The organism is Bacteroidales bacterium (assembly GCA_029210725.1).
In the GTDB taxonomy this organism is placed as follows: Bacteria; Bacteroidota; Bacteroidia; order Bacteroidales.
On sequence record JARGFM010000029.1, the window covers coordinates 1 to 43,604 of the forward strand.

Genomic DNA, 43,604 nt, shown 5'->3' on the forward strand with positions numbered 1-43,604 from the left:
TAAAGGACTGCGCTTTAATTGGAGACAAAGGGTATGTTTCAGAACCCATTCAACAGGATCTGTTTACAACCAGGCAAATCAAATTGTTTACTCCCGTAAAGTCTGGTCAGCATGACAAAGAACGTCTTCCTTTTATATTTATGAAATCACGAAAACGCATTGAAACACTATTCTCCCAACTTTGTGATCAGCTGATGTTGAAGAGAAACTATGCCAAGTCAACAAAAGGCCTTTCAGTACGCATCCTCTGTATAATCACTGCTGTAACATTGTTACAGTATATCAATTATAAGAACGAGAAACCGTTGAACCACTTAAAATATGCGTTGGCTTCTTAATAGCACAACGGGTAGATACAATATTAATGTTACAGCTCCCTATCCGCCGGGAAAGGGTGTGCCATCAGAAGTAATAACGAATACCTGTACCTCCGCCATAATAGAAATCGGTAGCAGGTAGCAGACTCAATCCGGGAGTAAGCTCTGCAAAGATTTCCAGCGGGGCCGTTTCAAAATGATAGGCAAGCCCGAATGGGATCCGTGCACCCAGACCCGGGTTTGAAGAAAGATTTATAAAAGCGCCCAGACCAAAGTAGAAAGGCAGGCGGCCTTCGCTAACCTCAATCAGTTCAAAATTGTGGACCAGGAAGTCGGCATGCAAATGAAGAAAACCGCTACCGATAAATGACCAGGCCAGGGCAGCGTCAAAGGCTGTTTTATGACTCGTCCACACCTTGGCACTCAGTCCGGTTGGTTCTCCGAAAACCACACCAAGTCCAAATCCTTCATCCTGTGCAAAGAGCCCTGCTGCGAGAAGGGCAAGGATGGAAAATAGCAATAATTTTTTTTTCATATCAAGCTTGATCAGTTAGGTCCAGGGGGTAAAATTAGTACTAATCATCCTGAAATTTCTATTATAATAACGGAGAAACAATATAATTGTTATGTATGCGGCAGTGCTACCAGGTCCTGTCTTTCAGATAGTTTTCCAGATCCGCTTTTGACATGGGAAGCTCTTCCGGATTATTCTCGACCCATTTCAGGAAGGCGCTTTTAATCTCTTCACTCCACCGGCCGTCAATTTCTCCGGGTGTATAGATCCCCGTCTTCAGCATTTCATGTCCGAACAAATCCCGGAGCATGATGAATTCGGCTTGTTCGACCACCTCTCCCGCCAGATGGGCAGGTATAAAAAGGACCCCTGTTTTTTTCGCCAGAACCACGTCTCCGGGGAATACCGAGGCTCTCCCTATCCGGACGGGGACATTGATGCCCATGAGCATGCTTTCCATCAGATAGGAGGGATCAAAGCCCCTGACAAAGGCGTTGAATCCCCGGATTTCGGCCAGTCCTTCCAGGTCTCGCGATCCTCCGTCAAAAACCACCCCGTTGCCTGAATTGGAAAATATGGCATTTCCCAGGTTATCGCCGATCAGGGTGCCGTCCACCACCTTTCCGAATCCATCGGCTACATACACATCGCCTTGCTGAAGCACATCAATGGGCCAGGAATTCATGGCTCCCACCCGGCCTTGCTGATGACCTTTTTTTGTCAGGCGATCCATCACTTCAGGCCGCTCCGGCATATAGCGGGCTGTCAGCGCTCTTCCCACCAGGGCTTCATCTTCATGTAAAATCGTCCATCCGCTTTCAAACTGATTGTGGTATCCTTTGGAGCGGAGCACGCCCCAGGCCTCTTCAACAGAGACTTTTTTCATTCTCTCCAGAATCTCCGCAGGCACTTTGGGCCTGCCGTCATCGAAGCGCTCACCGCTCCATTCGCTGGTATAATAAATCAGTTCCTCTGCGGTATTGAAAAACTGGGCACCTGCATTGGTACTTAGTGCCAGGAGACAGGCTGCTGTAAGGATCAGGGTTGTTTTCATGGTTAAATAATTAAAAGGTTCTTGACTTACTTGGTTTGTTTGCTCCATGTGGTCTTTTTTCATAGCGGTCAGGACGGCCCGGCAACCGGTTCCCGCGTCTCCGATTTCCGTCGCCACCAGGTAGCCAGGGAACTGCCGGTAATGTTCATCATGGGCCCGAAAACTGCCGGAGCCAGGCCAATGGTGGCTACTCTTCCCATCTCCAGCGCGATTCCGGAGGCCAATCCCCCGTTCTGCATGCCCACTTCAAGGGCAATGGTCCGGCATGATTTTTCATCCATGCGGGCCAGTTTACATATCCAGTAACCCAGGAAGTAACCGGCAGAATTGTGCAGCAGGCAGGCCAGGATCAGCAAAAGTCCGATCTCCATCAGGCTGTCGCGTCCGGCAGCGGTGATGACTACGATAATGATCCCGATGCCTGCCATGGATAAAAAGGCCATGAGTTTATCGAGGGCAAGCCGGTTGCCCCGGGCAGCCTTTTTAAACAGTAGCGCGGCCACCACGGGTAGGATAAGAAACCAGAGAAGATCCTTTCCGAACTGGAGGAAAGCTGCCCCGGTTGCCAGGTCGGAAGTCAGGAAAAGGATCAGATTCTTTCCGGCAATGATCAGCAGATAAACTGCGCCCTGGATCATTCTGCTTTTTACCCGCTCTTTTCCGTAGGCTACGGCATTGAACATCAGTCCGCCCACGATGGGAAGTATGACAATATTGATAATACTAAGCATCATCCCCCAGAAATCGATGGGCACAAATTGTCCGGCTAGCAGTTTCATCAGAGAGGGTGTGATCAGTGGCGCCAGCATGGTGGCCACCGCCGTCAGGGTAACAGAGAGAGCAAGGTTGGCTTTGGCAATAAAGGACATCACATTGGAAGCCAGGCCGCTGGGAGAGGAGCCAACCAGGATGATCCCTGCGGCAACCTCGGGCGGGAAGCCGAAGGTAGTGGCAATGGTAAATCCGACGATGGGCATAATGGTGAACTGGCAGGCCAGGCCCAGCAGGACCCCCTTTGGCATCTTTACCACGCCGGCAAAATCCCGGAAGCTCATCTGAGATCCCATTCCAAACATAATGATCTGGAGCAGGGGCACAATGCTTGCTTTTAACTCGAACCGGCCCCATTTGATAAACAGTCCCGGGTAGAACATGGAGATGGAGACTGCCGCAAAGATCATGATGGTATAGGAGAAGCCTTTGGAAAGAGGAAAACCGCGAACGCCAAAGGCCAGCAGTATGAAAAAAGCGATTAAGAATGGCCTGCTGAGAACCCTGCCAGGCGAAAGGATGGTTGCCAGGAACAGCAACAGGAAGAGACCCGACAGGCCCAGTAAGAATTTGTAAATATTTCTTTTCTTCATAGTTTGACGGGGAAGATATAAAGTTATTTAATAATTTGTATGGCTAAACCAACAGAACCTACTATGGAATTGCATAAAAACCGCAGGTCGTTTCTGAAAAAGGCCGGATTAGGCGGATTGGGACTGGCTATGCTTAAACATGCCTCTGCCGGGGAGCAGATTGAATACCTTACTCAGGATGTCAGCCGGTATTCCGCACCCAGCGATCTGAAGATTACGGATATGCGAATTGCTCAGCTTGGCAATGTTCCCATCGTGAAAATTTATACGAACCAGGGCGTGCACGGACTGGGTGATGTGCGTGACGGAGCCGATAAACGATATGCCCTGATGCTGAAGAGCCGTATCCTGGGAGAGAACCCCTGCAACGTGGAGCGGATTTTCAAGATTATCAAACAGTTCGGGGATCATGGAAGACAGGGCGGTGGCGTTTCGGGTGTGGAAATGGCCCTCTGGGATCTCACAGGAAAGGTTTATCATGTCCCCCTTTACCAGTTACTTGGCGGGAAGTACCGCGACAGGGTCAGGATCTACGTGGATACACCGGCCGTAAATGATCCGGAGCAGTTTGCCATAAGGATGAGGGACCGCATCGATCAGGGCTTTACCATTTTGAAGATGGATATCGGTATTGGCCTGATCAGGGAGATTCCCGGGATACTTACCAATACGGAGCCCTGGGGGGATATGCGCGGTTGGGAACAGGAAAAGGGAAGCTACGGGCTGACCATGCATCCTTTCACCAGGGTTCAGATAACCGACAAAGGAATCGCCGAGATGGTGAAATACCTGGCAGCCATGCGGGAGCAGGTGGGCTGGGAAGTTCCCGTAGCCATTGATCACCTGGGACATATGGGGCTGAACAGCATGATCAGGCTCGGAAATGCATTTGAGCCTTACAATATCGCCTGGCTGGAGGACCTGATTCCCTGGCAGTATGTGGATCAGTGGAAAGAGATATCCCGGGCTATCCATGTCCCCACGCTCACCGGGGAAGATATCTATCTGAAGGAGGGCTTCCGGGAGCTGATTGAGAAGCGTGCCGTGGATATGGTGCATCCCGATCCGGTTTCTGCCGGAGGCTACCTGGAAACCAAACGAATTGGAGATTATGCGGAGGAGAAGGGGATCGCCATGGCCCTCCACCACGCCTCCTCCCCGGTCTCTTTTATGGGTTGCGTTCATACAGCAGCGGCCACGGAGAACTTTGTGGCCCTGGAACACCACTCGGTGGATAATCCCTGGTGGGAGAATCTGGTTACCGGTCTGGATAAACCACTGGTGAAAGAAGGTTATGTTTCGGTTCCTGAATCCCCCGGGGTGGGAGTCGAGCTAAATGAAGAGGTGGTAAAAGAACATCTCCGCAAAGGGGAAGAACTGTTTGCTCCCACAGAGGAGTGGGATGCCCGCCGCTCCTGGGACCGGCAATGGAGTTAACTGAGAAATTAAAGATATACCAATGAAGTATTTGATTGTATGGTGTTCGGCTTGCCTCCTGATGGGAAATGTCCATGATAGTTCCCTGAAAAACGAAGGCCTGACTCCCGGTTTTCTTAGCTGTGAATACCTGGAGAATCCATTTGTGGTGGATGTGGCACAACCCCGTCTGGCCTGGATCAATACGGCCCGGGAGGGAGAACGGGGACAGAAACAGACAGCCTGGCAGGTGCGTGTGGCCAGTTCCGTGAAGCTGCTGGAGGAACCCGATCTCTGGGATAGCAAAAAGCAATTGTCCATGCAGTCGGTCAGGGTTAAGTACCAGGGGAAAGAGCTGGAATCCGGGCAGGAGTGTTGGTGGCAGGTGAGGGTCTGGGACCGGAACGATGTTGTTTCTGACTGGAGCGATCCGGGTATGTGGCGCATGGGCTTGCTGAATCCTGACGACTGGAATGCTCAGTGGATCGGGGCCCCCTGGCAGGGTGAGGAGCCCATTGAACGCCCCGGGCAGCCAGACGGAGAGCCTGAAGATATGGGTCCCCCGGCCCCCATGCTCCGGAAAAACTTCGAGGTGGAGAAAAGGGTCGAAAGCGCCGTGGCGTATGTATGCGGACTGGGTTATTTCGAGTTTTTTCTCAATGGGAACAAGGTGGGGCATGATGTGCTGGTCCCTAACCAGACCAATTATGGCTACAGGCCGAAACTGCAGGATGCTCGGATTGCTTTACCGGATTCTTTCTCCGAATACAAAGTGATGTATCTGGCTTACGATGTGAAGGATTATTTGCGAAAGGGGAAGAATACCATTGGCAGCATCGTGGGAAACGGGTTTTACAACCCGGGGAAGTTCTGGACGGAAGGGTACGGCACCCCCAGGTTCCTTTGTCAGCTGCATATTACCTATACCGATGGTACGGAAAAACTGGTACTAAGTGACAGCAGCTGGACCGCTTCAAAGAGTCCCATCCTGTTGAATATGGTATACTATGGAGAAATCTATGATGCTCGGGAAGAACAGGCGGGATGGTGCACCCTACAGTTTGACGATTCGCACTGGGAGGCAGCGGCCGTGCGGCGGCCTCCGGAAGGAAGGCTGGTGGCTCATACGGCCCATCCCGACCAGGTCACGGAAAGGCTGGCCCCGGTCTCCGTGGAGAAGCTGGGTGAGGGGCACTATTTCGTGGATTTCGGAGTAGAGATTTCAGGATGGGTCAGGCTCATCGATGTGAAAGCTCCCATCGGGCATCAGGTGGAAATCATTCCGAAAGCCAACCTCTATTCGGGAAAAAACACCTATATCTTTGGTGAAGACGGGCTCAAAACCTATGCTCCTCGCTTTAACTGGTTTGTTTTCAGTGGGTTGGAAATAAAAAACTGGCCGGGAGAGTTAAAACCGGAACAGCTGGTCGCGGAAGCGGTAAATACTTACATTGAACCTTCGGCCACATTTGAAAGCTCCAACGGACTTTTTAATGAAATCAACCGGATCTGGCGAAGTAGCCAGCTTGATAATATGCACGGGGGAATCGCCAGCGATTGTCCCCACCGCGAACGATCCGGATATACGGGTGATGGTCAGATTGCCTGCAATACGGTGCTGCACAATTTTGACGCGAGGAATTTTTACCAGAAATGGATCACAGATATGCGGGATGCACAAATCCCGGAGAGTGGTTATGTCCCCAACGGAGCCCCCTGGCAGCCGGGATGCGGGGGAGGACCTGCCTGGGGTGCGGCTATTTGTGTGATGCCCTGGGAATACTACGTGCAATATGGTTCCCGGGATATGCTGGAAGATAATTATCAGGCCATGAAGGGCTACCTGAGGTATCTTCTTAGCTGGACAGGAGAGGATGGGATCATGCATTCCAGGCGCACAGGCAACGATGGCTCGATTATAAAGTGGTACAACCTGGGCGAATGGCTTCCCCCGGGCGAGCTTATTCCTGATGAAATGGTGCATACTTTTGTGCTCTGGTACTGTGCCCACCTCACTTCAAAGACTGCAGGGGTGCTGGGCATGCTGGATGAGGCTGAGCTGTATCAGCAACTCGCAGAACGGACCAGAGAAGCATTTCAAAAACGCTTTTATAAGGAAAACGAGGGATCCTATGGCGATGCCGGCGGAAATATTCTCGCTCTGAAAATGGAAGTTCCGGAGGAGCAGTATGCACAGGTGCTTGCTGCACTGAAGGCAGGGATCCTCAAGAACGGGGGTCACCTGGATACCGGAATCCTGGGCACCCGCTTTTTTTTCGAGGTGCTGGCCGGTCATGGACTGAATCAGCTTGCCTTTGAGGCCATGAACAAGCGAACGGAACCCTCCTACGGACACTGGATCGAGTTGGGCTCTACGACCACCCGGGAGAACTGGAATGAGGAAGGTTCTCACAATCATCCCATTTTTGGGGGCGGCCTGGTATGGTTTTACCGGAACCTGGCAGGCATGCAGGCCGATCCATCGGAACCGGGCTACCGGCATATTATCTTCAGACCACAACCCGTCAGGGAACTGGAATATGTGAGCTATAAAAACAACACCCCTTATGGCCGGGGAGGGATCACATGGAAAAATGAAGAAAATGCTTTTGTGATGGAGGTGGAAATTCCGGTGGGCTGCCGTGCTACGGTTCATGTGCCGGCTGATGTCTCTTCTGAGATCACAGAGGGAGGCTTAGCCACGGATCAGGCAGAGGGGATTACTTTCAGGGAGTGGAAGGAGGGCTATGCCCTGTTCGAAGCTGAAAGCGGATCATACAGTTTCCGTGTTGCCCATTGAAACATACATACCTCACATTTCGATGGAAATCATTACGGAGCACTTATAATTTTGAGCGATTACCTGGAATGACCTATCAGGGGGCTTAATCCAGTTCCCTGTGCCAGAGGGCGACCCTGACATTCTGACTTTCGCGCAGGTGTTCGGCCAGACGTTCGGCACAGTATACCGAGCGGTGCTGGCCTCCGGTACATCCGTAGCTGACCCGCAGGTGGATGAAGTCCCGGTCTTCGCATTTTTCAACAGACATATCGACCAGTGAAAAAGTAGCACTTAAAAATTCATTTACATCGCTTTGTTGCTCCAGGTATTCGATCACCGGCTTATCCTTGCCGTTGAATTCCCTGAGTTTCCAGATATGGTGCGGATTGGAGATTAACCGGCAGTCGAATACGTAACCTCCGCCATTCCCGTGTGGATCCTCGGGAATCCCGTGTTTGTAACTGAAGCTGTTGATGTTGACGGTCAGGGTGGATTTTCTGCCCCCTTTGTCTTTAAAGCGCTTCAGCTTCGGAGCTTTTAAGAGCTGTTCATATACCTGGAGCAGGGCGGGGATCTCCACGGGCAATTTCACATGGTGAAGGATCCACTTCAGGTCGTTCAGGGCATAGGGAATGCTTTTCAAAAAATGAGTCTTCTTTTCATAGAATCCTCTGAATCCATATGCACCCATGGCCTGCATGATCCTGATCAGGACATAGGCAAAGTAAGACTCCCTGAATTTCTCCGCATTTACCGAAGGATAGTTGGCCAGGCCGGCGATGTAGTGTTCCAGAAGCTCCTCACGGACCGCCGGAGGAATATCAGCTTTGGAGTCATAGAGCAGCGAGGCCACATCGTACTGCAGTGCTCCCTTCCTGCCTCCCTGGTAATCGATAAAATAGGGTTTATCGTGGTGATACATCACGTTGCTGGACTGAAAGTCACGGTAGAGGAAGTAATTGGTATCCTGTTCCAGGAGATAATTAATCAGTGTTCCATAGTCGTTCTCCAGCAACTGTTCATTAAAAGGGATCCCGGCCAGCTTGAGGAAATAGTATTTGAAATAACTGAGGTCCCACTGCATACTCTGCCTGTCGAAACTGGAACGCGGATAGCATACCGAAAAGTCCAGACCCTGTGCACCGGTAATCTGGAATTTTTGAAGTTCTGTTAATACCTCTTTATAAACAGCAAGCAGAGTATCAGGAAAATGACCATTGTCTCTGACCCTGAAGATGTAATCGAAAAGGGTGGTATTCCCCAGATCCTCCTGCAGGTAGGCGTGATTATCCAGATCAATCAGGTAGATCTCGGGAACGGCCAGCCCCAGTGAATGGAAGTGCCTGCTGAATGCAATAAATGCCTCATTCTCCTCCCGGTCCCTGTTGATGGCACCTATGGCGGAGCTTTTTGTTCCCCTGATCCGGTAATACTCCCGGGGGGAGCCTGAAGCAGGTAATTTGGTAATGGAAATAATGCCCTCTCCGCACCACGTGTAAAACAGCTTATTCAACCTCTCAAGTATGGTCTGGCTCATATCCGCATTTTCAGCATTTCGATCTGCAATTCAAAGATATTTAATTCTTGAATGCCGATTCCAGCAGCTTTTGAACAGGTCCGGTAATGGGCAGATGTGTGGCTCCGCAGGACCGGGAGGCCTGCTTACACAGAACAGCATATTCCTCTTTTGTTCCACTCAGAGACGCGGGATCGGTCAGGGCCGCAAGGGCCGCCCTGGCAAGTTGGGAAAGACGCACGGAATGGGGTTCCACCTCCAGCAGCCTTTCATTGTCTTCAAAGGCCGGAGCCAGTTGTTCATGGTTGTCCGACCAGGGTTCCAACATGAGTATTAAGCTGTCACGGGCTGCTTCCTCGCCCGATTCTATCCAGCGATCCACATACAGTCCGAAACGATAGGCCACATAACTTTCCGGCAGGGCCGCATCCACCATTCTGTTCAAAGGTGTTGTGGTGTAGAGCATGGGTTCATACAGTTCAATCCGGGCAAACATCTTGTCTTCCTGCAGAAGGCCGGTCAAGGTCAGTAATGGCTCCAGATATGGTTCTGAAACCATAGCGGCCAGAAGAATGTTCCGATAGCTAAGGTGTTTCATTCCAAGCTTCTCCAGGTAAGTATCCAGGACCATCAGGCGCCGGTACATATCTGCCGCATCCCCGGTCAGTACCGCAGGGCTCCACAGTTTCTCCCCAATGGCTGCCGCCCGTGGCCATATCCTTGATTCAATGCTTAGGCTATCTACCTGTTCGGTCCACATACATGCTTCTCCTCCGATCAGAAATTCTTCCTGAGCAGGAGTCAGAGCTTCAATCTTTTTAAATTCCGGCAAAGGGACTCCTGCAGTCATATCGCTTCCGCCGGAGCGCCGGCCCTGGAGTGCCAGGTTAAATACGGAGATTTTAGAGGAACCGACGATTGAATCGCCATGCAGGGAGATTTCAAATTCCATTTCTCCCATGGGTCCCTCCACCAGAAAGGAGAGATGGTTCCCTTCAGTGGTCACCTCCGTGAAGCCCAGGGGGCTATCCAAAATCTCCACGATTCCTCTCCGGGTTTCTCCTTCGCCAAATATATACAGGGCGCCATCCATAAGCATTTCGCCAATGCTCAGGGTGCAATCCCATCCTTTCCAGTTCAGGGAGTCGATTTTAATATCGACAGCCCCTTGAATTACGCGAGCGCATTCCCCGTAGCTCTGCTGCGGGGTAAGCGAGCACATTTAAAATAAACAATTAATCGATGATTCCTCGCAGCTTGCTGCGAGGAGAATCAATTACAGCTGGATCTACCTGGTAGTGAAAAGAAGCATTTTGTTTATGATCCAGATAATATCCTGCCGAAAGCACAGCTTTATTTCCCAAACGGGCGCTTTCCCATAGCGAATTCTGATCACGCCAGCTTTGAACGGAAATTTCTCCCCGGGGAAGGTCGGGATGCAGGATCTCATCCCATCCCATCATTTTTTTCCATGGGATGCCACGATCTTTTGCAGGCGGATATTGAAATGGGCCTGCAGGGCGTGGGGATCTTTCAGTTCATGCTCCCTCATATATTTCTGTATTTCCGGATTTTCGTTCCACTGGGTGGGAACCACCTCATCCCCGCCAATATGCAGGTACTCCTCCGGAAATAGGCCGGACATCTCGCCAAAGAACTGATCCAGAAACTCATATACCTCATCCCTGGTGGGATCCATGGCCGGTTGAATTCCCAGCATGGCCGAGTCGAGTTCATAGGGTCCGGGGCCACTGGCCAGTTCCGGATGACCCACAAACCAGGCAGCGGTGTGCCCGGGAACATCAAATTCCGGAACCACCCTGATGCCCCTGTCCGCTGCGAATTCAATGATCTCCCGGATATCATCCTGCGTGTAATAGTCCCCGTTGGAACCAAATTCATGCAGTTTCGGGAAGAGTTTTGATTCGACTCTGAATGCCTGGCTCTCGGTCAGATGCCAGTGGAAGACATTCATCTTTAAGGCAGCCATCGCCTCCAGGTTTCGGATTATCACCTCTCTCGGGATCCAGTGCCTGCAGGCATCAATCATCAGGCCCCGCCAGGGGTACCTGGGATGGTCTTCCAGGCGCATGACGGGAATCACCCATTGGCCCTCCTGCTTGACGGCCAGTTGAAGAAGTGATTCCAGGGCATATAAAATGCCGGTCTCTTCCGGAGCCTTCACCACAATCCTGTTTACTGTTACCTGGATGGAATAGGATTCGTCATCATCCAGGGATGGATAGGGTCTTTCATCTCCGCTGCATTGGATGATCAGGCTCTTGTTGCTGCCAGCTCCCAGGTCCATGCCGGTTGCCCCGGATAGTTTTTTATAGAACCTCTGTATGGCGCGCTCAAGCCTGGGGGTAGAAAGTGTTGAAAATTCATGTGTCCAGCCCGGATTCAGAATAAATTCTCCCTTTCCCAGTTTCATTTCTGCAGGAAGGGGCATCAAATGAATGGATGCACGGTCCTCCACGGAGACGGGAGGAGGGGCAGGTTTTAGAAATCCAAACCAGGCAGTGGCCGCGGCCAAAAGCAAAAAAAGAATTATCCAGGCAATAATTTTCAGTACTTTCTTCATCATATTCAGATAGTTGGGATTATTTCACAATGACCTGCCGGAGCGATAAATCATATTGCTGTCCTTCACTGAGAAGGTAGAATTCTCTGCTATCTGCAGGAAGCATGTAGATGGTGTCTCTTTCGGCCGACCAGCGGGTACCGTCGTAGATAGCTACATAGCTGTTTCCAAAAACAGTGAACTGGTCCCCCTCCACAATGATGCCTGTATCCTCATCCAGGCCGATTCCCAGCAATCCAGGATGCTTTTCCAGAATCTCAAACATATCAAACTGGCGGTTCCGGGCAAAGAGGTGCTGATCAATGGCCACATGAGTAATAAAACCCAGGCCTTCTTCATGATCGCCCGTCATGATGGTGTTCTTCCTGGTGTCTCCCCTGGCCAGGTAAGAACCCTGAATGGTGGCTCCGGCAGAGCTTCCTGCGATCACTCCGCCCCGCTCCAGAAGCTTAAAGAAGGCTCTGTGTGTTCTGGTATTCAGATATGAATCTGCATGCCGCCACTGCCGGCCCCCGCTGAACCAAACCCCTGCTGCATGATTGATGGCTTCCACAAAAGCCTTGCTGTTTGCTTCGTTCCGGTCTCTGGTATGCAGGACGCTTACCTCTGTAAATCCTTTCTCGATAAAGATGTTCCGAAAGTTCTCCAGGTCTTTTTCGCTCAGGCTGTCACTGGTAATGGCTGTCGGAATGACCACGACGGGAGCATCGGCTCCCCCGGCCAGCTCCATAAATTTCGTATAGAAAACATCCGAAGCGGCTCCGCCGATAATCAGGAGGGTTCCGTTGGATGGACCGTGACTCTCCGGGTGGCCGGACCTGACTCTTGAGGATGTTGGCTTATCTGACTGGGAATGGCTTTCCACACAAAACACCAGGGCAAGGAGCATGATCAGTGGGAATGAGAATCGCATGAACTTAAGTTTAGATATTTGGTTTTTTTTCAAACTGGAAGGTTTTTCCGTGACCGGAATAAATAGTCCGGGCTCCCTGGCCGGTTACTTTGCACCGGCTCCCCTTTAACAAATCCGGATCCTTTGCATAGATAGGCAATTTTGGACTGAAAACAAACGGTCCCCTGTTTTGGGCCAGGTGTCGTCAATCGGAAATCAGCAGCTGGATGATAAAGTCGTCCGGCTGATAATCGTTACCACTTCCCGACAGGGGAGCAGGTCCATCAGCGCATACCTCTGCCACATACCTGGAACAATGCCAGTTGCGGTTAAGATTTCACATCCGGTATCAGGGAGACCGGCCAACAGGCAAATGAAAAGAGTATTAATTGTTCTTTGTCTCCTCTCTTCATTCAGGAGGGTGAGTGTTGAGGAAAGCTTGCTTGTTAATGGACTATTAACTTCCGGGAGATCCTTTCCCCGCCTTCAAAGAAGACCTGAACCAGGTAAAGACCGGGAGTAAACGCGGATATATCTAATCCGGTGCTGAAAGCACTCATATCCTTTTTCAGCTCCACCGCTGCACCTGACATCGGAAGAATCTCGATTTTGCTGATGGCTCGGTTTGATTCAATGTAGACCAGTTCGTATGCCGGGTTTGGGAAGAGCCTCAGGTGTATCTCCTCCCGGCCCGGATTGGCAAGGGGTCCGCCGGCATCACCGGGCATGTTTGCATCCAGCCAGTTCAGGCGCCTTTCAATCCAATTCTTTAATTTTCCGATTTCGGAATAAAAAGTAGTGGGAATATACCCTACTTCGGGAGCGCCCACATTTTCACCCAGGATATCCCACCGGGTATAATGTCGCCTCTGGGCTTCGCTGAGGTAGTTTGTTACCGAATCAATATAGGAAAAGATATTTTCTGTGGATAACACCGATTCCCTGAGGGATTCATATCTGTGCCTGATATTGTTGGCAAAATGTTCATCCTGGAGGAGCCTGCTCATATATACCGGGGGTGTTGGCCAGACATCACAATCATTTACCTGATAGGCCCACCCTGACCCATCTGTATGGGTGAACATATAGCAATCCCAGATATCTTTCCAGGCCCAGTCGTAGTCCCACGGAGGACCAGAATGGATTCCCCCCCCCTTGCTCTCCTTGTCCTTGAACAGATAACGGCTCTTTTTATAGGCATCCACATTTCTGGATACCTCACTCAGAATAAAGTAATCCCTGAAAGAGTTGACATCTATATACGCTTCATACCCGGTTGCGGAATTCTTAAAGCCGGGCCCGTGAAGTACCTCTTCAAAGGAGTTCACAAAATTCCGGAGGTAGTGTTTCTGTTCTTCGGTAATTGCATCCGGTTTGGGGTAGTAGTAGACAAAATGCACCCTGCCCCCGGGTTTGTCAAAAGGCGGGTATGAGCTGAGCCATGAATCTTCTGAGGAGTAGTAATCGGTTTTGAAAATATATCCTCCGGTGACAGGGTCTCCGCTGTTTTCTGTTTCCAGGAGCCTGGCGATATCCACACGGTTCCTGTCCCTCTTGATCTTTTCCGTCAGTACATAGCCCCCTTCATAGCTGTTGTTAATAACGACTTCGCAATGGCGGGTGCGGGGTGCATAATGCCCCATGCTTCGGAACAGTTCTCCGGCCAGAGCATTCCGGAGGAAGGATTTGTCATTGTAGTTGGCCAGCAGGATCCAATCGTTTTCCTCGGGCAGGCCCAGTAAGGAAACATTCAGGTTTTCAGAGGCTTCATTTCGTGTTTCAAAACCGTAGGGTTTTTGAGGGAGCGTGGCAGAATAGGCTCCCCGGATTTCTATCCCCGCGTTTCCATCATAGACATTTCCTGAATCGGAAGCATAATTGAGCTGGCCCGGGCCATTATCAATGACCTTCAAATGAGCTTTTATCTTGGGTTCATCGGGGATTGGGAATCCGCCGTTTGTTTCCACAACAACAACCGGAATATCCATGCCCTCCTGGGCAAGACCGGCATTCAGCAGAATAAACACCAGAAGGATAAGAAAACCTGCTTTCATGGTAGGCTAATGTAGCCAATTTATATGTGAATAAAAGGGAGGGAGGGTCATGCGTTCTGCAGGCGGAGGATCGAGAACAAAAGCTGATAAAATCAGGACCTTACCTTATTTTGAGCCAGGAGTCCGCTGAGGAGCAGCAGCGTTGAGATCGCGAAAAGGGAAATCCCCACCCCAAAATGGTCGGCGGCCCATCCGAGAACCAGAGCAAGAATGGTGGTCAGAATGGTCCGTAAGAGCGACTGGGCTGAGATTACGGAGGTGAGAATCTCCCGGGGGACCTCATCCGCAATCGCCCCCGTTAAAAGTGGTTTCCGGATATTTTCCATTATATAGATCCCGGTGAAGAAGAGCAGGGAAAGGATCCAGAATTCCTTTTTAAAAGCCATGCCGCTTACAGCCCCTGCAAGAAACCCAGCCATCAGCGTCAGGAACGCCATGTTAAAACGGCTTCTTTGGGCAAGGAACCAGGAATATTTTGAGGCGGTTGAGGTGGCCAGGTAGATCAAGAAATAGAGGGCACCGATCAGGAGCCCGCTCTTTTGTTCCACATTCCGGTGTACCAGGATGGGAATCGTGACTGCCAGATTGAACATCACCAGTTGAATGTAATCCTTGACAGAACGAAGATAAGCCGTATGGGCCGCCGAGCTGTATATGATCTTCAGAACCTGCGGCTTTTTTAAGAGTTTCAACAGCATCCGGGTGGCATTCCCGAGGCGGTTGCTTCTTTGGGTAATGGTGGGTTCCAGGGAGCGGTTTAAGGCAGCGGGATAGCTCAGGATCAGGAGGAAATTCAACACATAAGGAGCTGCAGAGTAAAGGAAAACACTTTGATAGGAGCCTCCGGAAAGCACAATAATTCCGGCTATCAGAGCCGATATGGCGGAACCCTTCTGCGACCAGGAGCGGGTATGCCCGTAATAGTCGGCAGAATGCTTTTCCATATGAATTATTTTCAGATAGTCCATGATCATCCCCTTGTGAGTGCCGGAACGAAAGGCCTCAGCCAGGCCAAACAGTATGAAAGCAATCAGGAAGAACCAGAAATCCTGAAACAAATAAAACAGGACAAATGAACCGATGTACAGGATAAAAGATCCTGCCAGGGCCCTTTTACGGCCAAAGGTATCCGCAATGATCCCTGAAGGAATTTCAAACAGGTTGGTGATTACCTCCCGGACTGCATATAAGAGGCCAATCTGGGTAAAAGAAATTCCTTTCCCCACAAGAAACAGAATAAAGAAGGCATCAAAGAACCTCAGGTTCTTCAGGAATCCATACAGGCAGAACTTGATGTATTGCCTGTCCTTAATGAAGCGCTCCTTTTTGCTCATTCCTTAAAGGTAAGCTCAAAGCCCGGACCTGGTCCTGATTCAGCAGGCGCATCAGGGAATACAGAAAAGGCGGATTCCGGGAATTTCTAGTTGTTTCCCATTTTGGTTTCAATGACCACCACTCCGTTGGATCCACGGGTACCATAGATAGAGGCACTGGCATCCTTAAGAACATTGATGGACCTGATATCGCAGGGATGGATATAGCTGATGTTGGTGGTGACTCCACCATCCACCACATAAAGCGCTTCATTGGACATATTCACCGAGGTTCCGCCCCGGATATATACGGCACCTCCTGTGGCTGTTCGCTGTACCAAAACTCCCGGGAAACGCCCCACCAGCAGATCAAACACATTGGTATAATTGCAGAATTCGTTATTCTCCTGCTCCAGGTTGTTAACCGCGTAATTCAAATCCTGGGAATTGATATAGCCATACCCTGTTGCCAGCTCTCTGTTGGATTTGGTATCAATAAACACCAGGTTTACAAAAAGGGTATCGGTATCTGCTTCCACCTTGCGGATCACGGTTTTAAAGGCTTTTGTCTTGATGATCACTCTGTCTTCTTCCATGCTTACGATGGAAAACATGCCAAGACTGTCTGATTTCACCGAGGCCTTGCTTTTCTTGGTATTTACCTCAATGTTTTGGAGGGGGTATTTATTGAAGGCCGTGATCTTCCCGTACACCACCCTCGTTTGGGCCTGAGTGGAAGCGAAAAACAGGATTAATCCGAGAAAAAGAATGGACCGTTTCTTCATGATATGATATGTTTTTACTGTTAAAATTATTTTTACCTGTCTGCCCCTTAACTCCCCCGGGTGCAGGTGGGGATAAAGGATGGCGAAAGTTAATCAGTTTGTCAGAAAAATACAGGTTTGTCAGGGTTTTTTATATCCCGGTCATTGCAGCTGGCAGGAATTGAACAACACAGGCTGTCAGTCCAGCAGCTCATCCACCGATTTCCGGAGAAAACCACGCGTATAATAATCCTCGTCGACAATTTTGCCATTCCAGGCAACAATATCCAGATCTATGCTGCGGGGACCAAACTTCGGATTCGAACGGTCGCGGCCCATTTCATCCTCAATTCCTTTTAAAAGTTTTCTCAGATGCTCCTGATTTAAATGCGATCTGATTTTAGCGGCCCCATTGGTAAAATCGGGCTGCGTTAATATTCCGACGGGACTGGTTTTTACAAACCGGGATACCTTAATAAGCTCCACCTTTTTTTGCAGGATTTCCAGCATTTTAGCAATGTTTGCCTCCGCATTTATATTAGACCCGATGCCGATGATGACCACATTCATCGCTTTGCCTTCATCTCCATGGAAACAGATTCTGCAAAGCGCAATGCATGCGGTTTATCCACTTCCACGCGTACAGAGATCACCCTTTCATCTTCCATGATCAGATCCAGGATTTTTTTGGTCAGTACTTCAAGCAATTTGAATTTTCCATCCTGGACCAGAGCAATTACTTTTTTTGTAATGGTTTTATAATCAAATATTTCCCTTGGCTCATCTGTTTCCAGTACCGGTTCGGGGATGTCTGTTTCGATTTCCAGATTTATTACCACGTCTTGTTTATTTACCAGTTCCTCGGGATTAAACCCGATATAAGTTCTGATCAGCAAATTCTTCACGCGTATGATTGCCATAATTCTTAAACGTTTGGACCCAGGTTTTCACCACCATCGGCAAAAAGCAATTGCCCGGTTAAAGATTCATTTTGGAGGATATATTCGATACTCTGAATAATGGGATCGACTCCCCCCGATTTTTTCATCGGAATATTTTTAGCCAATCTATACAGGTAGTTCTCGTCTTTGTCCTCAGGGGGCAAAGTGACTCCCGGTGCAATGGCATTCACCCGGATATCCGGAGCAAATTCGAGGGCTGCCATCCTGGTTAACTCCCAGAGGGCCTTTTTTGAAATCGAATAGGCAGCATAATTTGACTTATTTGTTGTAATTCGTGTGTCCACCAAATTGATAATATTTCCGGTTTTACACGCAACAGCAAAGTCCCGGATAAGCACAAATGGCGCTTTCAGATTCACGTTTATCTGCTGTTCCAGTAGCTCCAGGGTGGTTTCTTTCAGGTATCCGGGATTGAATACGGAAGCATTATTTATAAGCAATTGAAAACTACCAAGTTGTGAGAGAATCCCTGGGATAAGCGAAACAACATCATTTGTTTCGGCCAGGTCTGCTCTCACCGGATAAAAGACCTGATTCGGGTATTTCGATTCCAGTAAATGAACAAATTCACCGGCCATCTTCCCGGATGAGTTGTAATGGACAATGACATCCCACCCTTTTTCAGCCAGGTGTTCTGTAATGGATCTGCCGATCCGTTTTGATGCGCCTGTTACAAGTGCGGTTTTTTTCATCCTGGATATTTATATCAAAAATAAGATAAAAGACGGACCCTGGTCCTGGTTCTGTTTTTAGATAAACAGCCGCCCCTGACAAAAAGTTTGCAGAAAAAAACCCGGGTGCAGGAATTTATCTACCGGCAATGCCTTTGATTATTTCTTCTTAACTTTAAACCAATTTGTTCATATGTAGCTTAATGCTTTTAGATGAAAAACGCAACACTTGACTTATCCGGATGGGTGCAGGATTATACCGGAGATCTCTATTCATGGGCTTTGCATAAAGTTTCGGATCCGGAACTGGCCAGGGATATTGTCCAGGATACCTTCCTGGCAGCCGCTGAGAAAATCGGCGGTTTTAAAGAGGAAAGTTCACCCAAGACCTGGCTATTCTCTATTCTGAATCATAAAATCATCGATCACTACAGGAAAAAAGTAAAACAACCAGTCAGGGTCGATAATCAGGTATTTTCCACATTTTTTGATGCAGGGGGAAGCTGGAAAACGGATAAAAGACCGCAGCCATGGGAGGAAGATGCAAATCTGCTGGATGATCATGATTTTCAGGCTGTATTGAAGCATTGCCTGGATGCTTTGCCTGAAAGTTGGAACACTTGTGTCAAATTAAAATTCTTTTCAGAAAAAAAGGGGGAGGAGATTTGTCAGGAATTGAACATATCTCCTACGAATTACTGGCAAATCATACACAGGGCCAAGTTGCATCTGCGGGATTGTATTGAGCAAAAGTGGTTTACTGATTGAAGTTGAACTTATGAAAAAATTGATGAATTTTCTGTTTCTGTCCTGCTATAAAGCAACGGAACTGATTGAGAAGAAGTTGAATTTCAGGCTTTCAATAAAAGAGAAGCTTCAGTTAAAAATGCACAAAATGATGTGCAGTGCATGCTCTCTTTATGAAAAGCAAAGCACTTTCCTGGAAAATGGAATTTCTTTGAGCCCAAAGGAGGAATTTTCCAAAGAAGACATAAAGAAGCTGAAACTGAGAATTTCTGAGAAGCTGTCTGAAATAGGATGATACATTCTCAGGAAATGTCCATTCCCGGGTATCAAATAGGAGATAATCATCTGTCGATCGATAAGTTCAGGGAGATGGACTACCTGGCCGTGGAGCGATATCATTTGCCGGTAGAGCTGATGATGGAGAATGCCGGATTACAACTGGCCAGGCTTGTGGCTCATTTCCTGCCCTCCGGCGGGAAAGTGCTGATAGGAATTGGTCCGGGGAATAATGGAGGTGGAGGGTTGGTGGCGGCCAGGCGCTTATCGGGCTGGGGATTCCAGACCCATCTGGATATCCCTTTAAAAGACATCAATGATTTAACGAAGATTCAGTTGGATCGGGCATTGGCCACCGGTGTCAGTAATCGTCCGGTAAACGATCCCGGCATTTTTGTAGATGCTTATCTGGGATTCTCGCAGCGATTGCCACTTCCGGACGCCATCCGTCAATCTGTGGATATGAGCAAAACACTCATATGTCCCCGGATTTCCCTGGATATTCCAACCGGTTTTGATAAAAGCACCGGAAAAACAGATTTTAATCCCGGAGTTATTCTCACCCTTGCGGCCATGAAAACAGAATTGCTGTCACTGTCCGGCGAATCCGAAATGTATTTAGCCGATCTTGGAATTCCCGAAGTCATATATGGGCACTATGGTATAAAGCAACCCTCGCAGTTCAGGTATGGCGGATTGCTGAAATGCATTTTATAATACCACTCTGCGTATTTGAACTCACAGGCTGCAGAGCCTCTGTCAGCTTTTCAAAAATCCTCTACAAATAGAATCAGGTTTTAATCTGATTGCAAAACTTTTGAGAACATTTTTTCAGTCTCTTTCATATTTATTGCTTACGAAATGAAAAATATACTAAAAGGGAAAAAAGTACTGATCACAGCGGGTCCAACCCGGGAATACCTGGATCCGGTCCGGTTTATTACCAATGAATCGAGTGGAAAAATGGGATATGCAATTGCCAGGGAACTAATTTTCCGGGAAGCAGAAGTCACTTTGGTTTCAGGTCCGGTTTCTGTCAGCGCAGACTCCATCAGGAACCTGATTCGGGTGGTTACGGCGCAAGAAATGCTTGCGGCCTGCAAAGAAAAATTCAATAAGACAGATGTTGCCATTTTTACTGCAGCGGTGGCCGATTACCGTCGAAAGTAAAACACTCAGATAAAATCAAAAAATCGGAACAGCTCACGAATATTGAATTCATAAAAAATCCGGATATCGCTGCGGAATTTGGAAAAATGAAGTCCGGCACACAACTTTCCATCGGTTTTGCCCTGGAAACAAATCGCCTTATTGAAAACGGATCCGTGAAATTACATGGGAAAAATTTTGATGCAATCGTGCTGAACAGCCCCGGGAAGGATGAAGGATTCGGACATGATACCAACCGGATCTCAATTCTCAGGGATGATGGCACTCTAAATCCTTATCCGCTGAGATCCAAGGTTGAACTTGCAACTGATATTGTGAATGAGATTGAGCAGGTTTATTTCAAAAAACACTGTTCCGGGTGTTAACAAGGCTTATATCGACCCGGTCAGTAAATTCAATTCTTATAACATTCTTAAAATCGGAATTAAGTTCAGCCGATGTTGCTTTCAGACAGTGTCAGGTTTCAGACTTTCTTCGACCATAGGTACAAACAAATTAGTCATGAACAAATACCTGCTCATCCTCTTACTTCAAACCTTTATGATTCTGGCCTCAGGTCAGTCCGAAGATGTGAACCAGCTCGATTCCAAAAAGCTGAATTCAATTCTGGAAAATGAACGCGTCACATTAATTGACGTTCGAACCTATTCTGAATTTGCCAATGGCCACATCGAAGCGGCCGGCCAGCTTAATTATTATGCCCTTGATTTCAGAAAGAAATTACTGCTTCTTCCCAAAGATAAACCTGTATATCTCTACTGCAATACCGGATACAGAAGCAAAAAAGCTGCTGAATTCCTGGTCGGGAACGGATATGACCAGGTGTATAACCTGGAGCGGGGCATCATGGAATGGGAGCTTTTCGATCTTGCAGTAGTTGTGGAGGCGGATGCCCGGCCGGATACCAAAGATAAAATGGAACCCGACGAATATTATGCTTTGCTCGATTCGGGAAAGCCTGTCTTGATTGATTTTTATGCTCCCTGGTGCGGTCCCTGCAGGCAAATGATGCCTATGATAGACAGCCTGAAAACGGCCTATGCCGGAAAAATCAATGTCATAAAAATCAATGCAGATGCCAGTAAGAAACTGGTGAAAGAGCTGCAGGTATGGAGTGTGCCACATTTCAGTATGTTTCAGAATGGAACCGAAATATTTTCACATTCCGGAATACTGAAAGAGGAGGATCTGACAGTCTTATTTGACCGTTTATTATAAGTAATGTGAGCATATCAAGTGCTGGTCATGTATTCAATAATGACCATATTATCAATCACTCATAAATTTTATACGCATGAAAATTGGATTTATCGGCCTTGGGAAAATGGGTCATAACATGGTACAACGCTTGTTGAACGAAGGCCACGAAGTAGTGGTCTGGAATATGGACCCTGCTCCGGTTATAAGCCTTGAAAAACTTGGAGCTATTGCATCTTTGTCCGTCGCTGAACTGGTTGAAAAACTCCCGGAAAGAAAAATTGTCTGGTTAATGGTTCCTGCCGGAAAGCCGGTAGACGACAATCTCAACCAGCTCCTCGAATTGTTGAACCCCGGGGATATTATCATTGACGGTGGCAATTCGAACTGGAAAGAAACTCAGGCGCGTTCTGCCAGGGCCGGGGAAAAAGAGATCTTTTTTCTCGATTGTGGAACCAGCGGGGGTGTTTGGGGACTTCAAAACGGGTATTGCCTGATGTATGGAGGCGACAAAGCGGCAGCGGATTACGCTGAGCCGGTCTTTAAAACACTCGCTCCGGCCAGCGGATATGTCTATTGCGGTGATTCCGGGTCCGGACATTTTGTAAAAATGATCCATAATGGCATTGAGTACGGCATGATGCAGTCCTATGCGGAAGGCTTTGAAATACTTGAAAAATCGCCATTCGGAATTAACCTGCCCAAAGTTGCCGATGCCTGGCAATACGGAAGTGTAGTACGTTCATGGCTGCTGGAACTGGCGGTGAATGCCCTGAAGGAGGATCCGAAGCTCGAAAAACTGGAAGATTATGTTCCCGACAGCGGAGAGGGACGCTGGACCATTCAGGCAGCCATTGACCTGGATGTACCTGCCCCCGTAATCACCAATGCGCTGTTTGCGCGTTTTCAGTCCCGGCAGAAGGAATCATTTGCAATGAAGATGCTGGCAGCATTAAGGAATCAGTTTGGAGGTCATGCTGTGAAATCAAAAAACTAAGAAGCGATGGATAAGGACAGTTTTATTTACGTGATATTTGGAGCTTCGGGCGATCTTGCCAAAAGAAAGCTCGTTCCTGCCATCTACTCGCTGTATGTGCAGAATCTGCTGTCTGAGAATTTTACACTTCTGGGTGTTTCCCGAACCGGTTTTTCCGATGCTGAATACAGGTTGAACATGATCGCAGCCCTGAAACAATACAATGAAACCGATAACAGGGAAAAGATTCAGGAGTTCGCGGAAAAGTTATTCTATTCGGCTTTGCAGTATGATGACATACAATCTTACGAAATGCTCAGAGACAGGCTGACAGCGCTGCAAAAGCTGAATGCTGTTTCTGGGAATGTCATTTTTTACCTGTCTACACCCCCTGAGTTGTATGCAGTAATACCACAAAAGCTTGCCGGGGCAGGTTTGAATAAGCAGGAAAACGGCTGGAAAAGGGTGATTATCGAAAAACCATTTGGATATGACCTCGACTCAGCCCTGCAACTTAAGGATTTATTACTAAAAGACTGGGAGGAAGAACAGCTCTACAGAATAGACCATTATCTGGGCAAGGAAACCGTGCAAAATTTGCTGGTGACCAGGTTTTCAAATGGAATATTTGAACCCCTCTGGAACAGCAGATATATTCATCACATAGAAGTGACCTCCTCAGAAAGCCTTGGCGTGGAACAGCGGGGAGGATATTATGATCAATCCGGTGCCTTACGCGATATGGTGCAAAATCATTTGCTTCAGGTTGTTGCCTTAACGGCCATGGAACCGCCTGCCACCCTGCAACCCCAGTCCATCCGCAATGAAATATTAAAGGTATTTCAATCATTACGGTCCATTGGAAAAGAGGAGGTTAAAGAGCTTGCCCTGCGTGGACAGTATGTGGCTTCAAGCATCAATGGACTGGGCGTGACGGGTTACCGCGATGAGGATGGGGTGAAGCAGGATTCGGTCACAGAAACCTATGCCGCCCTGAAGTTCTATATCGATAACTGGAGGTGGGGAGGAGTGCCCTTTTATATCCGTACCGGAAAGCGTTTGCCTACCCGGGTTACCGAAGTGGTCATCCATTTTAAGCCAACACCCCATTCCCTTTTCTCCGGTCAGGCCGATTGCAGCTCGTGTAACCAATTGGTAATAAGGATTCAGCCCGACGAAGGCATCCTGTTGAAATTTGGCATGAAAATTCCCGGGGCTGGCTTTGAGGTTCAGAATGTGAATATGGATTTTCATTATTCCGATCTTTCCAGCCAGCGGATACCCTCGGCTTATGAAAGGCTCATCTTCGATTCAATCAGGGGAGATTCAACCTTATTTGCGCGTACGGAAGAGGTCATAGAAGCCTGGAAATTTGTTATGCCCGTGCTTGAAGCCTGGAAAGACAATCCGGAGATACCTCTGTATGGGTATCCTGCCGGATCATGGGGACCGGAAAATGCCGACGAACTCATTGATGATCCCGGAATGACCTGGCGCTATCCCTGTAAAAACCTGGACGGTGACGGTACATACTGCGAATTGTAAATTAGACAGAAGACAAATGAAAGATAAGAGAAACTATCCTGCACAATCAGGCATTAATACGATACGAACACTTTCCATGGATGCGGTACAGGCAGCCAATTCAGGTCACCCCGGGACCCCCATGGCCCTGGCCCCTGTTGCTTATGTCCTGTATGACAGGTTTATGAATTTTAATCCATCCCATCCTCAATGGATCAACCGGGACAGGTTTATATTGTCTGCCGGTCATGCTTCGATGTTGCTTTACAGCACATTACATATTAACGGGTATGATGTAAGCCTTGATGATATGAAAGCATTCCGCCAATTGCACAGCAAATGTCCCGGACATCCTGAATACGGTCATACTCCCGGGGTAGAAACAACTACAGGTCCTTTAGGTCAGGGTGTTGCCACAAGCGTAGGCTTTACCATTGCAGAAAAGTGGCTGGCGGCCAGGTATAATCAGCCCGGTTATACGCTGATAGACTATAAGATATTTGCCCTGGCGGGTGATGGTTGTATGATGGAAGGAATTTCGGGTGAGGCAGCTTCGCTGGCAGGCCACCTCGGCCTGGACAACCTGGTTTGGATTTACGATAACAATAAAATAACCATTGAGGGAAATACAAACCTGGCTTTCAGCGAAGACGTCGCCACCAGGTTTATTGCCTATGGCTGGAACGTGATCAGGGTGGGTGATGCGAATGACCTGGAGATGCTCTCCAGGGCTCTTCAAATGGCCGAAAATGAGAAGCAGCGGCCGTCATTGATCATTGTGGACAGCCATATTGCCTACGGAGCCCCCACCAAGCAGGATACACACGGGGCACACGGATCTCCGCTGGGTGAGGAAGAGATCAGGGCGACCAAACAATTTTACGGATGGGACCCCGACAAGAAATTTTATGTGCCGGAAGAGGTTCGGGAATACAGACGCAATACACAGTTACGGGGACAAGCACAGAACAGGGAGTGGAATGAGCTCTTTGAAAAATACACCGGGGAATTTCCGGATCTGGCTTCGGAAATAAAAACCATTGAAAGTGGCCGGATGCCCGAAGGATGGGATTGCTGTATACCGGTTTTCGAACCGGGGGAGAAGATGTCCGGACGGGCAGCCAGCAGCACTGTACTGAATGCCATTGCAGCAAAAATACCCTTTATGATAGGCGGCTCAGCGGATCTGACTCCCTCCACGCTTACCGGTCTGAAGGATTTCTCCGGTTTTCAGAAAGATAACTTCAGCGGAAGAAACCTGCACTACGGGATCAGGGAACATGCCATGGGAGCCATCGCCAACGGGATCGCTTTAAGCGGACTGAAAACATTCGCCAGTACCTTCCTGGTTTTTTCCGACTATGCCCGTTCATCCATTCGCCTTTCCGCACTTATGAACCTGCCGGTTGTTTTTATTTTTACTCACGACAGTATCGGTGTGGGCGAGGATGGCCCGACCCATCAGCCCGTTGAGCATATAGCCTCACTCAGGGCTATTCCGAATCTTGAAGTAATCAGGCCTGCCGATGCAAACGAAGTATCCGTGATGTGGAAATACATCATGGAACTCAAAAATGCCCCGGTTGCATTGATATTAAGCCGTCAGGATCTTCCTGTGATAGACAGAAACAAGTATGCTCCGGCCTCCGGCGCTCTCAGGGGAGGATATGTACTGGCAGATACCGGCGGAACTCCTGAAATTATTCTTATTGCCACCGGATCTGAGCTGAATCAGGCTCTTGAAGCATTCGAGGAACTTAAGAAGGACGGGATTAAGGCCAGGGTAGTCAGCATGCCAAACTGGAATCTTTATGAGCGCCAGGATGCTGTTTACCAGGAGTCGGTACTTCCATCCCATGTAACTGCAAGGATTTCAATCGAAGCGGGATCCACTTTTGGGTGGAACCGATTTACCGGACTCCCGGGAGTTGGTGAAGCGATGGGAATGAAGACTTTTGGGGCTTCAGGGAAATTAAACAGTTTGCTGGAAGAGTTTGAACTGACCTCCGGCGACATCGTAAAAAAATCTAAATCCATCCTGCAATGAAAATGAAAATAGGGATCGCCTCTGATCATGGCGGATATGAAATTAAACTAGGTCTGAAGCAACGCCTGGAAGAACAAAATTACGAAGTTGTGGATTTTGGAAATTTTCGATTTGAGGCTAATGATGATTACCCCGACTTTGTTATTCCACTGGCAAAGGCCGTTGCCGGAAAAAAAGTTATCAGGGGGATTGCCGTCTGTGGGAGTGGTGTGGGAGCTTCCATTGCTGCCAATAAGGTAGCCGGCGTCCGGGCAGCCCTGGTGCATGATCATTTTTCTGCCCATCAGGGAGTGGAAGATGACGACATGAATGTGCTGTGCATGGGCGGGAGAATCATCGGGATTGAAAAGGCTGGTGAACTGGCAATGGCTTTTTTAAATGCACGTTTCTCCAATGCAGAGAGGCACCGGAGAAGGCTGGAAAAAATATTGATTCAGCCGGTGGAAACCGATCACAATCGCAGAAGAACAGCAGAATAATTCTATAAGAACAATTAAATCTACAGATAATGAATACAAAGACAAAAGCCCTGAATGAGCAGGGAATCAGCTTATGGCTGGATAATATTACCAGGAAGATCCTGGATGACGGAACCCTCGAAAAATATATCAATGAGCTTTCGGTTACCGGTTTAACCTCGAATCCTACCATTTTTGACAATGCTATTGCCAGATCGGATGATTATGATCCGTCAATCAGGGAATCCGGTGGGGACCTGGACAGCGAAGCGCTTTTTTTTACCCTGGCCATTGAGGATATCCAGCGGGCGGCCGACCTGTTTTTCCCGGTGTATGAAAGAACAAACGGAGTGGACGGTTTCGTCTCCATTGAAGTTTCACCGCTGCTGGCCTATGATACAGAAAGCACTATCAAGGCAGCAAAATCTATATTCCGGCAGGTAAACAGACCAAATGTCTTTATAAAAATTCCTGGTACACCTGAGGGATTGCCGGCTATTGAAAGGGTGATTGCTGAAGGGATCCCGGTCAATATTACTTTGCTTTTTTCTGCGGATCAATATGAAGCCGCGGCCAATGCCTGGTTGAAGGGGGTTGAGCTTCGTGCCGATAAGGGTCTGAATCCGGATGTAAGGTCAGTGGCCTCGGTTTTTGTAAGTCGCTGGGATAAAGCAGTGTCGGGTAAGGTGCCGGACAGTCTGGAAAACAAGCTGGGACTTGCAGTATCACAAAAAACCTATGAATCGTATCAGCATTTTCTTCAGTCGGAACGCGTTCAAAGGCTGCTGAACCTGGGTGTATCGCCTCAGCGCTTGCTTTGGGCCAGCACCGGCACAAAGGATCCGGCCGTGAGTGATGTACTTTATATTGAAAACCTTGTTGCTCCGTTTACGGTAAATACCATGCCGGAAAATACCCTGCTTGCCTTTGCCGATCACGGTAAAAAGAGCGCAGCGCTTCCCCGTAACTGTGCTCTTACGGATAAGCTTTTAAAGCAATTTGAAGCAGAGAGGATTGATGTTATTTCCCTGGCCGAAACTTTACAGAAAGAGGGGGCAAAATCATTTATTGAAAGCTGGAATCACCTGATAAGCAGCATTGAACAGAAGAGAGAACTCATATAATACCAAACCAATGAAAAACAGATTGACGGAAACAGACCACTGGAGGCAACTTGCCTCGCACCTGGAAGAGATAAAACACACTTCTGTTAAAGAGTTATTTGCGGAAGACAGTGACCGGGGGAAGAACTTCAGAATTGAAGCCGAAGGGATCTATTTCGATTATTCAAAACACAGGATCAGCCAAAAAACCCTCTCCCTGCTCATGGGCCTGGCCAGGGAACGCGGACTGGAAGAGCGAATCAGCGCCATGTTCTCCGGGTTAAAAATCAATGAAACGGAACAAAGGGCTGTTTTACACACGGCCCTGCGTTCTCCTGCAGATGCTGATATCAGGGTTGACAGTATCAATGTTGTACCGGAAGTACACCAGGTGCTTGATAAAATGAAGGTCTTTGCAGATAAGATCCGGGATGAAACCTGGAAGGGCTATACCGGTAAGCCCGTAAAAAACATTGTCAATATTGGTATAGGAGGATCAGATCTTGGTCCCGTGATGGCTTACGAAGCTTTAAAATTCTATTCCAATCACTCACTTACCTTCCGGTTTATCTCCAATGTTGACGGAAACGATTTTGCAGAAGCAGTTCAGGGTTTATCGCCGGAGGAAACGCTGTTTATTGTTTCTTCCAAAACATTTACCACCCTCGAGACCATGACCAATGCACGGACAGCGAGGGAATGGATTTTAACTTCGATCGGGGATGAGAAGGCGACAGCCAATCATTTTGTGGCAGTCTCCACCAACGAACAAGCAGTAGCTCAATTTGGAATCGATACAGCGAATATGTTCGGGTTCTGGGACTGGGTGGGAGGACGTTATTCCATGGATGCATCGATCGGTCTTTCAACCATGATTGCCATTGGTCCGGACAACTTCCGGGCCATGCTGAAAGGTTTTCACCAGATGGATGAGCATTTCCGGAATATACCCCTGGAAAAGAACATACCGGTGATTATGGGATTACTGACCGTCTGGTATGCCAATTTCTTTGGGGCCCAGACGCAGGCAGTATTCCCCTACGAGAATAATCTGAAGCGATTTCCTGCCTATTTGCAGCAGCTTGCCATGGAGAGCAACGGAAAATATGTGACCCTTGAAGGTGAAAAGGTCAACTATCAGACCAGTCCGGTTTTCTGGGGAGAACCCGGCACCAATGGCCAGCACTCCTTTTACCAGCTTATTCACCAGGGAACGCATCTGGTTCCTGTTGATTTTATCGGATTCAGAGAAGCTTTACAGGAGATTCCTCCTCACCAGGACTACCTGGTTGCCAATATGATTGCGCAGGGTGAAGCCCTTGCCTTTGGGAAAACGGAGAATGAGGTGCGAAGCGAAGGGGTGAAAGAAACGCTCATTCCGCACAAAGTATTTGAAGGGAACCGGCCTTCTTCCACCTTTTTCCTGGAGAAGCTTACACCAGGAGCATTAGGAAAACTGATCGCCATGTATGAGCACAGTGTCTTTGTGCAGGGTGTGATTTGGGGGATCAATTCTTTCGACCAGATGGGAGTGGAGCTGGGCAAAGTGCTGGCACAAAATATTATACCTGAATTGCTGGACAAGGAGGTATCCCTGCAGCACGACAGCTCCACCAATTTGTTGATTGAGTATTATCGTAAATAATGACTATGATGATCAAAGCAGTAATATTCGATCTGGACGGGACCCTGATTCAGACAGAAGTGCTCAAAGCAAGATCCTATGCAAGGGCCATCCATCAATTAACCGGAGGATCGGTTCAGGAAGAAAAAGTGCTGAATGGCTTCAGCAGCTATGTGGGTCTTTCGAGGACAGAGGTGGTGGGAGGTTTGTTCTTTGAGTTTCTTACTGAACTGGCAATGGTTTATCCCGATAAGAATCCGGCCTTTATTCAGCAAAGCATTCTTTCCTGGCGGCTCGAAATTTATCAGGAGATGATTAACGATGCTGAGTTGTTGTCGGGATTTTTCTGTCCGTTTAATATCGGGTTGCTTCATGAATTGCATGCGGACCAGTATTTAACCGCCCTGGCAACCATGTCGCATCTGACGGAGGCGGAAAGGATGCTTAAGGCTATGAGAATTAAAGATAAACTGTCTCTGGTCCTTACAAGAGATTCTGTCTCCAGGGGAAAGCCTGATCCTGAAATTTATTTGAAAATCAGTGAAATGCTGGATGTATCTCCGGAAGATTGTCTGGTGATCGAAGACTCGGTGAATGGTATTAATGCCGGGCTCCATGCCGGAATGAAGGTATTTGCCGTTACCAACGACATCACACGGGCTTCGGTCCACAAGTCGGGAATTCTTGAGGCTCAATTTATTATCGATGAGCTTTCAGAACTGAAACCACGCATTTACAATTTCCTTACACCTTGAAAAAGCAATCATGGAAGAGATCGCCAAAACAAACAATCACTTACCAAGAGTCGTCATTATAGGGGCCGGTTTTGCCGGATTAAACCTTGTTAAAACACTGGCGAAGAAGCCGGTTCAGATCATCCTTCTCGATCAGAACAACCACCACCAGTTCCAGCCGCTGCTCTACCAGGTGGCGATCGGGGGACTGGAGCCCGATTCGGTAGTATCGCCGGTCCGCAAGTTGTTTAAATCATGTATTAACATGATATTTAGAATGGTAAAGGTAGAGACGGTAGATCAGGAAAATAAGCGCGTGATCACCAACCTGGGTTTTGTACGCTACGACTACCTGGTCATCGCCACAGGGAGCAGCACCAATTTTTATGGCTTGAAAAACATTGAAAACAACAGCATAGGACTGAAAAGCATCAATGATGCCATCAATCTCCGGAGCTGGATCCTGCAGAACCTGGAGAAATCGATAGACGGGATCAGCGAGGAGGAAAAGCAAAAGCTCATTAAATTCGTGGTGGTAGGCGGGGGACCGGCAGGCGTGGAGATGGCAGGGGCACTGGCTGAGTTTAAAAAATACCTTCTTTCCAACGATTATCCCGAGATCAACAGCGATTACATGAAAATCTACCTGGTTCAATCGGGTGAACGGGTACTTCCAGGCATGTCGGAGCGGGCCTCTTTACATGCCCTTAAAACCCTTCGGAGATTGGGTGTCGAAGTGTTATTACATGCACGGGTGAATGATTTCGACGGACAAAATTTGCTGTACAGCAGCCCCGATGGAAGGGAGCAGATCTTATCAGGTGTGATCATCTGGACCGCCGGGGTGAAAGGGAATATGGTGGAAGGGTTCACACCCGGTTCATTTGTGGCAGGGAACCGGATCGCAGTGGATGAATACAATCAGGTAACAGGATGCCATGATATCTTTGCCATCGGGGATATTGCATTCATGCAGACCCCTGCCTTCCCGGGCGGGCTCCCCATGGTAGCACAGGTGGCCATCCAGCAGGGCAGGAACCTGGGGAGAAATATCCTGTCGCTGGTTAAAAGGGGGGAGGTAATAAGCAGGTTCAGATACAGAGATAAGGGCTCGATGGCCATTATCGGGAAGAAAGATGCGGTAGCTGATATAAAAAATATCTTTCTGAATGGAAAATTCGGATGGTTGATCTGGTCGGTGATCCACCTGATATCGCTCACCGGGTTCAAAAACAAGGTGGCGGTGGCGGTCAACTGGGCGGTAAAGTACTTTACTTATGAAAAGGCCAACCAGCTGATTATAAGGAAATATGTTCCGGGTAAGGGACAGAGTTTAATATAAGGAATTGTATGGCTTATCAGAATATTGAAAACTATGGTATGATTGGTAATATGCGGACCTCTGCCCTGGTGGGAACGGATGGCTCCATCGACTGGATGTGTTTTCCGCATTTCGATTCACCCAGCATATTCGGACGGATCCTGGACGAGAACAGGGGAGGGCATTTTAAAATTGCCCCGGTCGATACGGACCTCACGCATAAACAATTTTACTGGCCGGACACAAATGTGCTGGTCACCCGTTTTATGGGTCATCATGGTGTCTGTGAGGTGGTCGATTATATGCCGGTGGGTAAAACAAGGATCGGAGATCAGCAAAACCGGCTGGTCCGGCTGGTGAGGATGATCCGGGGTAAAATGCAAATACGCATGGAATGCAGTCCGGCCTTCAATTATGCCCTTAGTTCGCATAAAGTTGCCGTCCATGCACATGGGGCTGCTTTTATTAGCACTGAATTGGCTATGGGCCTGGCCACTTCTGTTCCACTTGCAGCAGAAGGGACAGGAATCACCGCAGATATTGAATTATCCTGTGGGGAAAACGTCCATTTCGTTCTGTATGAACTGGAGGCTGAAAAGGGCTGTGAAAAATGCTTTTCTGATCATGAGGCCCTGGAAGGTCTGGTGGATACGATCGAATACTGGAACCGCTGGGTTGAAAAGTGCACGTACAAAGGCCGCTGGAGGGAAACAGTGATTCGTTCTGCTTTAACCTTAAAACTGCTGACCTTTGAGCCCACCGGAGCCATTATAGCGGCTCCCACCTGCAGTTTGCCCGAGCACCTTGGCGGAGAGAGGAACTGGGATTACCGGTATACCTGGATCAGGGATGCGGCCTTTACTGTATATGGACTGATGAGGATCGGCTTCACCGAGGAAGCAGAACAATTTATGCACTGGATTGATGAAAGGTGCCATGAATTGCGTCCCGACGGGTCCATGCAGATCATGTATGGTATTGACGGGAGGCATGTCCTGGAAGAAAAGCAGCTGGATCACCTGGAAGGGTATGCAAAATCATCCCCGGTTCGTATCGGGAACGGGGCGTATAAGCAATTACAGCTGGACATTTATGGAGAACTGCTTGATTCAGTCTACCTGTATAATAAATACGGGAGCCCCATTTCCTATGATCTCTGGACACAGTTACGCCGCCTGATCAACTGGGTGGCCGCTAACTGGCAGAAAAAGGATGAGGGAATCTGGGAAGTCAGAGGTGGCAGGCAGCATTTTGTCTATTCCAAACTGATGTGCTGGGTGGCGCTGGACCGGGGTATCCGTTTGGCAGAAAAGCGTTCATTTCCATCGGAGAAACAGCGTTGGCTGGAGGAAAGGGATAAGATCTACGAGGAGATCATGGTGAGGGGCTGGAACCCGGAACTGCAGTCTTTTGTGCAACATTATGAGAGCAACACGCTGGATGCGGCCAACCTGATGATGCCGCTTACTTTTTTTGTTTCCCCCACGGATAAGCGCATCCTGAAAACCTTGGAGGCCACCCTGAAGAGTCCGGAAGAGGGAGGTCTTGTATCCGACAGCCTGGTATACCGCTATAATGTGCAAGAGACGGCCGACGGACTGCGCGGGGAGGAGGGTACCTTTAATATATGTACCTTCTGGATGGTTGAGGCGCTGACCCGGGCGGGGCATAATGACAGAAAAAAGCTGGAGCAGGCACGGCTAATGTTCGAACAGATGCTCACCTATGGCAATCACCTCGGGCTATACGCGGAAGAAACCGGCCCGAGGGGCGAGGCCCTCGGGAATTTCCCCCAGGCATTCACCCACCTCTCCCTGATCAGTGCGGCATTTAATCTCGACCGGGCGTTGAATTAGACACGATAAGATTTGTTGGAGCTGAGTTGATTAAGCAGGTAGCCATACCCCCTGACAGGCTTAACGATTTACAAGTTCCTGTTCCAGCTGCTGCGCTTTTACAAAGAGGATGTTGTTTTCCAGATGAATGTGACGGTGCAGATCCTTTTCAAATTCGTCTAATTCCTGATAGCTTATTCGGTAGGTGTTGCAACCATCGGGAGGAGTTGTATAAGAAGAGCTCAGGGAAGAGATTTTCCTGAACCGGTCTCCTTCAATCTGATGCTCCTCTTCCATCTGGCTGATGGGCTGAAGGATCCCTCCGGAGCTTATCCGGGTCCCGGCTTCTCCCTTTTTCTGTTTTATCATCTGGCGAATAAAAGGGAACAGCACCATTTCTTCCTTCTGCATGTGTGCGCTCAGGTTTCCGGCCGCTCCGTCGAACAACTGTTTCAGTTCAAAGAGTTCCGGGTGGTGATCTCCGTGCACCTCGCAAAGCTTTTTCAGTTTCTGCTGAATGAACGGTGTATGCTCCCGGATGTAGCTATGATGTCTCTTCTCAATGCAATCGCATAACTCGTCCAGCTCTAAGTCATTGATATATTTGCTGTCCGGATCGTTAGCAGCCACCATTTCCTCCAAGGAAGGCAGCAGGGTATGCAGGTCCACGTTCGATCTGGAACAAGCCTCTTCCAGACTGATGTTACCGCCGCAACAAAAATCAATGCTGTTCTCTTCAAATATCCTGGCTGTTCTGAAATTTGTTTTAACGATATCACCGATTTTACTATGTGCATTTATTTCCATCATCTGATTTTTTGTGTTCGACAAAGATAGACAAAAAATATATAAAGATAAAGAGGTCTTAATATAATTATATTTATCTTTGCCCGGAACCTTAAACCGTATATACTATGAATACTAAGAAGCTTTGGATGGGTTTCATCCTGGTCATGGTTGTTTCCTTCGGGATTTTGGGCTGGTTTGGCCGGGAAATATACCGAGAAGCGCCACCCATTCCGGAAAAAATTGTGGGTCCGGGCGGAACGGTCCTCTTCACTGCCACTGACATCAAAGACGGACAAAACGTGTGGCAATCCATGGGAGGTCAGGAAGTGGGTACGATCTGGGGGCACGGAGCCTATAAAGCTCCCGACTGGACAGCCGACTGGTTGCACCGGGAGGCTATATATATTTTGAACAAATGGTCGGAGACGGAGTTTACCATTCCCTACGAAAGTCTTGAAAGCGAAAAGCAGGCGATGCTCCAGAAGCGACTGCAAAATGAATTAAGGAACAATACCTACGACGCAGCTTCGAACACCATCACTATTTCGGAAGTGCGTGTGGAGGCTGTTCAATCCAACAGCGCCCACTATTCAGGCCTGTTTATGGACGATGCTTCAAAAGCCGGATTGCGGGAGGCTTACAGTATTCCGGCAAATACCATCAAAGACGCTGGAAGGATGGCAAAGATGAATGCCTTTTTCTTTTGGGCCACCTGGTCCACAGTGACCGAACGGCCGGGGAAGGAGATCACTTATACCAATAACTGGCCGCCCGAGAAACTGGTGGGCAATGAACCTGCCGGTTCGTTAATGCTCTGGACCGGATTCAGCGTGATTATCCTTCTTCTCGGGATCGGACTGCTTGCCTGGTATTATGCCGCACATAAAAATGAGGATGAAAATTTTGAAATACCCCTTGTAAATCCCTTGTCGGGCACTACGCTGACTCCTTCCATGAAGGCGACGCTCAAGTATTTCTGGGTAGTAACGGCTCTGATACTGGTTCAGATTTTCATGGGGGTAATTACCGCACATTACGGAGTGGAAGGATTAGGCTTTTATGGCCTGCCGCTGGCAGACGTGCTTCCATACTCTATTTCCAGGACCTGGCATATACAACTCGCCATTTTCTGGATTGCCACCTCCTGGCTTGCTACTGGACTTTTCATTGCCCCGGCAGTTTCCGGAAAGGAACCGAAATACCAGAAACTGGGGGTTAATTTTTTGTTTATCGCCTTATTGGTCATCGTGGTAGGTTCACTGGCCGGACAATGGATGGCGGTGATGCAGAAGCTTGGGTTGGTTCAGAATTTCTGGTTCGGGCACCAGGGTTATGAGTACGTGGACCTGGGCCGGTTCTGGCAGATCTTCCTTCTGGTCGGACTGGTACTTTGGCTATTCCTGATGGGCAGGGCCTTATGGCCGGCGCTCCGGGAACGAAATGAAAACAGGCATCTGCTAACCATGTTTCTGATCGCATCTATTGCGATAGCTGCATTCTATGCGGCGGGACTGATGTGGGGAAGGCAGACCCATCTGGCGGTGGCCGAGTACTGGCGCTGGTGGGTGGTCCACCTGTGGGTGGAAGGTTTTTTTGAGGTCTTTGCCACCGTGGCTATCGCCTTCCTGTTTTTAAGGATGCAGCTGATCAAAGCGACCATCGCGACGGCCAGTGTACTTTTTTCCACCATAATTTTTCTCTCAGGTGGTATTATTGGCACCTTCCATCACCTGTACTTCACCGGGACCCCCACCGCAGTGCTGGCACTGGGAGCCACATTCAGTGCCCTGGAAGTGGCCCCGCTGGTATTCATGGGTTTTGAAGCGTACCACAATCTGAGATTAAGCAGGTCGAATGAGTGGGTGGCTGCCTATAAATGGCCCATTTACTTTTTCGTATCCGTGGCTTTCTGGAATTTCCTGGGAGCCGGAATTTTCGGGTTCCTGATTAACCCCCCCATCGCTCTCTATTACATGCAGGGATTAAATACCACGCCCGTACACGGACATACTGCCCTCTTTGGTGTGTACGGCATGCTTGGGATCGGACTTATGTTATTTGTTCTCCGGGATATGGATCTGAATGTGGTGTGGAAGGAGCGACCCATCCGGATAGCTTTCTGGTCCATTAACACAGGCTTGCTGCTTATGGTGGTTCTGAGCGTGCTGCCCGTCGGACTGGCTCAGACTGTAGCCAGTGTGAAGCATGGATTATGGTATGCCCGGTCGGCCGAATTCCTGGAGACTCCGGCACTGGAAACCATTCGCTGGCTGAGGGTAATCGGGGATTCCATATTTGCGATTGGAGCTTTGTTCCTGGGTTGGTTTGTCTTCGGACTTAAAGGAGGCTGGTCCTTAAAAAAATAACAATCCGGGAGGGGGAGTGGGACAGGCGCTCAGGCCTTTATCTCCCTCTTTTTCCCGTTCCAGATGACCAGCTGGTAAGGCCGCCACAGATAAGCGGGCGGATAGACCTTAAAATGTATGAACCCTGTTATTGATAAGACCACTTAAATAAATAATTCACTTGAATAATTGAATTATTAGTATATCTTTGCCCGGACAAATTGTAAACCATGAATTATGAAAGGCCGGGAATTTAAAGACGCCATGTACGACGGGCTTGCCAAACTGATGAAAGCCCTGGCAAACCCTGCCCGCCTGGAAATCATTGAGATGCTTTCGCAGGGAGAAAAAAGTGTGGAAGAAGTGGTGGAGGCTACCAACCTTACGGTGGCCAATGCCTCTCAGCACCTGCAGGTATTAAAAAGCAACAACATTGTGAAATCAAGAAGGGAGGGGCATTATGTCTATTATTCGCTGGTTACGGATGACTTCCTGGCTCTTTACCAGCATATTACAAAATTTGCAGTAAGTGAAATCGCTGTGCTGGAAAAAACGATGAACCGGCAACGCGAAGACAATCATGCTGCAAATGCGGTAAGTCTGGAGGAGCTGGAGTCGATGATTAAGGACAGGAATGTATTGTTAATGGATGTACGGCCTCCTTCAGAGTATGAGTTGGGTCATATTTCCGGGGCAGTATCGGTACCGATGAAAGAGCTGCTCTGCTGCTTAAAGGATTTTTCAAAAGAGCAGGAAATTATTGCCTACTGCCGGGGTCCGTTCTGTGTCCTGGCCGATGAAGCAGTAAAGGTTCTTTCCGAAAACGGGTTCAAAGTCAGAAGGCTCGATGAGGGCTACCCTGAATGGAAAATCAGGCACCTGGAATCAATCTGAAATCGTAGGCAAACCCATTTATCTTGATTACAATGCGACCACCCCCGTTGCACTGGCAGTGGAAGTCATTTCAACCGCTGTAAATCAACTCATCAATTCCAAATAAACAATTAAAATACATACCATGAAGAAAACAACTCTTTCTCTTGCCATCTTTTTACTGCTTCTGTCCAGCAGCATCTCAGCACAGTTTATGCCGAAACCGGAGGAGTATTCTCCCACATCCATCGGAATGGTGATTTATTCCAACGATGTGGAAACCGTCTGGAATGCTTTACGGCTGGCCAATCATTCATTAAAACAGGGCGACACCGTACAGGTATTTCTTCTGGGGAAAGGTGTGGAAGTGGACTTACTGGTCAATGAGAATGATGATTTGAAGAACCAGGTGGATGCTTTCCTGGAAACGGGGGGTGAAATACAGGGTTGCGGAACCTGTCTGCAGAGCCGGAAAAATGATGATCCGCAGGTTTGTACCTTTTCATCCTTAGCAGATTTGTATGCGGTGGTTCGCAAAAACAAAATTGTATTAACCTTTTAAACAAAAAATTTTCAGCATGCAGAAAATTCTGATTTTGATTAACGATGCGCCCTACGGAACTGAAAAGGCGTATAACGGTTTACGCCTGGCCAACCAGTTGAACAAGGCCCATGAAGATGTAGAAGTGCGTATTTTTTTAATGGCCGATGCAGCGGGTTGTGCGGTAGCCGGGCAAAATACTCCCAATGGTTATTATAACATCGAAAGAATGCTGAAATATTCCATCAACAAGGGAGCCAAAGTTAAAATATGCGGAACCTGTGCAGATGCCCGCGGCCTGAAAAACGTTCAGCTTATTGAAGGAGCCGAAATCAGTACATTGGCCGAATTTACGGAGTGGGTGGTTGACAGTGAAAAAGTGATTTCATTTTAGTTAGGAAGACCTGATAGAGCCGACTCTTTTCCATGTAACAATGTTCACGATCAATAACCCGGTTTTCTGCACTGCACACCAGCGGTTATTATAAAAAGCATGGTCCATGGGAATCTCCGAAAAGGGAAAGAATCGACTTAAATCGCAGTATAACAGCGGGAAAAACTGGCTGAAGTGGGGTCCATACCTGAGCGAGAGGCAATGGGGCACCGTGAGGGAAGACTACAGTCCTGACGGGAGTGTCTGGGATTATTTTCCCCATGATCATGCCCGGAGCCGGACCTACAGGTGGGGAGAAGACGGGATCGCCGGGATCAGTGATGAATTCTGCAACCTTTGTTTTGCCCCTGCCTTCTGGAACGGTAAGGATCCGATTATCAAGGAAAGGTTGTTCGGACTGGCAGGAAATGAAGGGAACCACGGGGAGGATATGAAGGAACTTTATTATTATCTCGACAGCACCCCCACCCATTCCTACATGAAACACCTCTACAAATATCCGCAGAATGAATTTCCTTACAGTGAACTGCTTGCCATCAACCAAAACCGCTCAAGGGCTGAAGAGGAATACGAACTGCTGGATACCGGGATTTTCGACGGGGGCAGGTATTTCGACATTTTCACTGAATACGCCAAAGCGGATGAAGAGGACATTCTGATCCGAATCACGGCGTATAACCGCGGCAATGCGCCGGCAAGGCTTGTTTTAATCCCAACCCTCTGGTTTAGAAATCATTGGAGCACTGGTCAGATGGAGGAAAAACCAGCCATTCGGCTGCAAAAACCAAATGCGGGATACGCTCAGGTGAGCTTAGAGCATCCGCGCCTGGGTGACTATTACCTCAGTTTCGAAACAGCTGACCATCAGCTTTTCACTGGAAACGAGACCAATAATGAGCGCATATTTGGAGTTCCGAATGCTTCACCGTATGTTAAAGATGCCATCAATGATGCCCTTATCTCCGGTCGGTTCGGACTGTTTAAGGACAGAACGGAGGGTACAAAGTTCGCCCCCGTTTATATACGAAAGATTGGGGGTGGAGAGAATGTGGAAATCAGGCTGCGCCTATCCAGAAGGGAGCCAGGAAGAAACCCTTTAATGAAAGGTTTTGACAGGATTTTTCAGGATCGGATTGCTGAAGCGGATGCTTATTACAATGAAATATGCGTGGCTGATCAGGAGCTGAAAAACATTCAACGGCAGGCGTTTGCCGGCATGCTGTGGAGCAAGCAGTATTACCACATCGATATTCCGCGGTGGATCGATGGAGATCCTGGTCAGCCCGCTCCGGCCGTCAGCCGGAAAAACATACGTAACAGCGACTGGTTTACCTTGAATAATGAGGACATCATCTCCATGCCGGATAAGTGGGAATATCCCTGGTAGGTTTAACCTCCTTTTTTGCTACCCTGGTCCTGGACAGGGAGCGGCTAAAAAAGGTTCCTGATTTTGTAAAGCGACTGGTTTGGTTCCGGAATTACCGTCAGAAGAATCAGTTTTATTTGGTCATTGAAGAGATGCAGGAAGGAGAGGATATATTACTTTCACTAACCCCCAGGCATCGTCTGGAGAAGCTGCTGACTGCCTTGCTGGATGAAAATGAGTTTTTGTCAAAGAACGGAATAAGGAGCCTCTCCAAAATTCATAAAAAACCGTACCATATTAAAATCGACGATAAGCTTTATAGCCTTCAGTATGAACCCGGCGAAAGCACCGATAGTCTTTTTGGCGGCAACTCCAACTGGAGGGGTCCGGTGTGGATGCCTATGAATTATTTGTTGATTCATTCCCTGAATACCCTCCATCAGTATTATGGCAATTCAATCTTATCGGCCTGTCCGGCCGGATGCGACCGGCTGGTAAACCTGGACCAGGTGGCGCGGGACATTTCGCTGGGACTTGTTTCACTTTTCACAAAAGACAGCGAGGGCAAGCGACCGCTGCATAATAATCATCCGTTATACCAGCGTGATCCGCATTTTAAGGACCTGGTTCTGTTCTATGAATATTTCCACGGAGATAGCGGCAAAGGCATCGGAGCATCTCATCAGACCGGTTGGACCGGAATCATAGTGGAATTAATTGATCGGATAATTTCTCCCGGGTAATTGTAAGGAGTGTTCCTTTTTCCGACTGTTCCTCTAAACATTAAGAACAGAAAGAAATGAAAAAGAAAAAGGTTTTAAGGATCATTGCAGTATTGGGAGTTACAGGTCTCATTATTGCCGGTGGCATCGGACTCTATATGTTCAACATGCCGCAGCGTGACGTACAGTCGGCCGGGACCGATTATTCAGTTACCAGCACACAAATCGTTAATGAGTATCTCAATGACCAGGAGGCGGCCAACCAGAAATACCTGGCTTCTGACGGGGACTCTAAAATTCTGGAGGTAACCGGGGTTGTGAGCAGTATCACGGAAGATTTCAACGGACAAAGAGTGGTTCTACTAAAGGAAACCGGGGATCCGGCTGGTGTCAGTGCCACATTCACCTCTGAAACAGGAGGCAGCCTCGAAGGGATTGGGGCCGGTCAGACCATCACTGTTAAAGGGGTCATCAGGTCCGGGGCTTCCTATGATGAAGACCTGGGGTTCTATCTGAATGTGGTTTTGGAAAAAAGTGCGGTCATTCAGTAATCAGATAAAAATCAGTTCAATTGTCAGGTTTTAATACTTAGCCGACTCTTGAGGTAAATAAACTTATCAATCAAACTTTTAAGTAAAAACAAAGCACAATGAAAAAGTCAATTTTATTATCATTTGCTGCGGCTCTTTTTATTTCGGCGGCAGGATTCGGACAAAGCGGATCGAAGTTGGTCAGCACAAAAACACAGATCAAATTCTTCTCCAGCACACCCGCAGAAGACATTGAAGCCCAGAATACAGCTTCGGTCAGTACCATTGAGAAAAGCACAGGTGAAGTAGTCTTTTCAGTCCCCATGCAGGGTTTTGAATTTGAAAAGTCGCTGATGCAGAAACACTTTAACAATGATAATTTCCTGGATACAAAGTCTTTCCCGGATGCAAAGCTGAAGGCCGTGATCACTAATCTGGCGAGCATCAATTTCGGAGCTGATGGAAGCTATCCGGCGACTGTTAAAGGAGAGCTGATCATCAAAGGGAAAACTAACCCCATTAGCGAAAGCGGCACCATTACTGTAAAAGGAAATCAGGTCGGGATTGAAAGTACATTTGATATCACCCTGGCGGATTATGGTGTCACTTTTGTGGAGGGAAAACCCTCTACAAATATTGCCAAAACAGTTAAAGTTACTGTGCAGGCTGAATACCAGTAAAAACATGATAGAGTTTCTGCTGAGCCCGGAGGTATCTCCGGGTGCACCGGATCAGCAGATATTTACTGAAATGCAAAGCAAACTCACATATCCGTTCTTTTTCATGCTGCCTCTCTTTCTGATGATGGGCTTAGCGCTGCATGCGGGCGAGCCTGACAGCAAATATGCCGAAACCTTGTTGTTCACTATTGAAAGAAGCAGGGATCCGGATGAGATCTGGTACACCGTTAATACAGATCAACACGGTTCAGTGAACCCGGAAATGCCTGTCAAGGTATTCTGGCTGAAGAAAAGTGCCGGCAACAGGATCGAAGCCCTGACCGGGATCCAAAAAAGATTTTCCTATGGCATTCAGTCCATGGAACTTGCCTCTTCTCTGGGTAATGCCTGGAGATTCAGGCTGGAAGCTTATAAGAACAGGGTCTTTACATTAAAAAAAGGGTCAGGAGGGCACTATAGAGTTTACACCCTTTCGGAAGGCAGAGAAGTTGAAGTCAAAAAATTGTATGTGAAGTTCGACGGGGGAAGTTTCCTGGCTCCTTCTATTGGATATGTTCAGCTAACAGGGATTGATCCGGTTACAGGGAAAGAAATAAAAGAATATTATAACAAGTAAAAGAAAGACCTGAATGGAACCGCTCAGCATTCTATTATATGCTTTTATCATTACCATTGTAGGGGCCCTGCCTTTCGGATTGGTAAATCTCTCGGTGCTTGATACCTCGTACCGAACAGGGCCTGCCTCGGCGATGAAGGTATCCCATGGGGCTGCAATGATTGAAGTGGCATTCGGACTGACGGCCTTGACGGCCGGAGGACTGATCGCGCATTTCATCAGGAACAGCCCCTTGCTATATTACCTGGTACTAGCCGTGCCGGCAGTTATCGGCATCGTATTCCTATTCAGGCGAAAGCATAAACAAGCAGCAGGAAGCACGAAGAAAGGTGGTTTTCTGAAGGGCGTGTTACTGAATCTGGTCAGTATCCAGGTTTTACTGTACTGGCTTATCGCGATGACCTACCTGCATGCCTTGCTGGATTTTGAATACCATGTTTTTACCCTGGTTCTTTTTGCCCTGGGGATCTGGCTTGGCAAGATGGGAGTGCTATGGCTCTATGCCGTTTTCAGCAGGAAAATTTTCGAAAGAATGGGTTTCCTTTCCAGAAACATCAACCGTATCATTGGAGTGGTGCTGCTCTTTACAGTTGTTTTACAGCTTATAAAATAATACATAAAGAGTCATACCATTAGTTATCAATATAATACAAATGAGAATTATAATCATTACATTCATGCTGTTTATCACTATGGTACAAATCAAATCTCAGGAAACCAGAGGTGCAGAGGAAGCAAAGGGATTAAAGGTTGGAATGCAGGCGCCGGATTTTCGGGCGATGGATGCTGCCGGAAAAGAATTTCAGCTTTCATCGCTGTTGAAAGGCAATCCGGTGGTCATGATCTTCTACCGCGGACACTGGTGTCCGGTCTGCAACAAACATCTGGGGATGATACAGGACAGTCTGCAACTGATCACAGACAAAGGCGCCACGGTGGTTGCTGTCTCCCCGCAGAAGCCTGAATTTCTCAATAAGATGGCCGGGAAGACCGGTGCAACCTTCAGCTTATTGTATGACAAAGGGTATACGATTTCCGATGCATATGATGTTACCTTTACACCAGAGAAAAAAGAACGGATTGTTTACAATACTGTCCTTAACGCAAAGCTGAAAAAGTCTCAGTCGGATAATTCACAGCGCTTGCCCATTCCTGCTACTTATATCATCGGGCGGGATGGTGTAATCGTCTGGAGGCAGTTTGATCCGGATTAGTAGTGATGCGTTAACTTTTTAAATAATTCTGTAACTAACAGTATAATACTATAATATAAGCGTTCTTTGATTTTTTGATTTGATTTGATCTGTAGTTTTGCGCTTTCAAGTGCAATTCTATGAATTCAGGTAAATATGCTTTCTCTCAACTGCTCCAATTCATTAATAGATACGAGTTTGAGAAGTGCGTCACCAGGTATGATGGTGATCATCGAACAAGGGGACTTAACTGCTGGAACCAGTTTCTCCATTTATTCTTCGGTCAATTAACTTCCCGTAATTCGTTGCGAGATATTTGTACCTGCCTGAAGGCCCATCA

43 protein-coding genes and 1 pseudogene are annotated in these 43,604 nt (G+C 48.1%); 29 read left to right on the plus strand and 15 right to left on the minus strand.

The features are described 5' to 3' along the window. Window positions 1–338, plus strand: a 338-nt coding sequence (locus P1P86_13585; GenBank protein MDF1576215.1) for a transposase, incomplete at its 5' end; no start/stop codon positions are given. A 64-nt stretch (window positions 339–402) separates the two neighbouring features. Here P1P86_13585 and P1P86_13590 read toward each other — a convergent pair. From P1P86_13590 to P1P86_13600, 3 genes are all read right to left on the minus strand, one after another. Then, window positions 403–852 (minus strand): hypothetical protein, encoded by a 450-nt coding sequence (locus tag P1P86_13590; protein MDF1576216.1) that lies wholly within the window; start codon window positions 850–852, stop codon window positions 403–405. A 106-nt stretch (window positions 853–958) separates the two neighbouring features. Further along, complete coding sequence (locus P1P86_13595) at window positions 959–1,885, minus strand: hypothetical protein (protein MDF1576217.1); 927 nt, start codon at window positions 1,883–1,885, stop codon at window positions 959–961. A gap of 68 nt (window positions 1,886–1,953) precedes the next feature. Continuing rightward, on the minus strand, window positions 1,954–3,249 hold the full coding sequence (locus P1P86_13600; GenBank protein MDF1576218.1) for a bile acid:sodium symporter family protein: 1,296 nt from the start codon (window positions 3,247–3,249) through the stop codon (window positions 1,954–1,956). 63 nt (window positions 3,250–3,312) lie between these two features. Here P1P86_13600 and P1P86_13605 point away from each other — a divergent pair, with 63 nt between their 5' ends. Further along, the gene (locus P1P86_13605; protein MDF1576219.1) at window positions 3,313–4,686 is read left to right on the plus strand and encodes a mandelate racemase/muconate lactonizing enzyme family protein; all 1,374 of its coding nucleotides are present in this window, start codon (window positions 3,313–3,315) and stop codon (window positions 4,684–4,686) included. A 22-nt stretch (window positions 4,687–4,708) separates the two neighbouring features. Beyond that, complete coding sequence (locus P1P86_13610) at window positions 4,709–7,465, plus strand: alpha-L-rhamnosidase N-terminal domain-containing protein (protein ID MDF1576220.1); 2,757 nt, start codon at window positions 4,709–4,711, stop codon at window positions 7,463–7,465. A gap of 85 nt (window positions 7,466–7,550) precedes the next feature. On the opposite strand, the gene P1P86_13615 is transcribed toward P1P86_13610, so the two are convergent. The 11 genes from P1P86_13615 to P1P86_13665 form a co-directional block, all read right to left on the minus strand. Beyond that, window positions 7,551–8,984 carry an RNase adapter RapZ gene (locus tag P1P86_13615; protein ID MDF1576221.1) on the minus strand — a complete coding sequence of 478 codons (1,434 nt, stop codon included), beginning with the start codon at window positions 8,982–8,984 and terminating at the stop codon, window positions 7,551–7,553. Between the two features lie 40 nt (window positions 8,985–9,024). Next, on the minus strand, window positions 9,025–10,185 hold the full coding sequence (locus P1P86_13620) for a family 20 glycosylhydrolase (protein MDF1576222.1): 1,161 nt from the start codon (window positions 10,183–10,185) through the stop codon (window positions 9,025–9,027). 13 nt (window positions 10,186–10,198) lie between these two features. Beyond that, window positions 10,199–10,426 (minus strand): hypothetical protein, encoded by a 228-nt coding sequence (locus P1P86_13625; protein ID MDF1576223.1) that lies wholly within the window; start codon window positions 10,424–10,426, stop codon window positions 10,199–10,201. Beyond that, window positions 10,423–11,550 (minus strand): family 20 glycosylhydrolase, encoded by a 1,128-nt coding sequence (locus tag P1P86_13630; protein ID MDF1576224.1) that lies wholly within the window; start codon window positions 11,548–11,550, stop codon window positions 10,423–10,425. The genes P1P86_13625 and P1P86_13630 overlap by 4 nt, the downstream gene beginning before the upstream one ends. 16 nt (window positions 11,551–11,566) lie before the next feature. Further along, entirely contained in the window at window positions 11,567–12,460 is an 894-nt protein-coding gene (locus P1P86_13635) for a cyanophycinase (GenBank protein ID MDF1576225.1), read from the minus strand. 425 nt (window positions 12,461–12,885) lie between these two features. Continuing rightward, window positions 12,886–14,493: a CotH kinase family protein gene (locus P1P86_13640; protein ID MDF1576226.1), complete on the minus strand. Its 1,608-nt coding sequence runs from the start codon at window positions 14,491–14,493 to the stop codon at window positions 12,886–12,888. A 92-nt stretch (window positions 14,494–14,585) separates the two neighbouring features. Continuing rightward, the gene (locus P1P86_13645) at window positions 14,586–15,827 is read right to left on the minus strand and encodes an MFS transporter (protein MDF1576227.1); all 1,242 of its coding nucleotides are present in this window, start codon (window positions 15,825–15,827) and stop codon (window positions 14,586–14,588) included. 86 nt (window positions 15,828–15,913) lie between these two features. Beyond that, the gene (locus P1P86_13650) at window positions 15,914–16,591 is read right to left on the minus strand and encodes a TonB-dependent receptor plug domain-containing protein (GenBank protein ID MDF1576228.1); all 678 of its coding nucleotides are present in this window, start codon (window positions 16,589–16,591) and stop codon (window positions 15,914–15,916) included. A 177-nt stretch (window positions 16,592–16,768) separates the two neighbouring features. Beyond that, the gene (gene folK / locus P1P86_13655; GenBank protein ID MDF1576229.1) at window positions 16,769–17,140 is read right to left on the minus strand and encodes a 2-amino-4-hydroxy-6-hydroxymethyldihydropteridine diphosphokinase; all 372 of its coding nucleotides are present in this window, start codon (window positions 17,138–17,140) and stop codon (window positions 16,769–16,771) included. After that, window positions 17,137–17,490, minus strand: coding sequence for a dihydroneopterin aldolase (locus P1P86_13660; GenBank protein MDF1576230.1), 354 nt, complete (start codon window positions 17,488–17,490; stop codon window positions 17,137–17,139). Before P1P86_13660 ends, folK begins: the two co-directional genes overlap by 4 nt. 5 nt (window positions 17,491–17,495) lie before the next feature. Continuing rightward, window positions 17,496–18,224: an SDR family oxidoreductase gene (locus tag P1P86_13665; GenBank protein MDF1576231.1), complete on the minus strand. Its 729-nt coding sequence runs from the start codon at window positions 18,222–18,224 to the stop codon at window positions 17,496–17,498. A 192-nt stretch (window positions 18,225–18,416) separates the two neighbouring features. On the opposite strand from P1P86_13665, the gene P1P86_13670 reads away from it, so the two are divergent. From P1P86_13670 to P1P86_13735, 14 genes and pseudogenes are all read left to right on the plus strand, one after another. Next, window positions 18,417–18,971, plus strand: a complete 555-nt coding sequence (locus P1P86_13670; protein ID MDF1576232.1) for a sigma-70 family RNA polymerase sigma factor — start codon at window positions 18,417–18,419, stop codon at window positions 18,969–18,971. 270 nt (window positions 18,972–19,241) lie between these two features. Next, a complete protein-coding gene (locus tag P1P86_13675) occupies window positions 19,242–19,943 on the plus strand; it encodes an NAD(P)H-hydrate epimerase (GenBank protein ID MDF1576233.1) in 702 nt (233 codons plus the stop codon). A gap of 144 nt (window positions 19,944–20,087) precedes the next feature. Next, window positions 20,088–20,396: a phosphopantothenoylcysteine decarboxylase gene (locus tag P1P86_13680; GenBank protein MDF1576234.1), complete on the plus strand. Its 309-nt coding sequence runs from the start codon at window positions 20,088–20,090 to the stop codon at window positions 20,394–20,396. 11 nt (window positions 20,397–20,407) lie between these two features. Continuing rightward, window positions 20,408–20,761, plus strand: a pseudogene (locus P1P86_13685) (phosphopantothenoylcysteine decarboxylase). Window positions 20,762–20,897: 136 nt separating this feature from the next. Beyond that, entirely contained in the window at window positions 20,898–21,614 is a 717-nt protein-coding gene (locus tag P1P86_13690; protein ID MDF1576235.1) for a thioredoxin domain-containing protein, read from the plus strand. A 76-nt stretch (window positions 21,615–21,690) separates the two neighbouring features. Beyond that, window positions 21,691–22,590, plus strand: coding sequence for a decarboxylating 6-phosphogluconate dehydrogenase (gnd, locus tag P1P86_13695; GenBank protein MDF1576236.1), 900 nt, complete (start codon window positions 21,691–21,693; stop codon window positions 22,588–22,590). A gap of 6 nt (window positions 22,591–22,596) precedes the next feature. Then, window positions 22,597–24,114 (plus strand): glucose-6-phosphate dehydrogenase, encoded by a 1,518-nt coding sequence (gene zwf / locus P1P86_13700; protein ID MDF1576237.1) that lies wholly within the window; start codon window positions 22,597–22,599, stop codon window positions 24,112–24,114. Window positions 24,115–24,130: 16 nt separating this feature from the next. Further along, the gene (gene tkt / locus P1P86_13705; protein ID MDF1576238.1) at window positions 24,131–26,140 is read left to right on the plus strand and encodes a transketolase; all 2,010 of its coding nucleotides are present in this window, start codon (window positions 24,131–24,133) and stop codon (window positions 26,138–26,140) included. Next, entirely contained in the window at window positions 26,137–26,619 is a 483-nt protein-coding gene (locus P1P86_13710) for an RpiB/LacA/LacB family sugar-phosphate isomerase (protein MDF1576239.1), read from the plus strand. The genes tkt and P1P86_13710 overlap by 4 nt, the downstream gene beginning before the upstream one ends. 29 nt (window positions 26,620–26,648) lie before the next feature. After that, a complete protein-coding gene (gene tal / locus P1P86_13715; protein ID MDF1576240.1) occupies window positions 26,649–27,722 on the plus strand; it encodes a transaldolase in 1,074 nt (357 codons plus the stop codon). Between the two features lie 10 nt (window positions 27,723–27,732). Further along, the gene (gene pgi, locus P1P86_13720; GenBank protein MDF1576241.1) at window positions 27,733–29,346 is read left to right on the plus strand and encodes a glucose-6-phosphate isomerase; all 1,614 of its coding nucleotides are present in this window, start codon (window positions 27,733–27,735) and stop codon (window positions 29,344–29,346) included. Between the two features lie 8 nt (window positions 29,347–29,354). Beyond that, window positions 29,355–30,080, plus strand: coding sequence for an HAD family phosphatase (locus P1P86_13725; GenBank protein ID MDF1576242.1), 726 nt, complete (start codon window positions 29,355–29,357; stop codon window positions 30,078–30,080). A 10-nt stretch (window positions 30,081–30,090) separates the two neighbouring features. Beyond that, entirely contained in the window at window positions 30,091–31,401 is a 1,311-nt protein-coding gene (locus P1P86_13730; GenBank protein MDF1576243.1) for an NAD(P)/FAD-dependent oxidoreductase, read from the plus strand. Between the two features lie 8 nt (window positions 31,402–31,409). Continuing rightward, entirely contained in the window at window positions 31,410–33,236 is a 1,827-nt protein-coding gene (locus P1P86_13735) for a glycoside hydrolase family 15 protein (GenBank protein ID MDF1576244.1), read from the plus strand. A gap of 60 nt (window positions 33,237–33,296) precedes the next feature. Here the strand turns inward: P1P86_13735 and ric are convergent, their stop codons facing one another. Next, window positions 33,297–34,022 (minus strand): iron-sulfur cluster repair di-iron protein, encoded by a 726-nt coding sequence (gene ric / locus P1P86_13740; GenBank protein ID MDF1576245.1) that lies wholly within the window; start codon window positions 34,020–34,022, stop codon window positions 33,297–33,299. 107 nt (window positions 34,023–34,129) lie between these two features. On the opposite strand from ric, the gene P1P86_13745 reads away from it, so the two are divergent. The 12 genes from P1P86_13745 to P1P86_13800 form a co-directional block, all read left to right on the plus strand. Continuing rightward, window positions 34,130–36,370 (plus strand): nitric-oxide reductase large subunit, encoded by a 2,241-nt coding sequence (locus P1P86_13745; protein ID MDF1576246.1) that lies wholly within the window; start codon window positions 34,130–34,132, stop codon window positions 36,368–36,370. A 216-nt stretch (window positions 36,371–36,586) separates the two neighbouring features. Further along, complete coding sequence (locus P1P86_13750; protein MDF1576247.1) at window positions 36,587–37,243, plus strand: metalloregulator ArsR/SmtB family transcription factor; 657 nt, start codon at window positions 36,587–36,589, stop codon at window positions 37,241–37,243. 124 nt (window positions 37,244–37,367) lie between these two features. Continuing rightward, window positions 37,368–37,784: a DsrE family protein gene (locus P1P86_13755; GenBank protein ID MDF1576248.1), complete on the plus strand. Its 417-nt coding sequence runs from the start codon at window positions 37,368–37,370 to the stop codon at window positions 37,782–37,784. A gap of 16 nt (window positions 37,785–37,800) precedes the next feature. Then, entirely contained in the window at window positions 37,801–38,157 is a 357-nt protein-coding gene (locus P1P86_13760) for a DsrE family protein (GenBank protein ID MDF1576249.1), read from the plus strand. 106 nt (window positions 38,158–38,263) lie between these two features. Then, window positions 38,264–39,544, plus strand: coding sequence for a hypothetical protein (locus tag P1P86_13765; GenBank protein MDF1576250.1), 1,281 nt, complete (start codon window positions 38,264–38,266; stop codon window positions 39,542–39,544). After that, entirely contained in the window at window positions 39,526–40,266 is a 741-nt protein-coding gene (locus P1P86_13770) for a hypothetical protein (protein MDF1576251.1), read from the plus strand. Before P1P86_13765 ends, P1P86_13770 begins: the two co-directional genes overlap by 19 nt. Window positions 40,267–40,322: 56 nt before the next feature. Further along, entirely contained in the window at window positions 40,323–40,796 is a 474-nt protein-coding gene (locus tag P1P86_13775; GenBank protein MDF1576252.1) for a hypothetical protein, read from the plus strand. A gap of 98 nt (window positions 40,797–40,894) precedes the next feature. After that, window positions 40,895–41,455, plus strand: coding sequence for a YceI family protein (locus tag P1P86_13780; protein ID MDF1576253.1), 561 nt, complete (start codon window positions 40,895–40,897; stop codon window positions 41,453–41,455). 4 nt (window positions 41,456–41,459) lie between these two features. After that, window positions 41,460–42,071 (plus strand): DUF4833 domain-containing protein, encoded by a 612-nt coding sequence (locus tag P1P86_13785; GenBank protein ID MDF1576254.1) that lies wholly within the window; start codon window positions 41,460–41,462, stop codon window positions 42,069–42,071. A 13-nt stretch (window positions 42,072–42,084) separates the two neighbouring features. Continuing rightward, window positions 42,085–42,684 carry a hypothetical protein gene (locus tag P1P86_13790; protein MDF1576255.1) on the plus strand — a complete coding sequence of 200 codons (600 nt, stop codon included), beginning with the start codon at window positions 42,085–42,087 and terminating at the stop codon, window positions 42,682–42,684. A 40-nt stretch (window positions 42,685–42,724) separates the two neighbouring features. Beyond that, a complete protein-coding gene (locus tag P1P86_13795; protein MDF1576256.1) occupies window positions 42,725–43,285 on the plus strand; it encodes a peroxiredoxin-like family protein in 561 nt (186 codons plus the stop codon). A 119-nt stretch (window positions 43,286–43,404) separates the two neighbouring features. Then, on the plus strand, window positions 43,405–43,604 hold a 200-nt coding region (locus P1P86_13800), incomplete at its 3' end, for a DUF4372 domain-containing protein (protein ID MDF1576257.1).

Bases quoted from the DNA above. Each gene is read 5' to 3' on its own strand.
- P1P86_13610 (MDF1576220.1), top strand. From the start codon at position 4,709: ATGAAGTATTTGATTGTATGGTGTTCGGCTTGCCTCCTGATGGGAAAT.
- P1P86_13595 (MDF1576217.1), bottom strand. From the start codon at position 1,885: ATGAAAACAACCCTGATCCTTACAGCAGCCTGTCTCCTGGCACTAAGT.
- P1P86_13710 (MDF1576239.1), top strand. From the start codon at position 26,137: ATGAAAATGAAAATAGGGATCGCCTCTGATCATGGCGGATATGAAATT.
- P1P86_13725 (MDF1576242.1), top strand. From the start codon at position 29,355: ATGATCAAAGCAGTAATATTCGATCTGGACGGGACCCTGATTCAGACA.
- P1P86_13780 (MDF1576253.1), top strand. From the start codon at position 40,895: ATGAAAAAGTCAATTTTATTATCATTTGCTGCGGCTCTTTTTATTTCG.
- P1P86_13635 (MDF1576225.1), bottom strand. From the start codon at position 12,460: ATGCGATTCTCATTCCCACTGATCATGCTCCTTGCCCTGGTGTTTTGT.
- folK (MDF1576229.1), bottom strand. From the start codon at position 17,140: ATGAATGTGGTCATCATCGGCATCGGGTCTAATATAAATGCGGAGGCA.
- gnd (MDF1576236.1), top strand. From the start codon at position 21,691: ATGAAAATTGGATTTATCGGCCTTGGGAAAATGGGTCATAACATGGTA.
- P1P86_13650 (MDF1576228.1), bottom strand. From the start codon at position 16,591: ATGAAGAAACGGTCCATTCTTTTTCTCGGATTAATCCTGTTTTTCGCT.
- P1P86_13645 (MDF1576227.1), bottom strand. From the start codon at position 15,827: ATGAGCAAAAAGGAGCGCTTCATTAAGGACAGGCAATACATCAAGTTC.
- P1P86_13760 (MDF1576249.1), top strand. From the start codon at position 37,801: ATGCAGAAAATTCTGATTTTGATTAACGATGCGCCCTACGGAACTGAA.
- P1P86_13765 (MDF1576250.1), top strand. From the start codon at position 38,264: ATGGGAATCTCCGAAAAGGGAAAGAATCGACTTAAATCGCAGTATAAC.
- P1P86_13730 (MDF1576243.1), top strand. From the start codon at position 30,091: ATGGAAGAGATCGCCAAAACAAACAATCACTTACCAAGAGTCGTCATT.
- P1P86_13605 (MDF1576219.1), top strand. From the start codon at position 3,313: ATGGAATTGCATAAAAACCGCAGGTCGTTTCTGAAAAAGGCCGGATTA.
- P1P86_13625 (MDF1576223.1), bottom strand. From the start codon at position 10,426: ATGATGGGATGGGATGAGATCCTGCATCCCGACCTTCCCCGGGGAGAA.
- P1P86_13615 (MDF1576221.1), bottom strand. From the start codon at position 8,984: ATGAGCCAGACCATACTTGAGAGGTTGAATAAGCTGTTTTACACGTGG.
- ric (MDF1576245.1), bottom strand. From the start codon at position 34,022: ATGGAAATAAATGCACATAGTAAAATCGGTGATATCGTTAAAACAAAT.
- P1P86_13785 (MDF1576254.1), top strand. From the start codon at position 41,460: ATGATAGAGTTTCTGCTGAGCCCGGAGGTATCTCCGGGTGCACCGGAT.
- P1P86_13640 (MDF1576226.1), bottom strand. From the start codon at position 14,493: ATGAAAGCAGGTTTTCTTATCCTTCTGGTGTTTATTCTGCTGAATGCC.
- P1P86_13665 (MDF1576231.1), bottom strand. From the start codon at position 18,224: ATGAAAAAAACCGCACTTGTAACAGGCGCATCAAAACGGATCGGCAGA.
- P1P86_13790 (MDF1576255.1), top strand. From the start codon at position 42,085: ATGGAACCGCTCAGCATTCTATTATATGCTTTTATCATTACCATTGTA.
- P1P86_13755 (MDF1576248.1), top strand. From the start codon at position 37,368: ATGAAGAAAACAACTCTTTCTCTTGCCATCTTTTTACTGCTTCTGTCC.
- P1P86_13600 (MDF1576218.1), bottom strand. From the start codon at position 3,249: ATGAAGAAAAGAAATATTTACAAATTCTTACTGGGCCTGTCGGGTCTC.
- P1P86_13775 (MDF1576252.1), top strand. From the start codon at position 40,323: ATGAAAAAGAAAAAGGTTTTAAGGATCATTGCAGTATTGGGAGTTACA.
- P1P86_13690 (MDF1576235.1), top strand. From the start codon at position 20,898: ATGAACAAATACCTGCTCATCCTCTTACTTCAAACCTTTATGATTCTG.
- P1P86_13795 (MDF1576256.1), top strand. From the start codon at position 42,725: ATGAGAATTATAATCATTACATTCATGCTGTTTATCACTATGGTACAA.
- zwf (MDF1576237.1), top strand. From the start codon at position 22,597: ATGGATAAGGACAGTTTTATTTACGTGATATTTGGAGCTTCGGGCGAT.
- P1P86_13620 (MDF1576222.1), bottom strand. From the start codon at position 10,185: ATGTGCTCGCTTACCCCGCAGCAGAGCTACGGGGAATGCGCTCGCGTA.
- P1P86_13660 (MDF1576230.1), bottom strand. From the start codon at position 17,490: ATGGCAATCATACGCGTGAAGAATTTGCTGATCAGAACTTATATCGGG.
- P1P86_13745 (MDF1576246.1), top strand. From the start codon at position 34,130: ATGAATACTAAGAAGCTTTGGATGGGTTTCATCCTGGTCATGGTTGTT.
- P1P86_13630 (MDF1576224.1), bottom strand. From the start codon at position 11,550: ATGATGAAGAAAGTACTGAAAATTATTGCCTGGATAATTCTTTTTTTG.
- P1P86_13590 (MDF1576216.1), bottom strand. From the start codon at position 852: ATGAAAAAAAAATTATTGCTATTTTCCATCCTTGCCCTTCTCGCAGCA.
- tal (MDF1576240.1), top strand. From the start codon at position 26,649: ATGAATACAAAGACAAAAGCCCTGAATGAGCAGGGAATCAGCTTATGG.
- P1P86_13735 (MDF1576244.1), top strand. From the start codon at position 31,410: ATGGCTTATCAGAATATTGAAAACTATGGTATGATTGGTAATATGCGG.
- P1P86_13750 (MDF1576247.1), top strand. From the start codon at position 36,587: ATGAAAGGCCGGGAATTTAAAGACGCCATGTACGACGGGCTTGCCAAA.
- P1P86_13680 (MDF1576234.1), top strand. From the start codon at position 20,088: ATGAAAAATATACTAAAAGGGAAAAAAGTACTGATCACAGCGGGTCCA.
- P1P86_13675 (MDF1576233.1), top strand. From the start codon at position 19,242: ATGATACATTCTCAGGAAATGTCCATTCCCGGGTATCAAATAGGAGAT.
- tkt (MDF1576238.1), top strand. From the start codon at position 24,131: ATGAAAGATAAGAGAAACTATCCTGCACAATCAGGCATTAATACGATA.
- pgi (MDF1576241.1), top strand. From the start codon at position 27,733: ATGAAAAACAGATTGACGGAAACAGACCACTGGAGGCAACTTGCCTCG.
- P1P86_13670 (MDF1576232.1), top strand. From the start codon at position 18,417: ATGAAAAACGCAACACTTGACTTATCCGGATGGGTGCAGGATTATACC.